Raw genomic sequence first — 55,639 nt, 5'->3', positions numbered from 1 at the left:
AACACCACGATCTTCACGGGCAGGTCGTAGGCGCGGACGGTGATCAGCTCGCCGAGCAGCATGGACAGCCCGCCGTCGCCGGCGAGGGCCACCACCTGCCGGTCCGGCTGGGCCATCGACGCCCCGATGGCGTGCGGCAGGGCGTTGGCCATCGAGCCGTGCAGGAACGAGCCGATGACGCGCCGTCGGCCGTTGGGCGTGAGGTAGCGCGCCGCCCAGACGTTGTTCATCCCCGTGTCGACGGTGAACACGGCGTCGTCCGCCGCCGTCTCGTCGAGCTGGACCGCAGCGTACTCCGGGTGGATCGGCGTGTGCTTCTCCACCTTGCGCGTGTAGGCGCCGACCACCTTGGTCATGTTCTCGGCGTGCTTGTCGACCATCCGGCGCAGGAACTTGCGGTTCGTCTTGCGCTGCACGAGCGGGTTGAGCAGACGCAGCGTCTCGCCCACGTCGCCGTGCACGGGCAGGTCGAGGCGGGTGCGCCGACCCAGGTGGGAGGCGTCGATGTCGATCTGCGCCGTCGGGACGTCGTCCGGCAGGAACGAGTCGTAGGGGAAGTCCGTGCCGATCAGCACCAGGAGGTCGGCCCCGTGGATCGCCTGGTGGCAGGAGCCGTAGCCGAGCAGGCCGGACATGCCGACGTCGTGGGGGTTGTCGTACTGGATGATCTCCTTGCCGCGCAGCGAGTGGCCCACGGGTGCGGCGACGAGGTCGGCGAGCTCGAGCACCTCGTCCCGCGCACCTCGGGCACCGGCTCCGACGAACAGGGTGACCTTCTGGGCGTCGTCGATCGCCCGCGCCAGCGCCGCCACGTCCGTGCCGTTGGGCACGACGCGCGCCGGGCAGGCGCCGGGGATGAGGATCGGCGCGTCGTCGTCGGCCACCTCCTCGTCCGCGACGTCGCCGGGCAGGGTGAGGACCGCGACGCCCGGCTCGGCGAGCGCGTGCTGGATCGCGGAGCGGGTGACGCGCGGCAGCTGCGCCGACGTCGAGATCATCTCCGAGAAGACGGAGGCCTCGGTGAAGAGGCGGTCGGGGTGCGTCTCCTGGAAGAACTGCGTCCCGACCTCGGAGCTCGGGATGTGCGAGGCGATGGCCAGGACGGGGAGCTTGGAGCGGTTCGCGTCGTACAGCCCGTTGATGAGGTGCAGGTTCCCCGGGCCGCACGACCCGGCGCACACGGCGAGCTTGCCGGTCACCTCGGCCTCGGCGGCGGCGGCGAAGGCTGCCGCCTCCTCGTGGCGCACGTGCACCCAGGAGATGCCTTCGGTGCGGCGCACGGCATCCACGATCGGGTTGAGCGAGTCCCCGACGATGCCGTAGATGCGTTCGACGCCCGCGGCGACGAGCTGGTCGACGAGGTGTTCGGCGACGGTGCGAGCCATGACGGTGACCTCCGGGGAGCGGGTGACGGCTTCCTGCGATGCTGCCCCAGCCGGGCCGTGCCCGCGCGGGGGAGCGCGGTGGCGTCGGTCACCGCTGCGGGGCGGCCGCCCCGAGCCTACGGTCGATGGATGGACGAGGCGATGCTCCACGAGCTCCTGGCGATCGACGACCGCCTCGCACGCGGTGCGGGCCCCGACTACGCGGAGGTGCTGCACGACGACGCTCTCGTCGTCGTGCCGGGTGCGGTCCTGGACAAGGCGGGCTGCGTCGCCGCGATGGACGCCTCGCCCGGCTGGGACGAGGCCGACCTGGACGACGCCCGGCTGGTGCGCGGCGGCGACACCGCGACGATCGTCTACCGGTTCACCGGGCGCCGCGGCGAGGACACCTACGTCGCGACCCTGGCCAGCACGTACGTGCGCGCCGACGGGTGGCGGCTGCTGCTGCACCAGCACACGCCGGACTGACCGGCCCGCGCGGGCCGGCACGTCAGCCGCGCCGTCAGCCGCGCAGCGCGTCCGGGATCGGCGTCTCGCCGCTGCGGAAGCGGACGAACGCGCCCACGGTCAACGGCTCGCGCAGCGTGTCGGCCGCCACCTGGGCGACGTCGGCGCGCGGGACGGCCGACTCCTCGCCGCGTTCGAGAGCCGTACCGTCGGCGACCCGCTCGATCCGGCCGGTGGCGGCGTCGTCGGTGAGGCTGCCCGGCCCGAGGATCGTCCAGTCCAGCGAGGTGCCCCGCAGGTGGTCGTCGGCGGCGAGCTTGGCGTCCGCGTAGGGGTAGAAGCTCGAGTCCTCGGGGATCCCGTGGTCGGGCACGGAGCCGATCCAGGACACCATGACGTACCGGCGGACCCCGGCGAGCGCCGCGGCGTCCATGGAGCGGATCGCGGCGTCCCGGTCGACGGCGTAGGTGCGGTCGGGATTGCCGCCGCCTGCCCCGGCGGACCAGACGACGGCGTCGGCACCGTCGAGCGCCGTCGCGATCTGGTCGGTGCTCGACGTCTCGACGTCGAGGAGCAGCGCCTCGGCGCCGAGGTCGGTCACGACGTCGAGCTGCTCGGGCTTGCGGACCACGCCGACGACGTCGTGCCCGCTCTTCGTGAGCAGCGGGAGCAGGTGTCGCGCGACCTTGCCGAGCGCACCGACGACCACGATCTTCATGACGACCTCCAAGGATCTTCGGGGGAGCTGGGGCGGATGCCTCCCACCGTGTCCTACGTCGGCGCCCGACGCCAGCGAGGAGGTCAGGACCGTTCGCGCCGGGCCTGGACCGCGCGGGCCTGCACCGCCCACGCGTCCGCCACGGGGCCGAGGTGGGCGAGCTTGTCGGGGTTCATCACGCCGCGGACGGTCTGGATGTGACCGTCGAGCACGTCGACCGCCAGGACGGCGAGAAGCTCGTGGTCCGTGGTGGAGATGACGATGCCCGGCTGGTGGTTGACCTCGTGCTGCTCGATCACGAGGTCGCCCGCCGACAGCAGGTCGGCGAAGGCCACGAACGCCCGGAGCACCTTCTCCCGGCCGGCGACCGGACGGGGGAACGCGGGGGCCTTGCCGCCGCCGTCGCCGGTCACCTGGACGTCGGCCGCCAACAGCTCGGTCAGGCCGTCCACGTCCCCCGCGCGGAAGGCCTCGACGAACCGGGCGGTGAGCTCCTCGCGCTCGCGCCGGTCGGCGTCGAACCGGGGCCGGCCCTCGGCCATGTGCCGGCGCGCCCGCACCGCGAGCTGCCGGCACGCCGACTCGGAGCGGTCGACGGCCTCGGCGATCTCGGCGAAGTCGAACGCGAAGACCTCCCGGAGCACGAAGACCGCCCGTTCGAGCGGGCTGAGCCGTTCGAGCAGGAGCAGCGCCGCCATGGACACCGAGTCGGCGAGCTCGGCGGAGCGCTCCGGGTCCTCGTACGGGTCGTCCAGCAGCGGCTCGGGGAACCAGGTGCCCGTGTACTCCTCGCGGCGCACCCGCGCCGAGCGGAGCACGTCGATCGAGATCCGGGTGACGACGGCGGACAGGAACGACTTGACCGACGTCGGCTCCGCCGTCGTGCCCTCGTAGCGCAACCAGGTCTCCTGGACGGCGTCCTCGGCCTCGGTCACGCTGCCCAGGATCCGGTAGGCGATCGCGAACAGCAGCGGCCGCAGCGCGGTGAACTCCTCGGTGCGGGACATCTTCTCAGCCTGCCACCGGCGCCTGGACGGGGCTCGGCGCACGGCCGGACCCGGGCCAGCGGATCGCTCCCGGCGCGCGGCGGGCGATGCCGATGGCCGCGACCACGCCGCGCACCTGGAACTTCTTCAGCGCGACGGCGGTGCGGCCGGTCAGCGCGCGGTCGCCCGCGACATCGTCACGGTCGGTGAGCTGCAGCACGGCGGCGTGGCTGCCGATGCTCACGCAGCGCCCCTGGAACCCGAGGTCCAGCGGCGCGGGGCCGCCGTCGGCGGTGCCGCGGGCCTCGGCGGAGAGCACGTCGGCGGCGTGCGCCCCCGAGGGGAACGCGAGCTGGCAGGACATGGAGTACCGCCCGCCGTGCGGAGCCACCGTGTGCCCGGCGTCGCCCACCGCCATGATCTGCGGGTGGGACACCGACTGCAGGGCGGCGTCGGTGCGGGCGGCGCCGTCCGGGTCGACGGCGAGCCCGGACTCGCGGGCGAGGGGCGGCGCGGCGAAGCCGCCGCACCAGACGGTCAGGTCGGACGGGACCTCGGCGCCGTCGTCCAGCAGGAGCAGGCCGGGCTCGACGGCCCGGACGCGGGCGCCCCCGACCGACTCGACGCCGAGGCCCTCCAGGCTGGTGCGCACGTGGGCGGCCGCCCGGGGGTTGAACCAGCCGCCGACCTCTCCGGAGGTGACGAGGCGGGTCTTGACGTCCGGCCGGGTCGCGGCCAGCTCGCCGACGGTCTCCAGGCCGGTGAACCCGCCGCCGACGACGGCGACGTCCGCCCCGGCGGGCAGGCTCGCGACGGCGTGCCGCAGCCGTTCGGCCGCCGCCAGGTCCGCGACGCCGTGCGTGTGCTCGCCGCCCGGGACGGGCACCGGCTCGGTGGTGCTGCCGGTGGCGAGGACGGCGCGGTCGAACAGCAGCTGTCGCACGCCGTCCGGCCCGTGGACGGTGGCCCGGCCGCCGTCCGGGTCGAGCGAGGTGACGTAGCCCTCGACGAACGTGACGTCCGGGCCGAGCATCCGGCGGATGCTCGGGGCGGGGACCTGCTGCCCGGCGGCCAGCTGGTGCAGGCGCAGGCGGTTGACGAACGTCGGCCGCGGGTTGACGACGGTGACGGCCACCCGGCCGCGGGAGTGTCCCGCGAGCCGGACCGCTGCCATGCCGCCGGCGAACCCGGCGCCGACGATCAGGACGTGGGTGGTGGGTGTGCTGTGTGTCGTGTGTGTGCTCATACCCACGGGACGAGCCAGCGCGCGCGGGTGTGACACGCACCCTCAGGTGGCGTCCTGGCCGGCCGCGCGGGCGGCGTCCGAGGGGCTGTCGCCCTCCAGGTAGCGGGCGCCCGGGCCGAGCGTCGCCGCACGGTCGCCGGGGTTCTGCAGCACGCAGCGCTCCAGGGAGAGGCAGCCGCAGCCGATGCACGAGTCGAGGTCGTCGCGCAGCCGCTCGATGGCGGCGATGCGGGCGTCCAGCAGGGGGCGCCACGAGCGGGAGAGCCGGGTCCAGTCGTCGGCGGTGGGCGTGCGCCCCTCGGGCAGCGTCGCGAGCGCGTCGCCGATCTCCTCGAGCGTGAGCCCGACCCGGGACGCGGTACGGATGAACGCCACCCGCCGCAGCGTGGTGCGTTCGTAGCGGCGCTGGTTGCCCGTGGTGCGCTCCGAGGAGATGAGCCCGAGCGTCTCGTAGTAGCGCAGGCCCGACGGCGCCACGCCGCTGCGGCGGGCGACCTCGCCGATGGTCAGGTATCGCTCGATCGCCACGGTCCTCCGGGGGGTCGGGTCTTGACCTCAAGCGAGGTTTAACTTACACGATCGGAGCATGACCGACATCGACACCGTCCCACCGTCCGTCGTGGAGCTCGTCGCCCGCATGACCGGTGACGAGAAGCACGACCCGAGCGTGAACTCCACCCTCGACGTCCTCTGGGTCCTGTACGACCAGGTGCTGCGGGTGTTTCCCGACGCACCCGACCATCCCGACCGTGACCGGTTCCTGCTCTCCAAGGGGCACGGTCCGGCCTCCACCTACGCCGTGCTCGCCGCCAAGGGGTTCTTCCCGGTCGGGTGGCTCGACGACGTCGCCTCCTGGCACTCGCGCCTCGGACATCACCCCGACCGGACGCTCGTGCCCGGCATCGAGATCGGCAGCGGGTCGCTCGGGCACGGCCTGCCGATCGCCGTCGGCATGGCGCTCGGGCTGCGGGACCGGTCGCGGGCACGCGTCGTCGTGCTCGTCGGCGACGCCGAGCTGGACGAGGGCAGCAACGCCGAGGCGATCGCCGTCGCGGGCCGGTTCGGCCTCGACAACCTCACCTGCGTCGTCGTCGACAACCACAGCGACAACCTCGGCTGGCCCGGCGGGATCGCCGCCCGCTTCGCGCTCGAAGGCTGGCAGGTGGCCGACGTCGCCGCGCACGACCACGCGGCGCTCGCGGGCGCGCTGCGGACCGTCGCACCGGACCGGCCTACCGCCGTGGTCGTGGACACCACGCTTCACGCCGGGGTGCGCGGCCAGGAGGTGGCGGCATGAGCGCGGCAGAGATGCGGACCCGGTTCTACGCCGAGCTCGACCCGGTGCTCGCCGCGAACCCGAACGCCGTCCTCGTGCTGGCCGTGATCGGGGCGGGCTACGTCAGCGAGACCATCGCGCGGCGGCCCGGCCAGGTGGTCGACGTCGGGATCCGTGAGCAGGCCATGATGGGTGTGGCGGGCGGGCTCGCGCTGACCGGGCGCCGGCCGATCGTCCACACGTTCGCACCGTTCCTCGTGGAGCGGGCGTACGAGCAGATCAAGCTGGACCTCGGCCACCAGGACGTCGGGGCGCTGCTGGTGAGCGCCGGCGCGTCGTACGACGTCAGCGCCGGCGGACGCACGCACCAGGCGCCAGGCGACGTCGCCCTGGTCTCCGCGCTGCCGGGGTGGACGGTGCACGTGCCCGGCCACGGCGACGAGGTCGCGGAGCTTCTGCGCCGCGAGGCCGCCGGTGCCGGCCGCGTGTACGTGCGGCTCTCGGGGCAGCACAACGCGCGGCCGCAGCCGGTCGACGGGCGCGTGCACCTGGTGCGGGACGTCTCGGGAGGCGTCGCGGGTGGCGCACCGCTGGTCCTCGCCGTCGGGCCGATGCTCGACGTCGTCCTCGAGGCGACGCGCGACCTGCCCGTGCGCGTGGCCCACACCAACACGCCCCACCCGCTGGACACCGACGGCCTGCGCGAGCTGACGGGGCCGACCCCGGCGCTGGCCGTCGTGGAGCCGTACCTGGCGGGAACCAGCGCGGCCGGGGTCGCGGCGGCGCTGGCCGACCGGCCTGCCCGGGTGCTGCACGTCGGCGTGCCTCGCGACGCCGAGCTGCGCCGCTACGGCACGCCGCGCGACCATGCCGCCGCGCACGGCCTCGACGCGGCGGGCGTGCGACGGCAGGTCGAGGGGCTCCTGGGCTGAGTGGCACCGTCCCGGTCACGGGCTGCCAGAATCAGCCGGATGACGAGCCTCGAGGTGTCCGCGGCCTATGCCGGGCGCGCGACGGAGTACATCGATCGCCTGGGATCCGTCGACGCGATGGCCGAGCCGGACCGGAGCCGCATCGCGCGCTGGGCCGGCGGCCTCACCGGGCCGGTCGTCGACGCCGGGTGCGGCCCGGGCCACTGGACCGACTTCCTGGCGCGGCACGGCTGTGACGCCGAGGGGGTCGACATCACCCGCCCGTTCCTGGAGCACGCGCGTTCCCGGTACCCCGCCCTCAGCTTCCGCGAGGCTCCGCTGGAGGCGCTCGGCGTCCCCGACGAAGGACTGGGCGGAGTGCTGGCCTGGTACTCGGTGATCCACACTCGCCCCGAGCGCCTGGACGCGGTCCTGCGCGAGCTCGCGCGTGCCCTCGAGCCCGACGGCAGCCTCCTGCAGGGGTTCTTCGCGGGGCCGCGGGTCGAATCCTTCGAGCACGCCGTGACGACCGCCTGGACCTGGCCCGTCGAGGAGATGGGGACGCGGCTCGAGAAGGCGGGGTTCGAGGTCGAGGAGGTCGAGCAGCGCACCGCCGACGGTCACCGCCCGCACGCGGCCGTCGTCGCGCGCCGGGTCTGAAGAGGTCGTGGCCTACTGGCGCAGCAGCATCCGGGCGTACTCGTCGAGGACGGTGAGTATCCCTGGGTGCTGCCAGACGCGGTTGCGGCGCAGGCCGGTGCGCTCGATCAGGACTCCGGCGTCGGCGAGCTGCGTCAAGGCATTGTGGGCGCTCTGGTTCCCCAGGGCCAGGTGCGTGGTGAGGAACCGTGCGTTGACCACCGGATGGGAGACGAGCTGAGGCAGCACCTTCCACGCCGCGGCTTGCGGGCGGAGTCCCTGGAGCCGCTCCCGGGACGACTCGACCTGCGCGGCGAGATCATCGACGAGCCGTGCCCCCGACGTCGCCGCGAACCGGGCTGCCTCGGCGAACCGCTCGACGATCGGTCGCGCGTCGCCGTCCCGGTAGGCCGTCAGAGCGTCGGAGTACCGGTCGGTCTGCGTCAGCAGCCCGGCGGACACGGGGGCGATCGTCTCTGCCATGACGCCCTTCGCTCGGAGGATCGAATGGACCATCGCGCGCCCGGTCCGCCCGTTGCCGTCGGTGAACGGGTGGATGGTCTCGAACTGGGCGTGGGCGACGGCGGCCTGGACAAGGACCGGCAGGTCCTCACGGGCGACGAAGCGCACGAGGTCCTCCATGGCTGGCGCGACGAGCGGAGCCTGCGGTGCGACGTGGGAGGCGCCGCGAGGGCTGAGTGCGCTCGTGCCGATCCACACCAGCTGTTCGCGCCATCGTCCGGCGTGGTCCTCCCAGCCTCGCTGGCCGGACAGCAACGCCTGGTGCATCGCGAGGATCGCGCTGGTGTCGAACCGCGCGGCGAGGTCGAGCGCGGTCTCCATCGCCCGCACGTTGGCCACGACCGTCCGGGCGTTCTCGGAGGACGACTGGTCGAGCTCGGCGAGAGCGAGCTGCCGGGCACCGACGGTGAGGTTCTCGATCTGGGACGACGAGGTCGACTCGGTGCGCAGCAGGATCGAGCTCATCGGACCGAGCGACGGGCTCGCCGCCCCGAGGCTCACAGCGGCGTACGTGTCGAACCGGCTGAGCGACGTTGCCGCTTCTTCAGCGTCCGCGGTCAGGTCCGCCGGGATCGACGGGACCCACGTGCTGATGGAGGGCGGGATCGACGACCGGTACGGCCCGGAGGCAGCGGCCATCGCCGACCGGCTCGCCATCCCGTGGGACTCGGCGACCCAGTAGTCGTCCGTGTAGGTCTGGGGTGGAACCTGGAGCACCTTCCCATCTTAATCCATGTTTGGTCGAAACCTGGATCAAGAAGGTGGTGCTGGTCCAAGTTCGGTGCGGATCGTGCGCAGCGCGGCGCGCAGCTCCGTGCCAGACGGTGGGGCGTAACCGAGGACGACGCCGTTCAGCTCCAGGCCGGACCCGGGCGCCGCGTAGTCCTGGAGGTCGGCGACCAGCACCCCCCGGTCCGCCAGGCGGGCGACCAGGTCCGCCGTCGGCGTGTCCTCGAGCTCGAGAACCGCGTGCAGGCCGCCGTCCAGCGCGCGGACCCGCACGCCGGGCACACCCTCGAACGTCTCGGCCACCATCCGGCGCTTGGTCCGGTAGTCGCGGCGGCAGCGGGCCACGTGACGGCGCAGCGCCCCGGTGGACATGAGGTGGGCCAGCGCGTGCTGGGTCACGCTCGCCACCGTGGCGCCCCGGCCCGAGCGTGCGGCGCGGATCCCCGCCCCGGCCGGGGCGCCGCCGTCGGGCACGGTGTTGCCCGCCGGGAGGACGAGGTAGCCGCAGCGCAGCCGGGGGTCGAGCACCTTGGAGAACGAGCCGACGTGCACGACCACGCCGGAACCGTCGAGCGCGGCGAGGGCCGGCAGCGGGGAGCCGCGGTGGCGGAACTCGGAGTCGTAGTCGTCCTCGAGGACCAGGACGTCCTCGGCGGCGGCCCACGCCAGCAGCTCGTGCCGCGCGGCCACCGGCATCGCCCCGCCCAGCGGGTACTGGTGGCTCGGCGTGACCAGCACGGCGTCGAGGCGCTCGCCGGCGTGGGCGGCGCGCAGGGCGTCGAGGTCGATGCCGGAGTCGGCGACCGGCACGGGCACGACGGCGCCTCCCGCCGAGGCGACGGCCCGGCGGCCCGCGCGGTAGCCGGGGTTCTCCACGGCGACCCGCGGTGCCGCCGTCCGGCGCGCCAGCGACTCGGTCACCAGCGAGATCGCCTCGGTCGTGCCGGCGGTCACGACGACGCGTCCGTCGTCCGGCGCGAACCCCCGGCTCAGCGCGAGATGGTTCGCGACCTGCGTCCGCAGCACGGGCTCACCGGCCGGGTCCGGGTACGCGGCGACCAGGGGCTGGGCGGCGGCCTGACGCCAGGCCGCGCGCCAGTCCCGTGCCGAGACCGCCGCGACGGCGGGGACGCCGGGCGTCAGGTCGACGAGGGCGGCGGGCGGCACGGTCCGGACGGTCGGGACGGGAGCGGTGGCCGCTCCCGGCCGCAGCCCTGCCGCGCCGGCGGGCGGCGCGGCGGTGGAGAGCGCGCCGAGGGTCGCCGCGACCCGTGGCACCGCGCCGTGCCGTAGCACCACGTACCCCTCGCCGTCGAGCTGTTCGTAGGCGGCGGTGACGGTGCCGCGGGCCAGGCCGAGCTCGCCGGCGAGCGCGCGGGTGGAGGGCAGCGGGTCGCCCTCGGTCAGCCGGCCGTCGTGGACCATGCCGCGGACCAGGTCGACGACGCGCGCCACCTTGGTGGGTTGCTGGTTGGCGTCCAAGTGGTCCATCCGTTCTGGCGGAGAGTGGACTACAGCGTAGTCCAGCGGGCTCCGTACCGTCGGCGACGTGAGCATCGAGACCGCACCCGGCTGCCCGAGCATGGCCGTGGGCCGCAAGCCCGACCGCCAGACCGACGACCCCGCCGTGCTCGACGGCATCCTCGCCGACGGGTTCCTCGCCCACGTCGCGATGCTCCGCGACGGGTACCCGGTCGTCCTGCCGTACCTGTACGGCGTCGGCGACCTGGGCGACGGGCTCGGTCGCAGGCTCCTGCTCCACGGCTCCACCGGGGCCGGGCTGTTCCTCGACGCCGGCCCCGACGGCGTGCCCGTCTCGGTGGGGATCTCCCACCTGGACGGGCTCGTCTACGCCCGGTCGCTGAACGACAGCTCGGCCAACTACCGGTCCGCGATGGTCGCCGGCCGCGCCACCGTGGTCCCGCGCGACCTGCGGGTCGAGGCGCTGTGGCAGATCGGCGACCACCTGATGCCCGGCCGCCGGGCCGAGGTGCGGGAGATGACGGCCAAGGAGGTCGCCGCCACGCAGGTGCTCCAGGTGCCGCTCGACCGCGTGAGCGTCAAGACCCGCACCGGCGGCGTGGGCGAGGACCCGGACGACGGCGAGGACCACGGCGTGTGGGCCGGCGTGCTGCCGTTGTCGGTGGCGGCGGGGGTCCCGGAACCCAGCCCGCTGTCCGCGGGAACGCCCGTGCCGCCGTCGGTCAGCGCGCTGGCGCCGCGGCTCTGACGATCTACGGGCCGAGCAGTGCCGCCGGGAGGAATGCCACGTGTTCCGGATTGGCTGTTCGCGCGAGCGGTGCGGACCGGCGAGGATGGGGCGGTGCGCACCATTCGACAGAGCCGAAAGCTCCGCGGCGTCCGCTACGACGTCCGTGGCCCCATCCTCACCGAGGCCCAGCGCCTCGAGGCCGAGGGCCACCGCATCCTCAAGCTGAACATCGGCAACACCGCCCCGTTCGGCTTCGAGGCACCCGAGGCGATCCTCGCCGACGTGGTCCACCACCTGCCCGAGGCCCAGGGGTACAGCGACTCGCGCGGCATCTACGAGGCCCGCACCGCCGTCGCGCAGTACTACCAGTCGCGCGGGCTGCGGGACACCATGGTCGAGGACGTCTTCATCGGCAACGGCGTCTCCGAGCTGATCTCGATGGTGCTGCAGGCGTTCGTCGACGACGGCAACGAGATCCTCGTGCCCGCCCCGGACTACCCGCTGTGGACGGGCGCCGTGACGCTCACCGGCGGCACGCCCGTGCACTACGCGTGCGACGAGGCGAACGGGTGGATGCCCGACCTGGCGGACCTCGAGTCGAAGATCACCGAGAACACGCACGCCCTGGTGATCATCAACCCGAACAACCCCACGGGCGCCGTGTACAGCCCGGAGATGGTCGCCGCGATGGTGGACATCGCGCGCCGCCACGACCTGGTCGTCCTGGCCGACGAGATCTACGAGAAGATCCTCTACGACGACGCCGTGCACCACCACGCCGCCACGGCCGCCGGGGACGACGTGCTCTGCCTGACGTTCAGCGGCCTGTCCAAGGCGTACCGCGTGTGCGGCTACCGGGCCGGCTGGGTGATGATCTCGGGGCCGAAGGAGACCGCCACCGAGTTCCTCGAGGGACTCACGCTGCTCGCCAACATGCGCATGTGCTCCAACGTCCCGGCGCAGCACGCGATCCAGACGGCGCTCGGGGGCTACCAGTCGATCGACGAGCTGATCGTGCCCGGCGGCAGGTTCTACGAGCAGACGATGCTCGCCGACCGGCTGCTGAACGAGATCCCCGGCGTGTCCTCCGTGCGACCCCGCGGCGCGCTCTACTGCTTCCCGCGGCTCGACCCGGAGGTCTACGCGATCGACGACGACCAGGACTTCGTCATCGACCTGCTGCGCGCCAAGAAGATCCTCGTCACGCACGGCACCGGGTTCAACTGGACGGCGCCCGACCACTTCCGGCTCGTCACGCTGCCCGACGTCGAGGTCCTCGAGGAGGCGATCGGCCGGATCGCGGAGTTTCTGGCCACGCGGCGGTGACGGCGCCGCCGCGCAGCTGAGCCGCCCGGCTCACACCAGATCGCGCGGGATGCGCCGCTCCCAGTTCTGGGAGTAGACGCGCGGGTCTCCCTGCTGCTCGTCCAGCTCGTACGCGTCGAGCTGGGCGTTGATCAGGTGGTCGACGGGGCGGGGATGCCGTGCTCACGCGCGAGGATCGGCGCCAGCAGCGAGCTGGGGAAGTCCCAGTGGCTCACGATGGCGTCGATCGAGCCGGGGAAGTCGGCCAGCTGGGCGCGCGCCTGGTCGAGCAGCGCGTCGAAGTCGTACCAGGTCTCCCGGACGAGCGTGTCGACGTCGAGCAGGGAGTGGAACGTGAAGTGCTCGGCGCCGCGCATGCTCTCGAGCTCTTCGCGCTGCAGGTCGGTCATCGCCAGCACGAACACGTTGCGGGTCTGCTCGCTGTTGTCTGTCATGGCCAATGACGCAACCACGGGCACCGTGAGCCCGCAACAACGGAATCCCGTTGCGCCTCGCCCGGACGGATGGCAGTGTCGTGGCCGTCCCCGCGGGCCGGCCGCACGTGACAGGGGACGGACGGAAGGAAGCACGGTGACGGACACGCACGGCGGTCCCACGACCTCGCGCTGACCCCTGCTCGCCCGCACCCGGACCGGTGCACCCTCCTGGCGGGTGGACGACGTCGGCGCACGCCGCAGCGTTCCCCGGAGGCTCCCGTGCCCCTCACCCCCGCCGTCGTCCTCAAGGACGTCACCTTCTCCTGGCCCGACGGGGCCACCCCGATCGCCGGGATCTCCGGCACCTTCCCCCGCGGCCGTACCGGTCTGGTCGGCCTCAACGGCACGGGCAAGTCGACCCTGCTGCGGCTGGTCGCCGGGCGGCTGAGGCCCACCTCGGGCTCCGTCACCGTCGCGGGCACCGCCGACCACCTGCCGCAGCGGATCACGCTGGATACCGGCGCGACCGTCGCCGACCTGCTCGGCGTGCGTGCTGTCGTCGACGCCGTGCGGGCCATCGCGGACGGTGACGTCCGCCCCGAGCTGTTCGACGTCGTCGGCCCGGACGGGTGGGACCTGGAGGAACGGGCGGTCGCCGCGCTCGCCGCGGCCGACGTGCTCCCCGGCAGCGCGACGAGGGCCGGCGTGCTCGACCGCCGTGTCGGCACCCTGTCCGGCGGCGAGGTGGTGCTCACCGCCGTGACCGGCATCCGGTTGCGCGCGGCCGACGTCGCGCTGCTGGACGAACCGACGAACAACCTCGACGGCTCGGCCCGCGAGCGCCTGCACGAGCTGGTCCGCACGTGGCGCGGCGCACTGGTCGTGGTGTCGCACGACCGCGAGCTGCTCGAGCTCGTGGACACGACGGCGGAGCTCCGCACGGGCGGCCTGACCACGTTCGGCGGCACGTACGCGCAGTACGAGGAGTGGCTGGCCGTGCAGCAGGAGGCCGCGCGCTCGGTGCTGCGCGACGCCGAGCAGACGCTGCGGCGCGAGAAGCGACAACGCATCGAGACCCAGGAGCGCATCGCCCACTCCGAGCGGCAGGGGCGCAAGGACGCCGCCGACCGCAGGTACGTCAAGGCGGTGATCAACGACCGCCGCAACGCCGCACAGAAGTCGCAGGGTGCCCGGCGGGGTGCCGCGGTGGAGGCGGAGTCGCGGGCACGCGACGCCGTGGCGGCCGCGGAGCGGGCAGTGCGCGACGACGACCGCATCGCCGTCGACCTGCCCGACCCGGACGTTCCGGCCGGCCGGCGCCTCGCCGTCCTGCGCGGGTCCGACGGCCGCGAGACCGTGCTCGCGGGGCCCGAGCGGGTCGCGCTGACCGGCCCCAACGGCGTCGGCAAGACGACGCTGCTCGAACAGCTCGTCGGCGCGAGCTCCCGGGGCTGGGCCGGGGCCAGGCCCGACGGCGCCTCGCGGGCGACGGCGCGGCGGCTCACCGAGCGCGTGGGATACCTGCCTCAGCGGCTGGACGGGCTCGACGACGCCGCCACGGTGCTGGACGAGGTCCGGCGCCGCGCGCCGCACGTCGTGCCGGGGGAGCTGCGCAACCGCCTGGCGCGGTTCCTGGTCCGCGGCGACCAGGTCGACCGGCCGGTGCGCACCCTCTCGGGCGGCGAACGGTTCCGGGTGGCGCTCGCGAGCCTGCTGCTGGCCGACCCGCCGGCCCAGCTCCTCGTGCTGGACGAACCGACGAACAACCTCGACCTGGCCAGCACCGACCAGCTCGTCCAGGCGCTGGCGTCCTATCGCGGCGGGCTGCTGGTGGTGAGCCACGACCGGGCGTTCCTGGAGCGGGTCGGGCTGACGGCGGAGCTGGCGATGAGGGCGGACGGGACGCTGGCGGCGGCGTGACCCCGCTGCCGCGGTCATCCCGGTGGGCAATGCCTGAGAACGACGGCGATCCACGGTTTACGAAAACTACGAATACGCGTACGCTTCTTCCGTAACGAAGCGACGAGGGTGGTGTGCACGACGATGGCCGCTGCGGAACTGATGGAACGGACCTATCTGCCGAGCGAGGCAGAGGGACTGGCCGAGGTGCACAACTTTCTCGAGGCGCACGAGCGCGCTCGGGGCACAGCAGTGGCCCCACGTTGCCTCTTGGTGGGAGAGGCGGAGGGTGATCAGGTCGAGCTCCCTGCCTCGATGTACCCGATCCTTCTGCAGGTTGTCGAAGCCATGCGCGCCGGGCGTGCGGTCACCGTGGCGCCGCATTCGACAACGCTCACGACGCAGCAGGCGGCCGATCTTCTCGGGGTGTCCCGGCCCACGGTCGTGCGCCTCATCGACACCGGCCAGCTGGCGGCGGAGCGGCCAGGCACGCGTCGGAAGGTCCTGCTCAGCGATGTGCTGGACTACCGCGAAAGTCGACGCCAGAGTCAGTACGACATGCTTGCGGCAACCGCGGTCGACATCGACGACGAGGGCGACGCAGCGGAGGTTGCGGCCCAGCTTCGAGCGGTGCGGAAGGCCGTGGCCGCGCGGCGTCGTCGTTGACCAACGGCCGCCACCTGCAAGAATCGCCGGCGTGTTCGCCGTCGTGCTCGATACCTGCGTGCTGTGGCCCAGCCTGCAGCGGGACTTTCTGCTGAGCCTGGCCATCGAGGGGCTGTACCGGCCTCTGTGGTCGTCGGCGATCCTTGCCGAGCTGGAGGAACACGAGGCGCGGAAGCTCGTTGCGCGCGGAGACCTCGAGCCCAGCGCGGCGGCCGCGTCTGCTGCGGCCCTGATATCGGCGATGCGCGGAGCGTTCGACGACGCCTGCGTCGAGGGTTGGGAGCCACTCGACGGGACATTCGGCCTCCCCGACCTTGACGACGAGCATGTGGTGGCCGCCGCTGTTGTCGGCGGGGCCGGCGCGATCGTGACTGCGAACTTCAGGGACTTCCCTCCGAATCAGGTGCCCTCCAATATCCAGGTGAAGACCTCGGCGGAGTTCGCGATGGAAGCAGTCGAGCTCGCCCCCGAGCTCGCCCTCCAGGCTCTTCGGCAGATGGCTGGCCGGTATCGCAAGCCACGTCGCAGCGTCGACGACCTGCTCGAGCTGCTCGCAGCCCGCTACGGCATGGATGCGGTGGTGGACCTCGTCCGCGACGCAGATCTCACCCGGTAGCGCTCCGGGGAGCACCACAGCAGGTTCGACCGATGTCGGCCACTCCCCGACCGTGTTGGAGGAAACCTCCAAAGGCCGGCGGTGAGCGTTGGCTGCCGCACCGGGAGCCAGGACGGGGTGCTGACAACCTACGCTTGCGTAGGCTACGACGGCGTAGGTTCGGCACCTGCTCGAGACACGGGCACCGGACCTGGACGCGGCGCAGCCGCCCGGCAGGGAAGGAGACCGTGTGAACCCCGACGCCCCCCAGAGCGCGGCAGCCGTGGAGGACCTCGTGCAGCTCGTCGCCCCGGACGGCAGCCGCACCGACGGCCCGCGGGCCGCGGCCTACCGCGACCGCGTGGCCCACCTCGGCACCGACGAGCTGCGCGCGATGTACCGCGACATGGTGCTGACCCGACGGTTCGACGACGAGTCGACGGCGCTGCAGCGGCAGGGCGAGCTCGGCCTGTACCCGCAGGGGCGCGGCCAGGAGGCCGCCCAGGTCGGTTCGGCGTACGCGTTGCGCCCGCAGGACTTCGTGTTCCCCTCCTATCGCGAGCACGGCGTGATGCAGGTCCGCGGCGTCGACGCGGTGGACCGCCTGCGCATCTACCGCGGCACGGAGCACGGCGGCTGGGACCCGGCCGACCACAACGTGCAGCTCAACACCCTCGTCCTCGGCTCGCAGACCCTGCACGCCACCGGGTACGCCCTCGGCGTCCAGCGCGACGGGCTGGTCGGCACCGGGGACCCGCAGCGGGACACCGCCGTCGTGACGTACTTCGGCGACGGCGCCTCGAGCCAGGGCGACGTCAACGAGGCGCTCGTCTTCGCCGCCGTGAACAACGCACCCGTGGTGTTCTTCTGCCAGAACAACCAGTGGGCGATCTCGGAGCCGACGTCGCGGCAGACGCGCTGGCCCCTGTACCGGCGCGGTGAGGGGTTCGGCATCCCGGGCGTGCGCGTGGACGGCAACGACGTCCTGGCGTCCTACGCGGTGATGACCGAGGCCCTGGAGCGTGCCTACGCCGGCGACGGCCCCACCTTCGTGGAGGCCTACACCTACCGGATGGGCGCGCACACGACGTCGGACGACCCCACCCGCTACCGCGAGCTCGCCGAGGAGGAGGAGTGGGCGCTGCGCGACCCGATCGACCGGCTCGCCGCCCTGCTGCACGCCGAGGGCCGCTGGGACGACGTGTGGGCGGCTGACGTGGAGGCGCAGGCCGACGCGATGGCCGAGCGCCTGCGGGCCGAGGTCCGGGCGATCGAGGACCCGTCCCCGGCGTCGATGTTCGACCACGTGTACGCGGCCGGGCACGCGCAGGTCACCGTGGAGCGCGACTGGTTCGAACGCTACGAGTCCGAGACGGCAGGCACCACGACGGAGGCGGCCCGATGAGCGAGAACCTCACCTTCGCGAAGGCGCTGAACGAGGGCCTGCGCTCCAGCCTCGAGGCGGACGACAAGGTGCTGATCATGGGGGAGGACGTCGGCCGGCTCGGCGGGGTCTTCCGCATCACCGACGGTCTGCAGAAGGACTTCGGCGAGCACCGGGTCGTGGACACGCCGCTGGCCGAGTCCGGGATCGTCGGCACCGCGATCGGTCTCGCGATGCGCGGCTACCGGCCGGTCTGCGAGATCCAGTTCGACGGCTTCGTCTTCCCCGCCTTCGACCAGATCACCACCCAGCTCGCCAAGATGCGCTACCGCTCCGCCGGGCGCCTCGAGGTCCCCGTGGTCATCCGCATCCCGTACGGCGGCGGGATCGGCGCCGTCGAGCACCACTCGGAGTCGCCGGAGGCGCTGTTCGCGCACACTCCCGGGCTGCGCGTCGTCTCGCCGGCCACGCCGCAGGACGCGTACGACATGATCCGCTCGTCGATCACCTCGCCCGATCCCGTGATCTTCCTCGAGCCCAAGGGCCGGTACTGGTCCAAGGGCGCGGTGGACCTCGGCAGCCCCGTCGCGACGTCCGGGGCCGACGGCGGCACGGCGGACCCGCTCGGCCAGGCCCGGATCGCTCGGGCCGGCACGGACGTGACGCTGGTCGCGTACGGGCCGACCGTCGCCACCGCGCTGGCCGCCGCCGACGCGCTGGCCGCCGAGGGCACCAGCGCGGAGGTCGTCGACCTGCGGTCGCTGTCCCCGATGGACGTGCCCGCCGTGGTGGACTCGGTCCGCCGGACCGGGCGCTGCGTCGTCGTGCACGAGGCCCCGACGTTCTTCGGTGCCGGTGCCGAGCTCGCCGCCCGCGTCACCGAGGAGTGCTTCTACTCCCTCGAGGCGCCCGTGCTGCGGGTCGGCGGGTTCCACACGCCGTACCCCGTGGCGAAGATCGAGCACGACTACCTGCCGAGCACCGACCGCGTCCTCGACGCCGTCGACCGCGCCCTGGCCCACTGACCGGCCTGCGAACGAGGAGACCGATGAGCACCCAGCGCTTCCCCCTCCCGGACGTCGGTGAGGGACTGACCGAGGCGGAGATCGTCGAGTGGAAGGTCGCCGTCGGCGACACCGTCGCGGTCAACGACGTCATCGTCGAGATCGAGACCGCCAAGTCCCTGGTTGAGCTGCCGTCGCCGTTCGCGGGGACGGTCGTGGCCCTGCTCGCCGAGGAGGGGACCACGGTCGACGTCGGCACCGCGATCATCGAGGTCGGGTCGGCGGACGCCTCCGCGCCCGATCCGGCACCCGGCGCGCCCGCCGACGAGGCCGCCTCCGGCAGCTCGACGAACGGTGCGGGCTCCGGGTCCGTGCTGGTGGGCTACGGCACCGGCGACGCCGCCGCCGGGTCGCGCCGGCGACGACGCCGCACCGAGGCCCCGGAGGGACCGGCCCCCACCACGCCTCCCGTCCCCGCACCCGCACCTGCCGCGGCACCTGCACCCGCACCGGCGAAGTCACCGGGTATCGCCAAGCCGATGATGAGCGTGCCCGCTGCCGCCGACACGGCCGGTGCCGCGCCGTCGGGCACGACGCCGGCCGGCCGGATCCGCGTGCTCGCCAAGCCGCCCGTGCGCAAGCTCGCCAAGGAGCTGGGCGTCGACCTCGCGTCGGTGCAGCCCACCGGACCCGGGGGCATCGTGACCCGCGAGGACGTGGTGGCCCGGGCCGAGGCCGCCGAGCCGAAGACCCTCGCGACCTACCCCGACGACGACCAGCCGTGGCTCGCCTCCGGGTCGGTGACGAACGACGGCCGTGAGACCCGCGTCCCGGTCAAGTCCGTGCGCAAGCGCACCGCTGAGGCCATGGTGACCAGCGCGTTCACCGCCCCGCACGTCACCGTGTTCCGGACGGTCGACGTCACCCGGACGATGAAGCTCGTCGAGAAGCTCAAGGCCGACCGGGACTTCGCCGACGTGCGGGTCACCCCGCTGCTGATCGCCGCCAAGGCAGCGCTGCTCGCTATCAAGCGCCACCCGGAGATCAACGCGAGCTGGGACGACGAGGCCCGCGAGATCGTCTACAAGCACTACGTGAACCTGGGGATCGCCGCGGCGACCCCGCGCGGCCTCGTGGTGCCCAACGTCAAGGACGCGCACCGGCACGAGCTGCTCCCGCTGGCCCGTGCGCTCGGTGAACTGACGGCCACCGCCCGCGCGGGGCGGACCAGCCCGGCCGACATGTCCGGCGGCACCTTCACGATCACGAACGTGGGCGTGTTCGGCATCGACACCGGCACGCCGATCCTCAACCCGGGCGAGGCCGCGATCCTCGCGTTCGGTGCCATCCGGCAGCAGCCGTGGGTGCACAAGGGCAAGATCAAGCCGCGCTGGGTCACGCAGCTCGCGCTGAGCTTCGACCACCGCCTGGTCGACGGCGAGCTCGGGTCGCGCTTCCTGTCCGACGTCGCGCGCGTGCTGGAGGACCCGGCGCACGGGCTCGTCTGGGGCTGATCCCGGGTCGGAGTCAGGGGCCGAGCGCGCCGATCGGGATCACCTGGACCCCGTCGTCGCGCCGGTACCCGTAGCCGGTCGCGGTGATCACTCCGAGGACGGCCGGTTCTCCGGAGCGTGTGGTGTCGATCCTCTCGACGAACCGGAGGAGAGAACTGGCGGCCTCATCGACGCGGGATGCGCCCAGCTTGACCTCGAACGCTCCCCAGGTGCCGTCGGCGAGCTCGACGATCGCGTCCGCCTCGACCCCCTTGGCATCGCGGAAGTGGAGGACGTGCCCGCCCAAGGGTTGGGAGTAGACACGCAGGTCTCTCGCGACGAGCGACTCGAAGAGGAACCCGGTCCACCGCAGGTCGCGCCAGAGTCTCTCGGGACCGGTGTGCAGGGCTGCCGTCGCCAACGAGGGGTCGACGAAGTGTCGCTTCGGTGAGGTGCGCCGGGGGATGCGTGACCGTAGGTGCGGTCCCCATGCCGGGGCGTTCTCCACGATCTGGAGCTGTTCGAGCACGCCGACGATCTGCGCCGTCGTCGTGCGGTAGACGCCGTCGTCGGGTCCTACGGTGTCTGCTGCGATCTTCGTCATCGGTGCCTCCGTGGCGACGTTGCGGGCGAGCGCCGCCACGACGCGGCGCACCATGGAGGGATCGCGGCGTACACCGCCGACCTCGGAGACGTCGACCTCGGTGATCAGGCTCAGATAGTTCTCCGACTCCCGAGCAGCGACGTCGACGGGCAGGTCCTGCCGATCGGGCCAGCCCCCGACGACGATCCTTTCCAGCACGTCGTCGACGGTCAGGCTGGTGGCGGCACTCGGGCTCGCCCCGTGGAAGAGGTCACGGAGAGAGATCTCTCCGGTGGAGTGACCGGACTCGAAGAGGCTCATCGGACGCATACGGACCCGGGCGAACCTGCCCGCACCTGAGTGACGACGGACGTCGTCGGACGGGGTGGCCGAGCCCGTGAGGATGAACTGGCCTCGAGCGGGCGAGCGGTCGTCGACGGCTCGGCGTACGTGATCCCAGATCTCGGGCACGAGCTGCCACTCGTCGATCAGGACGGGCGAGTCGCCGCCGAGGACGGCTTCCGGGGCCAGCGACGCTGCCTCCCGCGCGGCGCGGTCCGTGTCGAGGCGGACGGTCGTCGCTGCCACCTGGAGCGCTGTCGCGGTCTTCCCGCAGGCCTTGGCTCCCTCGATCAACGTGGCGCCGGAGGTCCGCAGCGCGAGCTCCAGCTCGGAGTCGACGATGCGCCGGGAGTACTCCATCACCCCTCCTCGGACGGTCCGATCGACAGCTTGCACCATTTTCTCTAGACAGATCGTACCCGCACAGGTCAACAGATTGCACTACTGTCGACCGACAGGTTGTTCTGCTGCGGTGGAACGCTGATGGTCGGACCGCTCGGCGCCCGGTCCGTGCACGTTTTTGTCCGCTCGCCCCCCGTCGCTCACTCCGGCTGCCAGCATCTGGTGCAGGACGCCGTCGACCGACGGCGCGGCGACCCTCCCGTTCGCGTGGTGGGGCGACTACTGGACCGCGCGGGACACTGAGGCCGCCGGTGAGGCACCAGCCGAACGTCACGGTTCGGACCGCTTTGACGCGTCAAAGCGGTCCAGACCATGACACTCGGCAGAGTCGGGGGAGCGTCACAGCTGACGGGTCCGGGAGCACCAGCGGGCCCCTCTAGTCTGGACGGGTGACCTCGACAGCTCCTGCGGGCCCGCTCTCGCACGACACGGCCCCCGCGCCCGCCCGGCCCTGGTGGATCATCGCCGCCGGGCCGGGCGCCGTCGTCGCCGCGATCGTCGCGCTGCTCCTCGCGGGCGCCTGGTCCGGCGCCTTCGAGGCGCTGGGGACGTTCTCCGACCCCGGGGCGGTCGCCCGCTGGGGGTCGCCGCTCGCCACCGTGCTGGCGGAGCTCGGCGTGGCGGTGACGCTCGGCAGCCTGTTCGCCGCGGTGTGCCTGGTGCGGCCCGGACGGGGCCAGGCACGCCTGCTCGACGTCGCGGGATGGGCCGCCGCCGTCTGGGCGATCGCCGCGGTGGTCGAGCTCGTCCTGCAGTACTCGGTGGTCTCGGCGCAGTCCCCGACGGCGGACAACTTCGGCGCAGGCCTGTCGCAGTTCGTCACCGACGTCGAGCTCGGTCAGATCTCCGTCGCCATCATCGCGATCGCGGCTCTGACCTCGGGCGTCGCGCTCGCGGTACGCGGACCGGTGGGCGCGCTGTGGACGGCGCTGCTGCCGGTCGCGGCGCTGACCCTGCAGTCCACCACCGGTCACGCCGCCGGGGCCGCCGACCACTTCCTGGCGATCGGCGCGATGTGGCTGCACCTCATGGGTGCCGCGCTGTGGGTCGGCGGGCTCGCGGCGATGGCCGTGCTCGTCGTCGGCCGGTTCGACGACGTCACCACCGCCGCCGTGGCGCGGTACTCGCCCGTCGCGGCCTGGTGCCTCGTCGCGGTCGGGGTCTCCGGCGTCGCGAACGCCTGGATCCGCATGGAGAGCCTCGACGACCTCACGACGGGCTACGGCGTCCTGCTGGTCGTGAAGATCCTGCTGACCGCGGCCCTCGGCGTCCTCGGCCTGATGCACCGCACCTGGGTGATCGGCCGGCTGGAGCGCGCAGCGTCCCCGGCACGCCGGCTGTTCTGGCAGCTCCTCGCCGTCGAGCTGCTCGTCATCGGTGCGGTGTCCGGGGTGGCGGTGGCGCTCGGCTCCACCGCACCGCCGGTGCCGGACGACGTCCCCGCGGACGCCTCGCCCGCCTACCAGCTCACCGGCTACCCCCTGCCACCGGAGCCGACGGCGGCGCGCTGGCTCACCGAGTGGGCCGCGGAGCCGGTCCTGGCCTTCGCGTGCCTGGCCGGGATCGTCGTCTACGTGCGCTGGGCGCTGCGGCTGCGACGTCGCGGGGACCGCTGGCCCGTGGGACGGACGCTGACGTGGTGCGCGGGGATGCTCCTGATGCTCTGGACCACCAACGGTGCACCGACCGTCTACGGACACGTGATCTTCAGCGGTCACATGATCCAGCACATGACCCTGGCGATGCTGGTGCCGCTGCTGCTCGTGCTCGCCGCCCCCGTCACGCTGCTGCTGCGCGCGGTGCCCGCCCGCAAGGACGGCTCGCGCGGCTCGCGGGAGTGGGTGCTCGCACTGGTCCACTCCCGGGTGGGCGAGCTTCTCGCGCGGCCGGTGGTGGCCGCCGTGCTCTTCTCGGGCGGCATGATCGCGTTCTACTTCACCCCGCTGTTCGAGTTCGCGCTGACGAACCACCTGGGGCACCTGTGGATGGTCGTGCACTTCACGCTCGTGGGATACCTGTTCGCGAACGCGCTCGTCGGCATCGACCCTGGCCCGCAGCGGCCCGGCTACCCGATGCGGCTCGTCCTGCTCTTCGCCACGATGGTGTTCCACGCGTTCTTCGGCGTGGTGCTCACCACCGGCACGTCGCTGCTCGTCGCCGACTGGTACGGCAACATGGGTCGCGACTGGGGCCTGAGCGCCATCGAGGACCAGCAGCGTGGCGGCGGCATCGCCTGGGGGATCGGCGAGCTGCCCACCCTCGCGCTGGCGATCATCGTCGCCGTGCAGTGGACCCGCTCGGACGAGCGGGAGGCCCGGCGTCGCGACCGGCAGGCCGAGCGCGACGGCGACGCGGAGCTCACCGCCTACAACGACATGCTGGCTCGGATGGCCGACCGCGACGAGACCGCCGGCCGCTGACCGCGCGTCCAGGCCACGCCTTCGGCGTTCAGACCAGCGCGTCGAGGACGCGCGGAGCCAGGCCGAGCGCCGTCGTCGTCGCCAGGCCGTCCGCGACCGTCACCGTGCGGACCCCGGGCATGGGCTCCGTCAGCACGAACGGGTCGTGCGCCCCGCGTCCCGGGACGCGCACGACCTCCGTCACCGACCAGCGGCTGCGGACGGACGGTCGGCCGGTGCCCAGCAGAGCCGCCGTCTCGCGCAGCAGCAGCTCGTCGACGTCCTCGGAGCGGCCGGTCGCGTCGGCGGGTGCCCGACCGTCGCCGACGACGACGGAGCCGTCGTGCTGCGCCGTCAGCGTCAGGTGGATCTCGGCCGCCAGGAGGTCGGGGTGCCGGGTGCGCAGTCGCTCGCGCACCTCGCCGAGGGCGCGGCTGTGCAGGTACGCGCTGTCCCGCAGGAGGGTGCTGGCACCGACCAGCACGGGACCGGTGGCGAGCCGGTCGGCCGGAGGGCCGCCGTCGGGCAGCGGGGGCGCGATCCGCAGCATCTGGCGGCGCACGGGGAGCAGCGCGTCCCCGACGTCGCCGAAGAGCTGGCCCACGTCGTGGCCCACGGCGACCACGACGCGCTTGGCGACGACCTCCCCGCGCGAGGTCCGCACGAGCGTGCAACCGCTGCCGGCGTCGAAGGTCTGGGCGGCGGTGGACCAGGCGACGTGCGCCTGGGGACGCCCGCCGAGCCAGTCCGCGACGATGCCGAGCGCCGCTGCGGGCTCGACCCGCAGGTCGAGGGGCAGGAACGCCCCTCCGGCGGAGTCCGCGACAGGTGTGCGGTCCGCGACCTCGCGGGCGGTCAGGAGCGTGGCGTCCCCGGCACGGGCGGCGACGAGGTCGTCGAGGACGGCGAGCTCGTCGGCGTGGCGGGCGACGACGACGGCGCCGCTCTCCCGGACGCCGAAGCCCGCCTCCCGGCCGAGCTTGAGCCAGCGTTCCCGGGAGGCGAGGGCGCAGGCGAGCGCGGTGGAGTCCTGCGTCGTGATCGCGACGTGTCCACCGCGCCGGGCGGTGCTGCCGACGGGGCGCCGGGCGGCGTCGACGACGAGCACCGACAGCCCACGCGCCTGCGCCTCGACGGCGTGCGCGAGCCCGACCGCGCCCGCTCCGACGACCGCGAGGTCGACCTTGGCGGGGAGCGGGGGCAGGGCGCTGTCGTGGTCCACGTCCAGAATCTGCCTGAGCACGTGGCCGGCGTTCAAGGCGGGGGTGGCCTGTGGACAAGGTGTTCGGCCAGTGTTCACCTGGGGTTCCTCCCGGCGTTCCCGCAGGGCTGCGACGCCCTCGCGCGGAGATATCCGTGGGGCGGGCGCGGGTGGTTGTGGTAGACCCGTCTGCGTGACCCAGGACACTCCGGCGGAGACCCCGCAGACCTCGTTCCACGACCTCGACGCGTACCTGGCCCTCGGCCGGGTCAGCGGGCTGGTGCTCAGCGCCGACGGCACCCGGCTCGTCACGTCGGTGCAGAGCCTCGACCGGCAGCGCACGGGCTACGTCTCGGCGCTCTGGGAGGTCGACCCGGGGGGTGACCGCCCGGCACGGCGCCTCACCCGCAGTGCGAAGGGCGAGTCCTCCGCGGCGTTCACGGCCGCCGGCGACCTGCTGTTCACCTCGGCCCGTCCGGACCCGGAGGGCAAGCCCGACGACGACGTACCCGCAGCGCTGTGGAGCCTGCCCGCCGGGGGTGGCGAGGCACGCGTGGTGGCGACCGCTCCGGGCGGGGTCGGCGGCATCTGCACGGCGCGGGACGCCGACGTCGTGTCGGTGACGGCGCCCGTGCTGCCCTCGGCGGCGGACCTCACCGAGGACGACACGCTGCGCAAGGCCCGCAAGGAGCTGAAGGTGGACGCCGTCTGGCACACGGGCTACCCGGTGCGGCACTGGGACCACGACCTGGGCCCGGACGCGGACCGGCGGTTCGCGCTGTCCCTCGGCGGGCTCGTCGAGGGCGAGCGTGCGGAGCTCCGTCAGCTCACCGGGGCGGGCCGTCAGCTCGATGAGGCGGAGGCCGCCCTGTCGCCGGACGGCGGGACGCTGGTGACGGTCTGGACGGTGGCCGACCCGGGCACGGCCCGGCGCGAGACCCTGGTCGCGATCGACACGGTGACGGGGGAGCGGCGCACGCTGGTGGACGACCCCGACGCTGAGGTGGTCTCGCCCGTCGTCTCGCCGGACGGCCGCTGGGTCGCCTACGAGACGACGACCCTCACCTCGCCGACGGAGCCGCCGGTGACGCGTACGGGCCTGGTGGCGCTGGACGGGAGCGGCGAGCCGGAGATCCTGGCCGACGACTGGGACCGCTGGCCCAGCTCGCTGACGTGGCTGCCCGACGCGTCGGGTCTGCTGGTCACGGCCGACGAGGACGGCCGCAGTCCGGTCTTCCTGCTCACGTTCGACGGCGCCCCGGGCGAGGGCCCGGTGAGCGTCGAGCGGGTCACGGCGGACGCCGCGACGTTCACCGACGTCCAGGTGTCTCCGGACGGGTCGGCGTTCTACGCGCTGCGCACGTCCTACGCGGCGCCGTCGGAGCCCGTCAGGGTCGGCCTGGCGGAGTTCGTCGCGTCCGGCGGGCCGGGGGAGCGGGAGCCGGTCACCGCCGTCGCGCTCCCGTCGCCGGTGCCCGCGCCGGAGCTGCCGGGCCGCCTCACCGAGGTGGAGACGACGGCGGCCGACGGCGCGCGCGTGCGGGCCTGGTTGGCGCTCCCGGCCGGGGCGTCGGCGTCGGACCCGGCGCCGCTGCTGCTGTGGATCCACGGCGGGCCGCTCGGCTCGTGGAACGCGTGGTCGTGGCGCTGGAACCCGTGGATCATGGTGGCGCGGGGCTACGCGGTGCTGCTGCCGGACCCGGCGCTGTCCACCGGGTACGGGCAGGAGTTCGTGCAGCGCGGGTGGGGTGCGTGGGGCGGTAAGCCCTACACGGACCTGCTGGCGATCACCGACGCAGCGGAGACGCTCGACGAGATCGACGGGTCGCGCACGGCCGCGATGGGCGGCTCGTTCGGTGGCTACATGGCCAACTGGGTGGCGGGGCACACGGACCGGTTCCGCGCGATCGTCACGCACGCCTCGCTGTGGGCGCTCGACCAGTTCGGGCCGACGACGGACCACGCGTACTACTGGGCGCGCGAGATGACTCCCGAGATGGCCGAGGCGCACAGCCCGCACCGCTACGTCGGCGACATCCGGACGCCGATGCTCGTGATCCACGGCGACAAGGACTACCGGGTACCGATCGGCGAGGGGCTGCGGTTGTGGCGCGAGCTGTTGACGCACTCCGGGCTGCCGGCGGCGGACGACGGGTCGACGGTGCACCGGTTCCTGTACTTCCCGCAGGAGAACCACTGGGTGCTCTCGCCACAGCACGCGAAGGTCTGGTACTCGGGCGTGCTGGCCTTCCTGGCCGAGCACGTGCTCGAGGTGCCCGAGGGGGAGGGCGACCGGGTCCTGCCGACGACGCTCGGCTGACGCCCCACCACTGGGCGGTCGCTCATCTGGGCGAGCAGCAGCGCTCATCTGTTACGTTGGTTCTTCCTGGACCCGACGGAGCAAGGACGCGCCATGACCGCACTCACCGACGAGACCCTGGGCACCCTGCACGGCACCGGGGGAGGCCCCGGCGACCTGGAGGTGCCGGGCTACGACCGTTCCGCGCTGCGCGCGGGGATCGTCCATCTCGGCGTCGGAGGGTTCCACCGGGCGCACCAGGCGATGTACCTCGACCGGCTGATGTCCCAGGGCAAGGCGCTCGACTGGGCGATCTGCGGCGTCGGGGTGCTGCCGCACGACGCCCGGATGCGCGACGCCCTCGTCTCCCAGGACGGCCTCTACACCCTGGTGCTCAAGCACCCGGACGGCACCCTGGAAGGCCGCGTGATCGGCTCCGTCGTGGACTTCCTGCTCGCCCCGGACGACCCGGAGGCGGTCATCGAGAAGATGGCCTCGCCCCAGATCCGCATCGTCTCCCTCACGGTCACCGAGGGCGGCTACAACGTGCACCCGGTCACCGGGGAGTTCGACGAGTCCGACCCGGCCGTCCAGGCGGACCTCGCACCGGGCGCCGTGCCCGCCACCTCGTTCGGCCTCGTGACCGAGGCGCTGCGGCGTCGCCGGGACCGCGGCATCACGCCCTTCACGGTGATGAGCTGCGACAACATCCAGGGCAACGGCGAGGTCGCGCACCGCATGTTCGGTGCGTTCGCGCGGCTCAAGGACCCCGAGCTCGGTGCGTGGATCGAGGAGCACGTGCCGTTCCCGAACTCGATGGTCGACCGGATCACGCCCGTCACCACGGACGAGGACCGCGCGATGGTGGCCGAACGGTTCGGGGTCGACGACGCGTGGCCCGTCGTCGCCGAGCCCTTCACCCAGTGGGTGCTCGAGGACCGCTTCGTCGACGGCCGCCCGCCGCTGGAAGACGTCGGCGTGCAAGTGGTCGACGACGTCGAGCCCTACGAGCTCATGAAGCTGCGGCTGCTCAACGCGAGCCACCAGGCGCTGTGCTACCTCGGCTACCTGACCGGTTACCGGTACGCCCACGAGGTCTGCGCCGACCAGACGTTCGTGCGGTTCCTGCTCGACTACATGGAGCGTGAGGCGACGCCGACGCTGCAGCCGGTCCCCGGCATCGACCTCGACGACTACCGCCGCACCCTCATCGAGCGGTTCGCCAACCCCGCCGTGCGGGACACCCTCGCCCGGCTGTGCGCCGAGTCGTCCGACCGCATCCCCAAGTGGCTGCTGCCCGTGGTGCGGGAGAACCTGGCCGCCGACGGCGAGATCCACCGGGCGGCCGCCGTCGTCGCCGCGTGGGCCCGCTACGACGAGGGCGTCGACGAGCAGGGCGAGCCGATCGAGATCGTGGACCGCCTGGCCGACCGCCTCCGGGCCGCAGCGGCGCGGCAGGCCGACGACCCGCTCGCGTTCCTGCGCGACCGCGAGCTGTTCGGCGACCTGGTCGACTCCCCACGGTTCACCGAGGCGTACCTCGTGGCGCTGCGGTCGCTGCACCGGGACGGCGCCCGGGCGACGGTGGAGGCGCTGGCGGGCTGACGGCGGCACCTTATGATTGCTGCAGCGACCGTTAGGTGCGATAGTGGTGCTCACAGCAGACATTGGAGCACCCATGGCGACTCGACCTCTCTCCCTGCGCGTCCGCCGGTCCGCGGCGCAGCTCGGCGAGCACGTGGTCACGTGGCGCAAGCTCCAAGGGTTGACGGCGGAGCAGCTCGCGGAGCGTGCCGGGATCAACCGGGGCACGCTTCGTCGGCTCGAGCACGGCGACCCGGCCGTGGGAAGCGGCGTCCTCCTGTCCGTCCTTCGTGCGCTGGGCCAGCTCGATCGCGTCGTCGAGGCGCTCGACCCCTACGAGACGGACCTGGGGCGGGCCCGGGCTGACGAGTCCCTGCCGCAGCGGGTGCGTCGATGAGCCGTGCCGGAGTCGTCCAGATCGACGTCCACGTGCAGCTGTCCGGCGACACTGTTCGCGCCGGCACCGCCTACATCTCGGAGAGGCGTGGCACCACGTCCACGTCGTTCGTCTACGACCCCGCGTTCCTCGGGCGGCGCGACGCGTTCAGCATCAGCCCTGACCTGCCGGTGACCGTCTCGCGCCACCAGGTCGCCGGACTGCCGGGCGCCTTGGCCGACACCGCGCCGGACCGGTGGGGTCGCAACCTGATCGACAAACGGGTTCGGTACCGGGCGCGAGACGACCACGCGCCGGCGACGGTCCGTGAGGTCGACTACCTGCTCGGTGTCGCCGACCTGACCCGGCAGGGCGCGCTGCGGTACACGGCCGCCGACGACGCCGTCTTCCTCGCACCCGACCCGAACGTCCCGCGGCTCATCGAGCTGCCGAGACTGTTGCGTGCAGCAGAGCGCGTGGCCAGCGACAGCGACGACCTTGCCGAGGTCAAGCTCCTCCTCGACGCAGGGACCGGCTCCCTCGGTGGGGCGCGGCCCAAGGCGTCCGTCCGCGACGGGCATCAGCTGCAGATCGCGAAGTTCCCGCACCCGGGTGACCGGTGGGACGTCATGGCCTGGGAGATGAGCATGCTCGACCTCGCCGAGCAGGCCGGCATCCGTGTACCGGGACGTCGCCTCCTCACGGTCGACGGCCGGTCGGTCCTGGTCCTGGACCGGTTCGACCGGGACGAGCAGGGACGGCGACGTGCGTACGCAAGCGCGATGTCCTTGGTCGGTGGCGTCGACGGCGCGTCGTTCGACTACCTGGAGGTTGCCGAGTCGCTCGCGACCCACGGGAGCGAGGTCGCGGTCGACCTGCGCGAGCTCTGGTTGCGCGCCCTGTTCTTCGCGGTCGTCAACAACACCGACGATCACCTGCGGAACCACGGCTTCCTCCACGCGCGTGGAGGATGGCGGCTGGCTCCGGCCTTCGACGTCAATCCCGACCCGTACGACCGAGCGCCGGCAACCTCAATCGGCTTCGTGAGTGCCGATCGGGCGAGCCGCTTCGACGCATTGATCGAGGTAGCGCCCGAGTTCGGGGTGTCGGCCACGGATGCCGGCGACACGATGGCGGCTGTGGCCTCCGTCGTCGAGCGGTGGCGCGACACGGCGGCGCGGAACGGGCTCGGGGAGCGCGAGCAGCGACGGTTCCGGGACGTCTTCGAGACCGGTGCTCGGCTCGCCCGCGAGGCGAGCGCGTCGGCCCGGCGCGCCTGAGCGCTGCGACCGCTCAGGCGGGCGGGGACGCGAGGAGGTGCTCGAGCTCGACCGCGGCGGCGTCGTCCATGACGAGCACGGTGGCGATGCCGCCCAGGACGGCGCCCCGCAGCCCGGCGGCGGCCTCCGCGCCGTAGCCGATCGCCACCACCTCAGGGGTGCGCACGAGCTGGTCGAGGGTGACGCCGACGACCCGGGCGTCGAGCGGCGTGACCACCGCACGCCCCCGGGCGTCGAAGAGCCGGCCGGAGCACTCGCCGACGGCGCCGGCCTCGGTGGCGGCGCGCCGCTCGGCGTCGGTGACCTGGGGGTAGACGGTGGAGCCGGTGGCGTTCCAGCTGCCGATCGACACCACGGCGAGGTCGAGCACGTCGGCCCGGTCTAGCGCGGCGGCGATCTCCGGCTGCTGGCGCATGCCGCGTGCCGTCGCGGGGTCGCCGACGAGCAGGGGTGACCACACGGGCCAGGTGCGTACGCCCTCCATGCTGGTGAAGCGCTGGATGAGCTCGAGCGAGTTGCCGCTGCCGTGCACGGGCAGGGCGCCGACGAGCTGGACGACCTCGCAGGGCGGCAGGGTACCCAGGGTGCGGACCGCCGCCTCGATGGTGCGCGACCACGAGACGCCGACGGTCGTCCCCGCGCGGACCCGGGCGGCCATGACGCGCGCGAGCTCGCGGGCGAGGACCTCGCGCGTCGTGTCCCGGTCGCTGGTTCCGGGGACGAGCACGACCTCCTGGGCGCCGAGCCGCTCCGCGAGGTGCCGGGCACGGCCCGTGTCGAGGTGGGCCGGTGCCGCGATCTCGATGCGCACCACGCCGGCGTCGCGGGCCTCGGTGAGCAGTCGGGCCACCTGGAACCGCGAGATCCCGCGGTGCTTGGCGATCTCGACCTTCGACTGTCCGTCGAGGTAGTAGTCCGTGCTCACCTCCACGAGGAGGCGGGTGTGCTCGGGATCGGTCACGGGTCCTCGTCTCTCCGGCAGCGCCGCTCCTCGGCGACGCTGCGCGAAAGTTTGAGCGGATGGTCTTGCTCACGTGAGCATATCGAACTATGGTCGCTTCAGATGAGCACCACTGCTGCTCTCATCTGAGCGGATCGACTCGACGTGAGGACAACGATGTTCCAACCACCCGGCGCTCGGCGCCGACCCGATCGACGCAGGGCTTCACGGCTCGCCGCCGGGGCCACGGCCCTCACCATCGGCCTCGCCGGGTGCGCCGGTGCCGGTGCGGTCGGAGGCGACGGGGAGCAGATCGTCGTCGCCATCGTCTCTAACCCGCAGATGCAGGACGCGATCTCCCTGCAGGACCACTTCCGGGCCGAGCACCCGGGAGTCGACGTCCGGTTCGTCAGCCTCCCCGAGAACGAGGCCCGCGCGAAGATCACCGCGTCCGTCGCGACCGGCGGCGGCGAGTTCGACGTCGTCATGATCTCCAACTACGAGACGCCCATGTGGGCCGAGAACGGGTGGATCGAGAACCTCCAGCCGTACGCCGACGCCACCGAGGGGTACGAGCCGGACGACTTCATCCCGAGCGTCCGCGAGGCGCTCTCGGTCGACGGCGACCTCTACTCCGTGCCGTTCTACGGCGAGTCGTCGTTCCTCGCCTACCGGCAGGACCTCTTCGCCGAGCGTGGCCTGGAGATGCCGGACCGGCCCACCTGGGAGGACGTCCGCGAGCTGGCCGCCGAGCTCCACGACCCGGCCGAGGACTTCGCCGGCGTGTGCCTGCGCGGCCTGGCCGGCTGGGGTGAGGTCATGGCCCCGATGGGCACCGTTATCAACACGTTCGGCGGGCGCTGGTTCGACGAGGGCTGGAACGCGCAGCTCGACAGCCCGGAGGTCCGGGCCGCCGTCGAGACGTACGTCGACACCGTCCAGCAGTACGGCCAGCCCGGTGCGGCGACGTCCGGGTTCGGCGACTGCCTCACCCGGTTCTCCCAGGGCAACGCCGCCATGTGGTACGACGCGACCTCGATGGTCTCCAGCGTCGAGGACCCGGCGTCGTCCAACGTCGCCGGCGACGTCGGCTACGTCCCCGCGCCCGTCAGCGAGACCGACGCCGCCGGATGGCTCTACTCCTGGTCGCTCGCCATCCCCTCGACGAGCGAGCACAAGGACACCGCCTGGGACTTCGTGTCCTGGATGACCGACCAGGACTACATCGAGCTGGTCGGCGAGGAGCTGTCCTGGGAGCGGGTGCCGCCCGGCAGCCGGCTCTCCACCTACGAGATCCCCGAGTACGCCGAGGTCTCCGAGGCGTACGCCGAGGCCACGCTGACCGCGATGGGCGAGGCGACGCAGCAGAACACGATGACCGAGCCGGTGCCGTACCCGGGCATCCAGTTCGTCGGCATCCCCGAGTTCCAGGACCTCGGCACCCGCGTGGGTCAGCAGATGTCGGCGGCGATCGCCGGGCAGCAGACGGTCGACGAGGCGCTCGACCAGGCCCAGTCCTTCGCCGAGACCGTCGCCGAGACGTACCAGGCCGGGTCCGACGCCGCGTCCACCACTGCCGGAGGCTCCTGATGACCACGCTCACCACCCAGGCCGCCAGCGCCCGTCGCGCACAGGAGCTGCGGGCCGCGCGCGACGGGCGCACCCTGAGCCGTGCCGAGCGCTGGCGACGCCGGGGCCCGCTGCTGCCCGCCCTGCTCTTCACGATCGTCGTCACGCAGATCCCGTTCCTCGTGACGATCTGGTACTCGCTGCACTCGCGCAACCTGCTGCGCCCCGACTCCGACCTGTTCGTCGGCTTCGCCAACTACGGCGACATCGTCAGCGACTCGACCTTCCGCGGGGCGGCGGTGAACTCGGTCGTCATCACGCTCGGGTGCGTGCTGGTCGCGATGGTCCTGGGCATCGTGCTGGCGCTGCTCCTCGACCGGCCGTTCCGGGGGCGCGGCGTGGCCCGGACGCTGCTCATCACACCGTTTCTCATCATGCCTGTCGCCAGCTCGGTGCTCTGGTCGATGGCGATGCTCAACCCGACGTACGGCCTGTTCAACTGGACGTTGGGCCTGGTGGGGATCGACCCGGTCGACTGGACGTCGACCTACCCGATCGTCGCGATCCTCATGGCGCTCGTGTGGCAGTGGACGCCGTTCATGATGCTGCTGGTCCTCGCCGGCCTCCAGGCGCAGCCGAAGGACGTCCTCGAGGCGGCGTCGGTCGACGGCGCCGGTCCGTGGCGCACGTTCACCTGGATCACCATGCCGCACCTGCGCCGCTACGTGGAGCTGGGCGTGCTGCTCGGGATCATCTACGTGGTCAACACGTTCGACCAGATCTACCTCATGACGGCGGGCGGGCCCGGCACGGCGAGCGCGAACCTGCCCTTCTACATCTACCAGCGCGCGTTCCTCGGCTTCGACGTCGGGCAGGCCGCCGCGATGGGTGTGGTCGTCGTGATCGCCACGATCTTCGTCGCGATGGCCGCGCTGCGCCTCATCTTCCGCAGCTTTGACGTCAAGGAGCGCTCATGACCACCACCGCACCGGCCACGACCGCCCCGAGGGCCGCCGCTCCCGGCGGTGTGCGGCGACCTCGCCGCCGGACCGCAGGCACGCTCCTGACGGCGCTCACCTGGATCCTGGCCATCGGGTTCTTCTTCCCCGTGGCCTGGATGGCGATGACGGCCTTCAAGCAGGAGAGCCAGGCGTCGTCGAACCCGCCCACGTTCTTCTTCGAGCCCACGCTCGACCAGTTCCGTGCCGTGGTCGGCGAGTCGGGCACCTACGTGGCCAACTCGCTCATCGCGACCGGGGTCTCGACGCTGCTCGTGCTGCTCCTCGGCATCCCGGCGGCCTACGCCCTGTCGATCCGGCCGGTGGAGAAGGTCGGTGACGTGCTGTTCTTCTTCATCTCGACGAAGATGCTGCCCGTCGTGGCCGTCATCGTCCCGATCTACGTCATCGCGGGGCAGCTGAAGGTCCTCGACAACATCTGGACGCTCGTGGTGCTCTACACGGCGATGAACCTGCCGATCGCGGTGTGGATGATGCGCTCGTTCCTCCAGGAGGTACCCGCCGAGGTCCTCGAGGCGGCGTCGGTGGACGGCGCCAGCCTGCTGCGGACGATGCGGTCCGTCCTGCTGCCGATGGTCGCGCCGGGCATCGCGGCGACCGCTCTCATCTGCGTGATCTTCGCGTGGAACGAGTTCTTCTTCGCGCTCAACCTCACGGCGTCGCAGGCGGCGACCGTGCCGATCTTCATCGTCTCGACGATGACGAGCGAGGGCCTGTTCCTGGCCCGGCTGTGCGCCGCGGCGCTGCTGGCGTCGCTGCCGGTCATCATCGCCGGGTGGATCGCGCAGAAGCAGCTCGTGCGCGGCCTGTCGATGGGCGCCATAATGTCGCGGGGGGGTCCTCCGGCGGGGGGTGGGGGTGGGCGGCGCGGGCTTCGGGGGGGGGGGGGGGGGGGGGGGGCCCCCCCGCGCCGCGGGCCGGCCGCTCGAGCAGGTCCGTCCGCCCTGCGGCGTCCTCGGCGGAGATCAGCAGGTCGACGGCGGTGGGCATGTCGACGACGAACCGCAGCCCGAGGCTGTCGAGGATCCGGCCGAGCACGGCGCCGACCTCCGACCTGATGCGCCGGTGCTCGGTGAGGTACAGCTCGGCGACGACGGCGTCGCGCAGGGCGAGGAGCTCGAACTCTGCCGCCACGAGGCACCACTGCCGGCGCGCGCCGCCGTCGGGCCGCACGGCAGCCATCACCGTGCCGAGGGCGGCGCGGAAACCCTCCGGGGTGCCGATGCTGTCCGCGTCGAGGGTCTCGACGGCCTGCTCGAGCGCGCGGAGCTGACGTCTCGCGTCGCGCTGCATGAGCGCGACGAACAGCTCTTCCTTGGACGCGAAGTTGGAGTAGAAGGCGCCCCGCGTGAACCCGGCCGCCTCGCAGACGGCCTCGATGGACGTCGCCTGCATCCCGACCTCGGCGAACACGTCGAGCGCCGCGTCGAGCAGACGCTCCCGGGTGCGCTCGCGGCGCGGGGAACGCACGCTGGTGGCGTGCTCGGCGGTGGTCACGGCGAGGCCTCCTCGGTCTGGCGGTAGGTCCACTCTAGCCAATGCAGCCGTGTATCGGATACATTCCTGTATCGGATACAGTGCCGTATCGAACCGCCGTCTCGATCGCCCTGTCGTATGCCCCGGGAGCCCTCTGTGTCCTCCGTCCTGTACTCGCTCGGCCACTGGACCGTGGGCGCACGCCGCCTCGTCGTGATGGCCTGGCTCGGCATCCTCGTCGTCACCGGAGCAGCCGGCGCCTTCGTGTTCCAGGGGTTCGACAACTCCATCACCATCCCCGGCACCGAGTCGCAGCAGGCGCTCGACCAGCTCTCCGCGACCTTCCCCGAGGTGAGCGGGTCCTCGGCGCAGGTCGTGGTGGTCGCACCTGACGGGCAGGCCGTCTCCGACGACGCCGTCCGTGCCCCCGTGGAGCGCGCGGCGGACGAGATCGCCGAGCTGGACGAGGTCGCCGCCGTCGCGACGCCGTACGACGAGCAGGCGGCCTCGCCCGTCAGCGACGACGAGACCGCCACGATCCTCACGGTCCAGCTCGACGGCGACGCGATGTCCGTCAGCGACGCGACCAAGGACGACCTGACCGAGATCACCGACGAGCTCGCGAGCGCGCTGCCCGCCGACTCCCGCGCCGAGCTCGGCGGCGAGTTGTTCGCCACCGAGCTGCCGCACCTGAGCATCGTCGAGGCCGTCGGCGTCGTCGTCGCCCTCGTCGTGCTGCTGTTCACCCTGGGCTCGTTCGTCGCCGCCGGACTGCCGCTGGTCAACGCGCTGCTCGGCGTCGGCGTGTCGATGCTGCTGCTCCTGGCGGCCACCGTGTTCGGCCCGATCAACTCCACGACGCCGATGCTCGGGCTGATGCTCGGCCTCGCCGTCGGCATCGACTACGCGCTGTTCATCGTCTCGCGGCACCAGGAACAGCTCCAGGACGGCGTCGAGCTGCGCGAGTCCATCGCCCGTGCGACCGCCACCGCCGGGTCGGCCGTGATCTTCGCGGGGCTCACGGTCATGATCGCGCTGGTCGGCCTGGGCGTCGCGGGCATCCCGTTCCTCACCGTGATGGGCGTGGCGGCGGCCGCCGCCGTCGGCATCGCCGTCCTGGTCTCCCTCACGCTGCTGCCCGCCCTGCTCGCCATGGCGGGGGACCGGCTGCGCCCGCGTGCGAGGAAGCGTCGCGGCAAGCGCTCCGGCACCCAGCAGAACCGGTTCTTCGCCGGCTGGGTCCGGGGCGTCACCCGCGCACCGATCGTGACGATCGTCATCGTCGTCGTCGCCCTCGGCGCGCTCACGCTGCCCGCGGCGAACCTGCGCCTCGCGCTGCCCGACGCCGGGTACCTCCCCGAGGACACGTCGGCCCGCCAGACGTACGACCTGGTCAGCGAGCACTTCGGCGACGGCTTCAACGGGCCGCTCATCGTGACGGGCTCGATCATCACCAGCACCGACCCGGTCGGGCTGATGGACGACCTCGCCGCCGAGATCGAGGACCTGCCCGGCGTCGCGGACGTCCCCTTGGCGACGCCGAACCAGTCGGCGGACACCGGCATCATCCAGGTCGTGCCCGAGGGCGCGCCGGACTCGGAGGAGACGAAGGCACTGGTCGCGGAGATCCGCGGCCTGCACGACCACTTCCTCGACGAGTACGGCGTCGACCTCGCCGTCACCGGCTTCACCGCCGTGGGCATCGACGTCTCCGACAAGCTGGGGGACGCGCTGGTGCCGTTCGGGCTCGTGGTGGTAGGGCTCTCGCTGCTGCTGCTGACGATGGTGTTCCGGTCGGTCTGGGTGCCGGTCAAGGCCACCCTCGGCTATCTGCTGAGCGTGGGCGCGGCGTTCGGCGCGGTGGCCCTCGTCTTCGAGAACGGCGTCTTCGCCGAGGCCCTGAACGTCACCAAGCTCGGCCCGGTGATCAGCTTCATGCCGATCATCCTCATGGGAGTGCTGTTCGGGCTGGCGATGGACTACGAGGTGTTCCTGGTCTCGCGCATCCGTGAGGACTTCGTCCACAACGGCGGCCGGGCGCGCCAGGCGATCCTGACCGGGTTCCAGGGGTCGGCCAAGGTCGTCACCGCCGCGGCGATCATCATGTTCAGCGTGTTCGTGGCGTTCGTGCCCGAGGGCGACATGACGCTCAAGGCGATCGCGCTCGGGCTGGCGGTCGGGGTCGCCGTCGACGCGTTCGTGGTGCGCATGGTCCTCGTGCCGGCGGTGCTGGCGCTGCTCGGGGACAAGGCGTGGTGGATGCCGCGCTGGCTCGACCGAGCCCTGCCGACCTTCGACGTCGAGGGCGAGGGCCTCGCCAAGGAGCTGCGGCTGGCCCCGTGGCCCGGCGCGCACCCCGACGGCCGGGAGAGCGCGGTCGCCGTGCGCGACCTCGAGGTGAGCGGCCCCCGTGGACCAGGCCTGGGTGACCCGCCGCTCGTCGGCCCGGTCAGCGTCCGGGTGCCCGACGGCGGCGCGCTCGCCGTGCACGGTGACGCTGCGGCACCGGTCAACGCGTTCCTCCTGGCCGTCGCCGGGCGGATCCACCCGGATGCGGGCGCGGCCAAGGTCGCCGGGCTGGTGCTGCCCGAGCGGGCGCCGGCGGTGCGCTCCCGGGTCGCCGTCGTCGACGCCGTGACGGAGCACGGCCGGCCGGCCGACGCCGTGGGGACCGCCGTGCGCGAGGGCGCCGGGATCGTGGTGGTCGACCGCACGGACGTGGTCGCGGACCGCCCGGCGCGGGCCGCCCTGGCCGCGGCGCTCACGGCGGCGCACGGCTCCGGTGTGACGCTCCTGGTGGGCGCGACCGGCGTCGCCGCGACCGACCTGCTGCCGGCGGGCACCCCGGTGCTCGACGTGGGCGCCGGCTGGGGTGCGGCGGCGACGCTGCACGGCGGTGAGGTGCCACCACCGGTGCCCCGGCAGGATCCCGCCGGCACCGACACCGACACGACCGACGCCACCACCGAGGAGGTGCGGGCATGAACCGCGTCAAGCAGAACCCCTGGGCGATCGTGCTGGTCGCGCTCCTGCCCGTGCTGGTGCTCGGCATCCTGCTGGCCGCCCTGTGGAACCCGATGGACCGGCTCGACACGGTGCCGGCGGCGATCGTCAACAACGACGAGCCCGTCGAGGTGGACGGCCAGACCGCTCCCCTGGGGCGGCAGCTCGCGGCCGGTCTGGTCGACGGTGGTGCCGGGGACGCGGAAGGCTCCGACGTCAACTACGACTGGACCGTCACCGACGCCGAGCACGCCACCGAGGGCCTCGCCGACGGCACGTACGCCGCGGTGGTGACGATCCCGGAGGAGTTCTCCGCGGCGGCGACGTCGTTCGGCGGGGACGACGCCGCGGACGCCCGCCAGGCGACGATCGGCATCACGACGCCGCCGGGCGGCCGGGTCGTCGACGACGCGCTGGCACGGGTGGTGGCGACGGCCGCGACGTCGGTGATGGGATCGACGCTCACCGAGACGTACCTGGACAACGTGCTCGTCGGGTTCAACGAGCTCTCCGACGGCATCGGCGAGGCCGCGGACGGTGCGGGCGAGCTCGCCTCGGGCGCGGACGATGCGGCGTCCGGCGCGGACGACCTGTCCGACGGCGCCGGCCAGCTCGCCGACGGGGCCGACCAGCTCGCCGGCGGAGCCCGCGAGGCGGCAGGCGGCGCGAGCGAGCTCGCCGGTGGTGCGGACCAGGTGGCCGACGGCGCGAGCGGGCTCTCCCGGGGTGCCTCGCAGCTCGCCGACGGGGCCGGGCAGGTCGCGGACGGCGTCGACGGCATCACCGGCGGGATCGTCGAGAGCGCGCGGGGCGCCGACGACCTGGCCGCCGGGGGCTACCAGCTGGCGGACGGTGCGGACGAGCTCGCTGCGCGTACGGAGGAGCTGGCCGAGCAGGTCGGCGGGATCGAGAGCAGCGTGCCCGGCTCTGGCGAGATCCAGGCGGGCCTCGACCAGATCGAGCAGAGGCTCGGGGGCAGCAGCGCCGTCGTCGGGGGGGTCCTTGAGGACGCCTCGGCCGCGCTCGGATGCGGCACCGACGAGGTGCTCGACCCGGACGCCTGCGCACAGATCTCCACAGCGCAGTCCACGCTCGCCGGCGCGTCCAAGGACTTCACCGACGAGTTCACCTCGGTGTCGAAGGAGATCATGAAGGCCCGCGGTCAGCTCACCGAGCTGGCTCAAGGAACTCAGGACCTCGCCGACGGTGCCGGCGATCTCGCCACCGGCACGCGAGGGATCGCCGACGGCACGGCCGAGCTCGGCGACGGGCTCCACCAGCTCGCCGACGGCAACCGGAAGGTGGCATCGGGCGCGTCAGGCGTCGCGACCGGCACGGACGAGCTCGCGACGGGCGCCGCGCAACTCACGTCCGGCGCCTCGGGGATCTCTGCCGGCGCGTCCGGCCTGGCCGACGGCGTCGGTCAGCTCGGGACGGGCGTCGACGAGCTCGCCACGGGCACCGACGGGATCGCCGACGGAGTGTCCGGCCTGGCCGACGGCGTCGACCAGCTCGCCGGGGGCGCGGACGACCTGGCCGGTGGTCTCGACGAGGCCGCCGACGGCATCCCGACCTACTCGGACGGGGATCGGGAGAACCTCGCGTCGGTCGTGGCGGACCCGGTCGCTGCACCGGGGGTGGACGACCTGTCGACCGGTGCGACCGGGCCGCTGTTCGCCGTCGTCGCCCTGTGGCTCGGTGCTCTCGGGCTGCTGACGATCCTGCCGCCCGTCGCGGGGCGCGCGCTCGGCTCGACGCGGTCCGCGCTGCGCCTCACGCTGGGGGTCCTCGCCGCACCCGTGGCGGTCGGCGCCGGGACGGGTGCCGCCGTCGGCGCCGTCCTCGCCGGGGTGGAGGGACTCTCGCCGGCCGGGTGGGTCGGCACGATCCTGCTCGGGGCGCTGGTGTCGATCGCCTTCGTGGCGGTGCACCTGGGCTTCCTCGCGTGGCTGGGGAACCTCGGCCGGGGGATCAGCCTGCTGATCGCCGTGCTCATGATCGGCACGGGGGTGGTGGCGACCGTGCCGGACGTGCTGGTCTCCGTGGCGGACGCGCTGCCGACCGGGGCGGCTCGCGACGCGCTCGCGGCCGCCGTCGTGCCCGAGGTCGGTGGGCTCGGCGGGGCGCTGACGTGGGTGGTGCTGTGGGGCCTGGTGGGCCTCGGTCTCGGCGTCGGGGCTGCGGCTCGGGCGCGGCGCACGCGCGTCGCGGCCCTGCTGCGGGCCTGACTCAGCAGTGCACCCGCGGGAGCTCGTGCACGAGCTCCCGCGGGGCGATGCCGCCGGCCTGCGTGACCTGCTGCCAGCGCGCGACGAGGGCCGCGTCGGCCTGCCAGCGCGCCGATCGGTCGAGGTGGCCCACCTGGCGGTAGGCGAGCAGCGTGGGCAGGTCGTGACTCAGTGCCCAGTGGACCGCTGCGTGCACGTCGTCGGGCGTCGGATGTCTCATCACCGTCTTGGGAGTGCCGACGACCGGATTCATGACGTGGGTTTGGTCACATTTCTTCGAAGCGCTTCGCCGAGGTGCCTCCGGCGCGCCGGGCGCGCGCCTCGCGGCAGGTTCCGCCACACTCCCACCATGGACCTGAAGCGCGCCCGCGAGACGAAGGAACAGCTCACCGCCTACGCCCGTGACCTGGCCGAGCGCTACGGGGTGGTCGCCAGCACGCAGGCCGCCGACTGCACACCGGCGGACGCGGTCCGCGCCCCCACCCTCGCGATCGGCATCGCGCCGTCGACGGAGCCGGGCGGCTACGAGATCGCGGTGCGCTACCGCCTGGGTGTGCCTGCGGCGCGCGCCGTCGTTCGCCGGGTGGCGGCGGAGGCCGGCCCCGCACCGGACGTGCGCCGCACCGGGCGCATCCGGCGCCTCGGCCCGGGCCGGCGGGGCAGCGTGCGGGCCGACGTGCTCGAGCCGCAGCCGCCGGTCGTCACAGCCCTCGCCGAGGGGGAGACGGGCCGCGTCCGCCCCCTGCGCCCCGGGGTGTCGCTCGCGCACGTCGACGTCACGGCGGGCACGCTGGGCGGGTTCGTCGTCGCGGACCCCGACCGGTCCGGCGACGACGCCCCGCAGCTGCCCGGCGGTGCCGACGCGCTGTACGCACTGTCCAACCGGCACGTGCTCGACGGCGTCCCGGGCGACGGCGTGCTGCAGCCCGGCCCCGCGGACGGCGGCACGGACCCCGCCGACCGGGTCGGCACGGTCGCGGCCGTCGTGCCGCTCGCCCGCGGTGAGCGGGCCTCGGTCGACGCGGCCGTCGCGCTGCTCGACGACCCGCAGGTGGACCTCGACTACCCCGTGGGCCGGGTCACGACGACGGCGGAGGCGGTGCCGGGCGACGAGGTCGCCAAGATCGGTCGCACCACGGGGCACACCCACGGGCGGGTCTCCGCGATCGAGATGGACGACGTGCTGGTCGGCTACGGCCCGGAGCTGGGCGTGCTCGCGTTCGACGGCCAGATCGAGGTCGAGTCCACCGGCCCGGGGCCGTTCTCGCGCGGTGGCGACTCCGGCTCGCTCGTGTACCGGGCCGACGGCGTCGCGCTCGGGCTGCTCTTCGCGGGTTCCGAGACCGGTGGCCCGGACGGGACCGGGCTGACGTACGTCAACCCGGTCGACGCGGTGCTGGACGCCCTGGGCGTGCGGTTGCGCTGAACCGGGTCAGGCCCACCGGGGGACGGGCGAGCGGGCCTCGCCCAGCGGGACGAACACGCTGTACCGGTCGCCCCGGTAGGAGAAGCGGGAGTGGACCAGCGGGACGTCCGCGGTGTACGTCCGCCGTTCGATGCGCATGACGGCGTGGGTGGTGGTCATGGCGAGCAGCCGCCGCTCGGAGTCGGTCGCGTCCGCCGCGCTGATGGTCTCCTCGCCGCCGGTCGGCACGTGGCCCTGGTCGCGCAACGCCTGGTCCAGGGACTCGGGCACGCCGTCGTCCAGGAGGTCGGGTGCGAGCCACGCCGGGATCCAGGCGTCCTCGACGGCCCACGGCTCGGCGTCCGCCGTCCGGACCCGCAGCACCCGGTGGGCGGGCTCGCCGACGGCGAGGGCGAGGAGCTCTGCGACGGCGGCGGGGCACGGCGTCGTGCGGGCCTGCAGCACCTGGGACGCGGGGGTCATGCCGCGGCGACGCACCTCCTCGCCGAACGTGGTCAGCCGCATCTCGAGGTCGGCCCGCGGGGCCGCGACGAAGGTGCCGCGGCCCTGGGCGCGCTCGAGGACGCCCTCGACGACGAGGGCGTCGATCGCCTGGCGCACGGTGCTGCGCGAGACGCCGAGCTGCCGGGTCAGCTCCCGTTCCGAGGGGACGGCATCGCCCACCGTGAGCTCGCGGGCGACGAGGTCCGCCAGGTAGGAGCGCACCGCGACGTACTTCTGGCTCACCGGTCGCCGAGCTCGAGGAGAAGGTCGCCGGCGGACACCTCGGTGCCGGGCAGCGCGCTGAGCCGGACGTCCTCGACGGTGGCCTCGAGCAGCACGACGGGGCACACGGCGGACAGTCCGCGCTCCCGGACGGCGGCCGGGTCCCACTCCAGGAGCAGGTCGCCGGCGCGGACCGTGTCGCCCTCGGCGACGTGCACGGTGAACCCCTCGCCGGCGAGCCGGACGGTGTCGATGCCGAGGTGGACCAGGACCGCCTGGCCGCCGGGGGACTGCACCACGCAGGCGTGCGGGTGCAGCTTCACGAGGCGGCCGTCCAGCGGCGCGACGACGCGGCCGTCGGAGCCTTCACCGGGCTCGACGGCAGTGCCGGGGCCGACCATCCCCTCGGCGAACACGGGGTCGGGCACGTCGGCCACGGGCACGACGGTCCCGCTGACGGGGGAGCGGACGAGCAGGGGCATGGTTCTCCTGGCGTGTGGTCCAGCGGCGTGCCGGATATTGACACAGGGTGCCGCATCGACCACTGTGCGAGCCAACGGTCCTGCTTGCGCGTCGGACGACGCCACCCGGGGCGTACGGAGGTCAATGTCGATGAGCACGACTCTCACCGGTGCACCGGTCAGCCCCGGCCGCGCCGCAGGCCCTGCCGTCACCATGCCCGACCCGGTGCCCGAGCCCCGGACGACCCGCCTGGCGAGCGACGACGTCGAGGCCGCCGTCGAGCACCTCACCGCGGCCGCGGCCGCCGTGCGCGACGACCTCACCGACCGCGCGGGCCAGGTCACCGGGACGGCCGCCGACCTGCTCTCCGTCACGGCGGCGATCGCGGCGGACCCGACGCTGGCCGCCGACGCCGAACGACTCGTCCGGGCCGACCACCTCACCCCGGAGCGCGCGGTCTGGGACGCCGCCCGAGCGCTGGTCAAGCAGCTCGAGAAGCTCGGTCCGCCGCTGTCCGAGCGCGCCCGCGACGTGCGCGACGTCCGCGACCGGATCGTGGCGGAGCTCATCGGGGTGCGGCCGCCCGGCGTCCCGCGGCCCGGCCACCCGTTCGTCCTGGTGGCCGACGACCTCGCACCCGCGGACACCGCGACGCTCGACCCCGCCGTCGTCCTCGGTGTGGTCACGAGCGGCGGCGGACCGACGTCGCACACCGCGATCCTCGCCCGCGCGCTCGGCATCCCGGCCGTGGTGGCGGTCCGTGGCGCGGAGAAGATCAGCGACGGCGAGACGGTGCTGCTGGACGGGGGAGCCGGCGTCGTCGTCCTCGACCCTGCGCCGGAGACGGTGGCCGCCGCGCAGCAGCGCGAGGCCACCCGGCGGGCCTTCGACGGCCGCGGGCGTACCGCCGACGGAACCCGCGTGGAGCTGATGGCGAACGTGGCCGACCCGGCCGGGGCACAGGCGGCCATCGAGGCCGCGGCCGAGGGCGTGGGCCTGTTCCGCACCGAGTTCTGCTTCCTGGGGCGCAGCTCGGAGCCGTCCGTCGAGGAGCAGGTCGCCGCCTACCGACGCGTCCTCTCGGCGTTCCCGCACCGCAAGGTCGTGGTGCGCACGCTCGACGCGGGCGCGGACAAGCCGCTGCCGTTCGTCACGTCCGACGGCGAGCCCAACCCCGCGCTCGGCGTGCGAGGATTGCGGACCGCGGCGTCCCGTCCCGGCGTGCTGGACCGCCAGCTCCAGGCCATCGCCGAGGCCGCCGAGGCTGAGAACGCCGAGGTGTGGGTGATGGCGCCCATGGTCGCCACGGCCACCGAGACGTCCGAGTTCGTGGCGGCCTGCGCACGGCACGGCCTGGACACCGCAGGCGTGATGATCGAGGTGCCGGCCGCGGCGCTGCGCTCGGCCGACATCTTCGCCCGGGCGGCCTTCGGGAGCCTGGGGACCAACGACCTCATCCAGTACACGCTGGCCGCCGACCGCATGCTGGGCGAGCTCGCGGCGCTCTCGACGCCGTGGCAGCCCGCCGTGCTGGAGCTGGTCCGGCTCTCGTGCGAGGGGGCCGCCGCCCACGGCCGGCCCGTGGGGGTGTGCGGGGAGGCCGCTGCGGACGCCACGCTGGCCCCGGTGCTCGTCGGCCTGGGCGTGCGGTCGCTGTCCATGACCCCGCGGGCGCTCGCGGACGTCGCCGCGGTGCTCGCCGAGGTGACGCTCGACGAGTGCCGTGAGCTGGCCCGGGTGGCCCTGGCGGAGCAGGACCCGGTCGCGGCCCGCAACGCCGTGCGCGACGCGATCCGCCCGGTGCTCACCGACCTGGGTCTGTGAGGAACTTCTCGAGGGCGTCGAGCGCGGTGCGCGCGACCTCCACGTCCGCCTGAGCGGCGCCGTCGGGCACATCGACACGCAGCGTGACGTCGGTGCCGGCGTCGGCCCCGAGCGTCATGATCGCGAGGATGCTCGCTGCGTCGACGGGTGCGCCGTCGGCGCGGGCGATGCGCACGGGCACGGGCTGGGCGGCGGCGAGCCGGGCGAACTGCGCGGCGGGGCGGGCGTGCAGTCCCTCGGGGATCGCGACCACGGCGTGGCGTTCCATCCGCCCATCCTGCCCGAACCGGCGGCTCGGCGTGGCACGGGGCTGCCGCGCAGCCCTCCTACGGAGTGGGCGCGCCGAACCACCTCGCCAGCGCCCCGGCGAGGTCGTGCTGGTCGGACCCGGCCCAGGCGATGTGCCCGTCCGGGCGGAGAAGGACGGCGGGCTCGTCGAGCTCGTCGCTGGTGCCGACGACGAGCTCGACCCGGTCCGACCAGCCGTCGGCGGTCAGCACGCCCGTCTGGTCGAGCAGCAGCCCGCGTCCGTCGTGCATGTGCTCGTAGAGACGCCCGCCCTCGAGGCGGACGTCGCGTTGGCGGGTGCCGAGGCGGGCGGGCCCGTCGCCGAGGTCGTAGCGGACTCCGAGGGCAGTGATCTTCTCGATCAGGTGCCGGCTCACCTCCTCGAAGTCCATCAGCTCGGTGAGCAGGCGACGGACGGCCTGGGGCCCTGCTTCGGTGGAGAGCAGGGTGGACTGTGCCCGGGTGTTGGTGAGCACGTCGGCCGCGACCGGGTGTCTCTCGGCGTGATAGCTGTCCAGCAGGCCGTCGGGAGCCCAGCCGTCGAGGGTGGCGGCGAGCTTCCAGCCGAGGTTGAACGCGTCCTGGATGCCGAGGTTGAGGCCCTGCCCGCCCAAGGGCGGATGTACGTGCGCCGCGTCGCCGGCGAGAAGCACGCGTCCGCTGCGGTAGCGCTCGGCCAGTCGCGTGGCGTCGCCGAACCGGGAGAGCCAGCGCGGGCTGTGCACGCCGAAGTCGGTGCCGGCGACGGCCCGCAGCTGCCGGCGGACCTCGTCGAGCGTCGGGGGAGCGGTACGGTCCTCGGCGACGTCGGCGGCGGGCACGACGACGCGGTGCAGCGCGTCGCCGGACGGCCCGACGCCGAACCCGCGCTGGGTCTCGCGGACCTCGGCGACGACCGCGGCCACCTCCTCCGCCGGCGCGGTCACCTCCATCTCGCCCGTCAGCCACTCGGTGGTGGGCGGCTCTCCCGGGAAGGCGACGCCGAGGAGCCGGCGCACCGTGCTCCGTCCTCCGTCGCAACCGACCAGGTAGCGGGCTCGCACCTGGTTCCCGTCGGCCAGGTCCACCGTGACGCCGTCGTCGTCCTGCGCCAGGCCGACCACCTCGCAGCCGCGGCGGATCTCGGCGCCGAGCTCGATGGCCCGTTCGGTCAGGAGCCGGTCGGTGAGCGGCTGGGGGATGCCGAGGACGTAGCCGTGCGCCGTGTCGAGGGAAGTGGGCCACGGTTTGTCGGTCCCGGCGAAGTGCCCGGCGCCGGGGAACTGTCGCCCGTGGGCCAGGAATCGGTCGAGCAGCCCGCGCTGGTCGAGGATCTCGATGCTCCGCGCGTGCAGCCCGAGCGCTCGCACCTGCGGGGTGGGCTCCGTGTTCTTCTCGAGGACGGTCACCCGGGCCTCGTGCAGGCGTAGCTCGCTCGCCAGCATCATGCCGGTCGGTCCGCCGCCGACGACGATGACGTCGATCATGTGGTCCCCCTGTTCGTCGAGGCGACCATCGTCAGACCTCAGGGGGGCCTTGCGGCAAGACCGGGGGTGGGCCATATCCTGAAGATGGCAGGAACGCGTCAGGCCGCCGCGCGGTCGACCGCGAGCTCGATGCCGTCGAGCAGGCGGTCGAGCGTCGCGTCGAACGACGCGTGGCCCGCGTCGAAGCCGCCGGCCTCCCAGATGCGCGTCATGGTCGGGTAGCGCTCGGGGTCGAACCAGGTGGTCCAGAAGCCGGACATCGTGTCGAAGTAGTCGTCGTTGCTCAGGCCGGAGCTGCTGCCCTCGGCGCGTTCGGCGACGGTGGCCCGCGCGATCCCGCGCACGTAGGTGTCGACGAGGCCGATGAGCTCGACCACCCGTGCGGGCCCCAGGCCGGCACCGGCGAGGACGCGCAGCCCGGCCTCCTCGGCGTCGAGGACGTGCGGCGCCAGGGGCAGCCGCCACATGTTGGTCTGCAGGATCCACGGGCGGCGCAGGTAGAGGTCACGGTGCTCGCGCGCGTACCGGGTCAGGGCGGTGCGCCACGGCAGGTCGGCGCCGGGCAGGTCGAGCTCGGCGAAGGCGCGGTCGACCATGAGGTCGATGAGCTCGGTGCGGCCCGGCACGTAGGTGTAGAGCGTCATGGCGCCGACGCCGAGGTGCGCGGCCACCTTGCGCATGGAGAGTCCGTCGAGCCCGGCGTCCTGGACGACGACGGTCCCGGCCTCGACGACGTCGTCGAGCGTGAGGCGGGCCTTGCGCCCCCGGGTCGACGGCTGAGGAGGGTCCCACAGCAGCGCGAGCCGACGCGCGGCGTCAGTGGTGTCGGGGGTCGGCGTGCTGCTCGTCATGGGTCCTCTCCGGGGGTTCCGCGTCATTCTCGTACAGCGTATGCTCAATCCGCTCCATCATTTCGGTACAACGTACGAGAGGCGGGTCGCGATGATCCGAGCGAGAGGTCTCACGAAGACCTTCACGCGAGGCAAGGGCACGGTCGAGGCAGTCAAGGGAGTCGACATCGACGTCGCGGAGGGCGAGCTCGTCGCCTTCCTCGGGCCCAACGGGGCCGGCAAGTCCACGACGCTGCGCATGCTCACGTCGTTGCTGGAACCCACCGCGGGCACCGCGTCGGTGGCCGGGTACGACGTCGGCACCCACCCCGCGCAGGTGCGAGCCCGCCTGGGCTTCATCGGCCAGGGCAACGGCGGCGGCTTCAGCTACCAGGTGCGCGACGAGCTGCACAACCAGGGGCGCTTCTACGGCCTGGCTCCGGCCGAGTACAAGCGCCGGGCCGGCGAGCTCGTCGAGGCGCTCGAGCTGGGCGGGCTCGAGAAACGCACCGTCCAGTCGCTCTCCGGCGGCCAGCGGCGACGCCTCGACGTGGCGCTCGGCCTGATGAACCACCCGCCGCTGCTGTTCCTCGACGAGCCGAGCACCGGGCTCGACCCGCACGCGCGCGCCAACCTGTGGGAGCACATCGTCGCCATGCGCGAGCGGTACGGCATGACCGTCGTGCTGACCACCCACTACCTCGACGAGGCGGACGACATGGCCGAGCGCGTCGTCGTCATCGACCACGGCGAGATCATCGCCGACGCCCCGCCCGAGGCGCTCAAGCGCGAGCACGCCGACGACCTCCTCACCCTCACCGTGCGCGGCGGCTCGGCCGAGGCCGTCCGCTCCGCGCTCGCCCCCGCCGTCGGGCCGGACGCCGTCCACCCCGGCACGCTCACGGTGGCCGACGGCGGCACCCCGGCCGGGGACGACGGCCTGCGCGTCCAGGTGGCCACCTCGCACGGGGCCGACCGCCTGCCCGAGGCGATCGAGGCGCTACGGGTCGCGGGCCTGACCACGACGTCGGCGACCGCGCGGCAGGCGAGCCTCGACGACGTCTTCCTCAACCTGACCGGCCGGAGCCTACGAGAGGAGGCGGCAGCATGAGCGCGAGGAGCCCCCGCGCAGGAGCGCCGAGGAACGAGGTGCCTCCGGAGCGAGGCACCGCAGCGGTCATGCAGGAAGGTGTGAGCGCACAGACCGGGACGACCGGCGCCGTCGCGCACGAGGAACCGCGCATCGTGGTGCGCACCGGACCGGGCAAGTTCGTGGCGGACACCCGCGCGGTGTTCGTCCGCGAGATCCTGCTGATGCTGCGCGACCCGTTCACGCTCATCTTCTCCCTGCTGCAGCCGCTGGTGTTCCTCGGGCTGTTCGCCCCGCTGCTGACCGGGACGTTCGGCGGCACGGGGATGTCCACGGCGGACACCCTGCAGTGGTTCGTCCCCGGCGTGATCGTCATGATCTCGCTGTTCGGGACGTCGATGACCGGGTCCAACCTGCTGTACGAGCTGATGACCGGGTCCTACGAGCGGGTGCTGGCCACGCCGCTCGACCGCTCCGCCATCCTGGTGGGGCGCGCGCTCAAGGAGTTCGCCCCGCTGGTGGTCCAGGGGCTCCTGATCGCGGTGCTGTGCCTGCCGTTCGGCTTCCGGTTCAACCCGCTGCACGCCGTGGCCGCGCTGGTGCTGCTGGGGATCTTCGGCGTCGGCGTCGGGGCGCTGTCCTACGCGCTGGGGCTGGCCGCCAAGAACCGCGAGTGGCTGTTCTGGGGCGTGCAGCAGGCGCTGATCTTCCCGCTGCTCATCCTGTCGGGCATGATGCTGCCGCTCGAGGCGGGCCCGGGGTGGATGCAGGTCGCGGCCCGCTTCAACCCGCTGACCTACATCGTCGACGCGGAGCGCGCACTGTTCGCCGGGGAGCTCGGCGACGCCGTGGTGCTGTGGGGTCTGGTCGCCGCCGTGGTCACGTGCGCGGGCGGCCTGCTCGTCGGCATCCGCACCACCCGCCACGCCACCTGACCGACCCCTCCCCGAGCTGTGTTGTGGGCGCGAAATCTGGCCCGAAATGGGCCATATGCCCCGGTCTCGCTCCCAGATTTCGCGCCCACAACGCTCAGCGGCCGGTGTTGTTCATCTCGTCCGGGTGCGAGCCGACGCGCTCGCCCCGGTCGAGGGCGGTGATGTCCGCCATGTCGGCCTGGGACAGCTCGAAGTCGAACAGCCGGAAGTTCTCCTCGACCCGCGCCGGCGTCACCGACTTGGGGAAGACGACGTCGCCCCGCTCGACGTGCCAGCGCAGCACCACCTGGGCCGGCGTCCGGCCCAGGTTCTCCGCGATACGCGCGATCGTCGGGTCCTCCAGCACCCGCCCCCGCCCCAGCGGCGACCAGGCCTCCGTCACGATGCCGTGCTCGGAGTCCACCGCGCGGACGTCCTCGTTGCCCAGCCATGGGTGCACCTCGACCTGGTTGACGGCCGGTACCACGGTGGTCTCGTCCAGCAGCCGGCGCAGGTGGTGGGGCTCGAAGTTGGACACCCCGATCGCGCGGGCCCGGCCGGAGCGGTAGATCTCCTCCAGCGCCCCCCACGCCTCCACGTACCTGTCGACCGCCGGCAGCGGCCAGTGGATCAGGAACAGGTCGACGTGCTCAAGCTGCAGCTCCGCGAGCGTCCGGTCGAAGGCCGCCAGGGCGTCGTCGTGCGCGTGGAACGCGTTGTTGAGCTTGCTGGTGACGAAGTAGTCCGCGCGGTCCAGGCCGGAGGCTGCCAGCGCCTCGCCGACGCCGCGCTCGTTGCGGTACATCTGCGCCGTGTCGATGTGCCGGTAGCCGATCTCCAGGGCGGTGGAGACCGCGTCGCGGGTCTGCTCCGGCGGCACCTTGAACACCCCGAAACCGAGCTGCGGGATCTGCACGCCGTTGTTGAGGGGGAGGGACGGGACCGGCTCGTTGCTCATCCGCCCATCCTGCCCACACCCCGGACCGGATGCGACCCGCCGAACTGGTGCACAATGGAGGTGCACCAGGAGGTGTCCGATGGTCACGAGGGACGAGGCGCGGACGGCCAAGAGCGCACTGCGCGAGAAGCTCGGTCAGGTCGACGGCGTGTGCGGGGTCGGCCTCGCGCAGCGCGGCGACGACCATGACTGGGTGCTGCAGGTCAACGTGCGGAGCCTCAGCGCCCGCAAGGACGTGCCGCCCGACGTCGACGGCGTGCCGGTGCGCGTCCGCGTGGTCGGTGCCGTCGAGGCGCTCTGACCGCTCCGACCGGTGGGCGGCACCAGTCAGGCCCGGGCGGGTCGAAAATCTCCTCGCCCACGCTCGCCCTCCGGGTGCACAGTGGACGCATGACCACGGCAGCGACGCCCGCCTCGACAGCCTCTTGGCGCGTCCTCGACGCGCCTCTCGCCACCTCGCTCGACGCCCCGGAGGCGTGGGCCTACCGCGGCATCGCGGAGGTCGAGCGCCGGTGGGCGCTGGACGAGTTCGGGCACGACGACCTGGCGCCCCGGCCCGTCGACGTCCTCGTGGGCATGCAGGACCAGCGGTACGTCCGCCGTCGGCGGCTGGTCGCCGTCGAGGACCGGCCTGACGGGGAGCGGCGCGTCGTCGCGCACGCGGTGCTGTTCCTGCCGCAGACGTCGAACGAGCATCTCGCCGAGGGTCGGGTGGTCGTGCTGCCGTCGCACCGCCGGCGCGGCCTGGGCACCGAGCTGGCCGAGCGCCTGCGTCAGATCGCTGTGGCGGAGGGCCGCAGGACGGCGCTCGCCGAGGTGGACTTCGCCCACGAGCCCGAGCCCGCCGAGGGCGAGGCGGACGGCAGAGACCTGGTACCGCCCACCGGCAGCGGCACCGTCGCCGCCGACCACCCCGGCATGGTCCTCGCCCGACGGCTCGGCCTGGGGCTCGAGCTCGTGTCACGGCGCTCGGTGCTCGAGCTGCCGATGCCCGACGGCGTGGTCGAACGCTTCGCCGCCGAGGCACGAGCGGCCGCCGGCCCCGACTACCGGGTCCACACGTGGCAGGACCGCACCCCCGAGGAGTGGATCGACCAGTACGCCGACCTCGAGACCCGGTTGACCATCGACGAGCCCAACGCCGACCTGGAGCTGCTGCCGGACCCCTGGGACGCCGACCGCGTCCGCTTCCAGGACGCCCAGCACGCCGCGGCCGGACGGGGCTACGTCGTCACGGCCGCCGAGCACGTGCCGAGCGGGCGGCTCGTCGCGGTCACGATGCTGCTGTTCGCCCAGGACCGGCCCGAGCTCAGCGAGCAGGAGGTCACCGTCGTCCTGCCGGAGCATCGCGGGCACCGACTCGGCATGCTGGTCAAGGCCGTCAACCTGCAGGCCCATACCCGGGTGCGGCCGGCGACCCGGCGCATCTCCACGTGGAACAACGAGAACAACCCGCACATGCTGGCGATCAACGTGGCGCTGGGTTTCCGGCCCGCCGGCGGGTGCGCCGCCCTGCAGGCGAAGGTGGCGGACCTCGTGCCGCGCGACGCCTGAGCCCGGCCGCTGGGATTCTTGGCGACCATCGACCCGGTCTGCGCCGTTGCTCAGGATCAGCTCATCGAGGGGTCGTGGTCGTCAGCGCGCGTCGAGTGATGTCCGCGCAGAACTCCGGGTCGATCGGGGAGCCTTCGTAGGTGGCGCGCACAAGGACCGCGCCGACGAGCATCGCCAGCACGGAGCCGACCTCTGCGGCGTCGAGGTGCTGCGACAGGATGTCGCGGATCCCGCTCGTCGCTGTTCGGTAGAGGCGTGTGCGGAGCTCTCGCGCTTCTGCGTCGTCCCCCGCGCGCTCGATCACGCCGGCCATCAACCGGTCGTAGTCGTGCTGCGTCACCGCCTGCGCGAACAGGCCAAGCGCCGCCTGGAGATCTTCGCGGAGAACGCCTGACCGAGGCGGGGGCGGCGTGTCGCGGCAGATGTGATCGATCGCGTCGCGCACCAGGTCCACGGGAGTGGGCCAGTGCGAGTAGATCGTCGCCTTGGAGTACCCGGAACGGCGAGCGACCTCGGCGTGGGTCATCGCCGTCCACCCCTCCTCGAGGAGCGCTGTCGACAGGTGATCGCTGTCGACCATCGGAGCACCCCTAGGAGCGGGCGCACGGCCGGCAGCGGGGCGTCGGCGCGATGACGGCGAACCGTCCTGTCGGCGGGACGAGATGCTCATCGCCGACGCTTGACACCCCGCTGGAGCTGCGCAGCGGCGTCGTCCTGGCCAACCGCATCGCCAAGGCCGCGATGGAGGAACAGCTCGCGACCCCCAGTGGTCATCCTGATGAACGCTTGGCCAGGCTGTACCGCACCTGGGACGGCAGCGGGGCAGGACTGTTGCTCACGGGGCACGTGATGATCGATCGCACGGCGGTCGCCGAGCCTGCTGACGTCATCCTCGACTCTCGCAGCGACCTCGAGCCGTTCACCGCGTGGTCGCGAGCAGCGACGAACGCTTCCCTGTGGATGCAGATCAATCACCCCGGTCGTGTCGTCCAGCGTGACACCGGCTCCCGTGCGCTCGCTCCGTCCGCGGTACCCGTGGAGCTGGGCGGCCTTTCGAGACTGTTCCCGACACCGATCCCGATGGACGCGGACGACATCCACGAGGTCATCGAGCGCTTCGCCATCACCGCGCAGCTGGCCGAGCGCGCGGGATTCGCCGGGGTAGAGATCCATGCGGCGCACGGGTATCTGCTCGCCCAGTTCCTCTCCCCACGGGTCAACAAGCGCTCCGACCAGTGGGGAGGAAGTCTGAAGAACCGTGCACGGCTGCTTCTGGAGGTCATCGGCGCTGTCCGGGCGCGGGTGTCGCCACGGTTCGGCGTGGCCGTCAAGCTCAACTCCGCCGACTTCCAACGTGGCGGGTTCGACGTCGACGACGCGCATCGCGTCATCGAGTGGGTGAGCGACCTCGTCGACTTCGTCGAGATCTCCGGCGGCAGCGTCGAGTCTCTCGCCACCGCGGGCCACCCGGCCGATGAACGAACCCTCGAACGCGAGGCGTACTTCCTCAACCTCAGTGCAGAACTGGCCGAGGCGGCCACCGTTCCTCTGATGCTCACCGGCGGCATTCGTCGGGGCTCCGTCGCGCAGAGCGTCCTCGACCGCGGCTTCTCGCTCGCGGGAGCCGCCACTGCGCTGGCCTGGCACCCCCGTGCTCCTCGGGCCTGGGTGGTCGGCGACGACACGCCAGTTGCACCCGTGCGGACCATCGCACGCGGCAAGGCCCTCCGCGCGACGGCCATCCAGGCCAGCACCGCTGGCCGCATACGTCACCTCGGCAAGCCCGGGCTGCTGCCGACGCCGTCGCCGCTGGCCGCTGTCGCGATCGACCAGTACCTCAGGCGTCGCGCCATCCGCGCACGGAACTCCTCGCGATCGCCTTCTCCGTGACGGTGCGCGGCCTCGACCCGACGAGCTCCCGGTTCTCGGTCGTGCGGACCTGGCGTCGCCGTGCGCCTGGGGGCCGCGTGCTCGCGACTAACCGGCCTCCCGCGCCCGGCGGCTCTCGCGGTCGTTCGCCTTCTCGATCGCCTCGACGAGCTCGTCCTTGTCCATCGTCGAGCGTCCCGGGACGTCGAGCTCCTGGGCGATCTCGTAGAGGTGCTCCTTGGAGGCGTTCGCGTCGACGCCACCGGCCGTGGGACGGGAGGTCTCCACGCCGCCCTCGGCCTGCGGGTCGGAGGGGCTCGCCTCCTCCATGTGCGTCGGTCACGTCCACGTGATGCCGCAGAATGTTCTGGTGACTTCCTCGCCCCGCCTGCCCCGCGTCCGCGCGTCCGAGCTCGTCGGGCGCGGCTGGCTCAACACGGGCGGCCGCACGATCTCGCTGGCTGACCTGCGCGGCAAGGTCGTGGTGATCGACTTCTGGACCTTCTGCTGCCTCAACTGCCTGCACGTCCTGGACGAGCTGCGCGAGCTCGAGGAGTCCCGCCGCGAGGAGCTCGTCATCGTGGGCGTGCACTCCCCGAAGTTCGCGCACGAGGCCGACCCGGACGCCCTGGCCGCCGCCGTCGAGCGTTACGACGTGCGCCACCCCGTCCTCGACGACCCGGAGCTGACTACCTGGGACGCCTACGCGGCGCGCGCCTGGCCCACGCTGGTGGTCGTCGACCCCGAGGGCTACGTGGTGGCCCAGATGGCGGGGGAGGGGCACGCCTCGGCCGTCGCGGCCATCGTGGACGAGCTGGTCGCGGAGCACGAGGCCAAGGGCACGCTCCACCGCGGCGACGGCCCGTACGTCCCGCCGACGCCGGAGCCCAGCACGCTGCGCTTCCCGGCCAAGGCGGTGGAGCTGCCGGGCGGCAACCTGCTCGTGGCCGACGCGGGCCACCACTCCCTCGCGGAGCTGGCGCCCGACGGCGAGACGCTGGTCCGGCGCATCGGCTCCGGCGAGCGCGGGTGCACCGACGGCGGCCCCGGCCCGGACGGCACCCACACCGCCCGGTTCAGCGAGCCGAACGGCCTGTGCCTGGTGCCGACCGGTCTGCGCGAGCGGCTCGGCTACGACGTGCTGGTCGCGGACACCGTGAACCACGCCCTGCGTGGTGTACATCTCGCCACCGGCCAGGTGTACACGGTCGCCGGGACCGGTCGGCAGTACATGATCGGCGGGCAGGAGAACGTCGCGCCGCCCGGCGGTCAGCGACGCCCGCACCACCCCGACGACCGGCTCCCGGCCACCCAGGTCAACCTCTCCTCACCCTGGGACGTCGCCTGGTCCGAGCCGCTGGCCGCGTTCGTGGTCGCGATGGCGGGAAACCACACCCTCTGGGCGCTCGACCCGGAGGACTCCTCCCTCCGGCTGCTCGCCGGCACCATGAACGAGGGCCTCGAGGACGGTCCCGGTGCCGACGCCTGGTTCGCCCAGCCGTCGGGCCTCGCGCCGTCACTCGACGCCGACGGCGCGCCCGACGGCGGGTTCTGGCTCGCCGACGCCGAGACCTCCGCCCTGCGCCACGTCGCGCCGACCGGTGCGGACGGAGTCGAGGTGCGGACCGCGGTCGGGCAGGGGCTCTTCGACTTCGGCCACCGCGACGGACCGGCCGCCGAGGCGCTGCTGCAGCACCC

At 73.1% G+C, this 55,639-nt stretch carries 50 protein-coding genes and 1 pseudogene (2 of these 51 running past the window's edge); 30 read left to right on the top strand and 21 right to left on the bottom strand.

What is annotated here, in order from left to right:
* A protein-coding gene (locus ACH5HR_RS05955) for a pyruvate dehydrogenase (RefSeq protein WP_402373274.1) crosses the window boundary here: on the bottom strand, positions 1–1,385 show its 5' portion. Its footprint begins 355 nt before the window's first position; 1,385 of the gene's 1,740 nt are visible here — the first part of the coding sequence; it begins with the start codon at positions 1,383–1,385; its stop codon lies beyond the left edge, outside the window.
* Positions 1,386–1,514: 129 nt separating this feature from the next.
* Between ACH5HR_RS05955 and ACH5HR_RS05950 the strand changes: the two genes are divergently transcribed.
* Entirely contained in the window at positions 1,515–1,853 is a 339-nt protein-coding gene (locus ACH5HR_RS05950) for a nuclear transport factor 2 family protein (RefSeq protein ID WP_416476754.1), read from the top strand.
* A gap of 34 nt (positions 1,854–1,887) precedes the next feature.
* On the opposite strand, the gene ACH5HR_RS05945 is transcribed toward ACH5HR_RS05950, so the two are convergent.
* The 4 genes from ACH5HR_RS05945 to soxR form a co-directional block, all read right to left on the bottom strand.
* Positions 1,888–2,550: an SDR family oxidoreductase gene (locus tag ACH5HR_RS05945; protein ID WP_416476752.1), complete on the bottom strand. Its 663-nt coding sequence runs from the start codon at positions 2,548–2,550 to the stop codon at positions 1,888–1,890.
* A gap of 83 nt (positions 2,551–2,633) precedes the next feature.
* Positions 2,634–3,557 carry an RNA polymerase sigma-70 factor gene (locus ACH5HR_RS05940; protein ID WP_416476750.1) on the bottom strand — a complete coding sequence of 308 codons (924 nt, stop codon included), beginning with the start codon at positions 3,555–3,557 and terminating at the stop codon, positions 2,634–2,636.
* Positions 3,558–3,561: 4 nt separating this feature from the next.
* The gene (locus ACH5HR_RS05935; RefSeq protein WP_416476749.1) at positions 3,562–4,782 is read right to left on the bottom strand and encodes an NAD(P)/FAD-dependent oxidoreductase; all 1,221 of its coding nucleotides are present in this window, start codon (positions 4,780–4,782) and stop codon (positions 3,562–3,564) included.
* Between the two features lie 42 nt (positions 4,783–4,824).
* The gene (soxR, locus tag ACH5HR_RS05930) at positions 4,825–5,310 is read right to left on the bottom strand and encodes a redox-sensitive transcriptional activator SoxR (RefSeq protein WP_416476747.1); all 486 of its coding nucleotides are present in this window, start codon (positions 5,308–5,310) and stop codon (positions 4,825–4,827) included.
* A gap of 58 nt (positions 5,311–5,368) precedes the next feature.
* On the opposite strand from soxR, the gene ACH5HR_RS05925 reads away from it, so the two are divergent.
* The 3 genes from ACH5HR_RS05925 to ACH5HR_RS05915 are packed head-to-tail and all read left to right on the top strand — an operon-like array spanning position 5,369 to position 7,629.
* The gene (locus ACH5HR_RS05925) at positions 5,369–6,079 is read left to right on the top strand and encodes a thiamine pyrophosphate-binding protein (protein ID WP_402373288.1); all 711 of its coding nucleotides are present in this window, start codon (positions 5,369–5,371) and stop codon (positions 6,077–6,079) included.
* A complete protein-coding gene (locus ACH5HR_RS05920; RefSeq protein ID WP_416476746.1) occupies positions 6,076–6,990 on the top strand; it encodes a transketolase family protein in 915 nt (304 codons plus the stop codon). Before ACH5HR_RS05925 ends, ACH5HR_RS05920 begins: the two co-directional genes overlap by 4 nt.
* A 39-nt stretch (positions 6,991–7,029) precedes the next feature.
* Positions 7,030–7,629 (top strand): class I SAM-dependent methyltransferase, encoded by a 600-nt coding sequence (locus tag ACH5HR_RS05915; protein ID WP_402373294.1) that lies wholly within the window; start codon positions 7,030–7,032, stop codon positions 7,627–7,629.
* A 12-nt stretch (positions 7,630–7,641) separates the two neighbouring features.
* Here ACH5HR_RS05915 and ACH5HR_RS05910 read toward each other — a convergent pair whose 3' ends face one another.
* Both ACH5HR_RS05910 and pdxR read right to left on the bottom strand, forming a co-directional pair.
* The gene (locus ACH5HR_RS05910) at positions 7,642–8,847 is read right to left on the bottom strand and encodes a Fic family protein (protein ID WP_416476744.1); all 1,206 of its coding nucleotides are present in this window, start codon (positions 8,845–8,847) and stop codon (positions 7,642–7,644) included.
* 36 nt (positions 8,848–8,883) lie between these two features.
* Positions 8,884–10,350 (bottom strand): MocR-like pyridoxine biosynthesis transcription factor PdxR, encoded by a 1,467-nt coding sequence (pdxR, locus tag ACH5HR_RS05905; protein ID WP_416476743.1) that lies wholly within the window; start codon positions 10,348–10,350, stop codon positions 8,884–8,886.
* A gap of 58 nt (positions 10,351–10,408) precedes the next feature.
* Between pdxR and ACH5HR_RS05900 the strand changes: the two genes are divergently transcribed.
* Positions 10,409–11,089, top strand: coding sequence for a pyridoxamine 5'-phosphate oxidase family protein (locus ACH5HR_RS05900; RefSeq protein ID WP_416476742.1), 681 nt, complete (start codon positions 10,409–10,411; stop codon positions 11,087–11,089).
* A 93-nt stretch (positions 11,090–11,182) separates the two neighbouring features.
* Positions 11,183–12,397: a pyridoxal phosphate-dependent aminotransferase gene (locus ACH5HR_RS05895; protein WP_416476741.1), complete on the top strand. Its 1,215-nt coding sequence runs from the start codon at positions 11,183–11,185 to the stop codon at positions 12,395–12,397.
* A gap of 131 nt (positions 12,398–12,528) precedes the next feature.
* Here ACH5HR_RS05895 and ACH5HR_RS05890 read toward each other — a convergent pair whose 3' ends face one another.
* On the bottom strand, positions 12,529–12,831 hold the full coding sequence (locus ACH5HR_RS05890) for a hypothetical protein (RefSeq protein ID WP_416476740.1): 303 nt from the start codon (positions 12,829–12,831) through the stop codon (positions 12,529–12,531).
* Between the two features lie 261 nt (positions 12,832–13,092).
* Between ACH5HR_RS05890 and ACH5HR_RS05885 the strand changes: the two genes are divergently transcribed.
* From ACH5HR_RS05885 to ACH5HR_RS05860, 6 genes are all read left to right on the top strand, one after another.
* A complete protein-coding gene (locus tag ACH5HR_RS05885) occupies positions 13,093–14,733 on the top strand; it encodes an ABC-F family ATP-binding cassette domain-containing protein (protein WP_416476739.1) in 1,641 nt (546 codons plus the stop codon).
* 123 nt (positions 14,734–14,856) lie between these two features.
* Positions 14,857–15,378 carry a helix-turn-helix domain-containing protein gene (locus ACH5HR_RS05880; RefSeq protein ID WP_402373311.1) on the top strand — a complete coding sequence of 174 codons (522 nt, stop codon included), beginning with the start codon at positions 14,857–14,859 and terminating at the stop codon, positions 15,376–15,378.
* Positions 15,379–15,409: 31 nt separating this feature from the next.
* Positions 15,410–15,994, top strand: coding sequence for a PIN domain-containing protein (locus ACH5HR_RS05875; protein ID WP_402373313.1), 585 nt, complete (start codon positions 15,410–15,412; stop codon positions 15,992–15,994).
* A 229-nt stretch (positions 15,995–16,223) separates the two neighbouring features.
* Positions 16,224–17,378 carry a pyruvate dehydrogenase (acetyl-transferring) E1 component subunit alpha gene (gene pdhA / locus ACH5HR_RS05870; RefSeq protein WP_402373316.1) on the top strand — a complete coding sequence of 385 codons (1,155 nt, stop codon included), beginning with the start codon at positions 16,224–16,226 and terminating at the stop codon, positions 17,376–17,378.
* Positions 17,375–18,382, top strand: coding sequence for an alpha-ketoacid dehydrogenase subunit beta (locus ACH5HR_RS05865; protein ID WP_416476738.1), 1,008 nt, complete (start codon positions 17,375–17,377; stop codon positions 18,380–18,382). Before pdhA ends, ACH5HR_RS05865 begins: the two co-directional genes overlap by 4 nt.
* A gap of 23 nt (positions 18,383–18,405) precedes the next feature.
* Positions 18,406–19,875: a dihydrolipoamide acetyltransferase family protein gene (locus tag ACH5HR_RS05860; RefSeq protein WP_416476736.1), complete on the top strand. Its 1,470-nt coding sequence runs from the start codon at positions 18,406–18,408 to the stop codon at positions 19,873–19,875.
* A gap of 13 nt (positions 19,876–19,888) precedes the next feature.
* Here the strand turns inward: ACH5HR_RS05860 and ACH5HR_RS05855 are convergent, their stop codons facing one another.
* Positions 19,889–21,139, bottom strand: a complete 1,251-nt coding sequence (locus ACH5HR_RS05855) for an ATP-binding protein (RefSeq protein WP_402373324.1) — start codon at positions 21,137–21,139, stop codon at positions 19,889–19,891.
* A 431-nt stretch (positions 21,140–21,570) separates the two neighbouring features.
* Here ACH5HR_RS05855 and ACH5HR_RS05850 point away from each other — a divergent pair, with 431 nt between their 5' ends.
* Positions 21,571–23,601, top strand: coding sequence for a bifunctional copper resistance protein CopD/cytochrome c oxidase assembly protein (locus tag ACH5HR_RS05850; protein WP_416476734.1), 2,031 nt, complete (start codon positions 21,571–21,573; stop codon positions 23,599–23,601).
* 28 nt (positions 23,602–23,629) lie between these two features.
* On the opposite strand, the gene ACH5HR_RS05845 is transcribed toward ACH5HR_RS05850, so the two are convergent.
* Complete coding sequence (locus tag ACH5HR_RS05845; protein ID WP_416476732.1) at positions 23,630–24,802, bottom strand: FAD-dependent oxidoreductase; 1,173 nt, start codon at positions 24,800–24,802, stop codon at positions 23,630–23,632.
* A 172-nt stretch (positions 24,803–24,974) separates the two neighbouring features.
* Here ACH5HR_RS05845 and ACH5HR_RS05840 point away from each other — a divergent pair, with 172 nt between their 5' ends.
* The 4 genes from ACH5HR_RS05840 to ACH5HR_RS05825 all read left to right on the top strand — a co-directional run bounded on the left by ACH5HR_RS05840 (position 24,975) and on the right by ACH5HR_RS05825 (position 30,320).
* Positions 24,975–27,101 carry a S9 family peptidase gene (locus ACH5HR_RS05840; RefSeq protein WP_416476731.1) on the top strand — a complete coding sequence of 709 codons (2,127 nt, stop codon included), beginning with the start codon at positions 24,975–24,977 and terminating at the stop codon, positions 27,099–27,101.
* A gap of 93 nt (positions 27,102–27,194) precedes the next feature.
* A complete protein-coding gene (locus tag ACH5HR_RS05835; protein WP_416476730.1) occupies positions 27,195–28,685 on the top strand; it encodes a mannitol dehydrogenase family protein in 1,491 nt (496 codons plus the stop codon).
* Positions 28,686–28,758: 73 nt separating this feature from the next.
* Entirely contained in the window at positions 28,759–29,061 is a 303-nt protein-coding gene (locus ACH5HR_RS05830; RefSeq protein ID WP_402373335.1) for a helix-turn-helix domain-containing protein, read from the top strand.
* Positions 29,058–30,320 (top strand): type II toxin-antitoxin system HipA family toxin, encoded by a 1,263-nt coding sequence (locus ACH5HR_RS05825; protein ID WP_416476728.1) that lies wholly within the window; start codon positions 29,058–29,060, stop codon positions 30,318–30,320. The genes ACH5HR_RS05830 and ACH5HR_RS05825 overlap by 4 nt, the downstream gene beginning before the upstream one ends.
* A gap of 13 nt (positions 30,321–30,333) precedes the next feature.
* On the opposite strand, the gene ACH5HR_RS05820 is transcribed toward ACH5HR_RS05825, so the two are convergent.
* Entirely contained in the window at positions 30,334–31,281 is a 948-nt protein-coding gene (locus ACH5HR_RS05820; RefSeq protein ID WP_416476726.1) for a sugar-binding transcriptional regulator, read from the bottom strand.
* Positions 31,282–31,437: 156 nt separating this feature from the next.
* Here ACH5HR_RS05820 and ACH5HR_RS05815 point away from each other — a divergent pair, with 156 nt between their 5' ends.
* The 3 genes and pseudogenes from ACH5HR_RS05815 to ACH5HR_RS05805 all read left to right on the top strand — a co-directional run.
* Positions 31,438–32,850, top strand: a complete 1,413-nt coding sequence (locus ACH5HR_RS05815; RefSeq protein ID WP_416476724.1) for an ABC transporter substrate-binding protein — start codon at positions 31,438–31,440, stop codon at positions 32,848–32,850.
* Complete coding sequence (locus ACH5HR_RS05810; RefSeq protein ID WP_402373348.1) at positions 32,850–33,806, top strand: carbohydrate ABC transporter permease; 957 nt, start codon at positions 32,850–32,852, stop codon at positions 33,804–33,806. The genes ACH5HR_RS05815 and ACH5HR_RS05810 overlap by 1 nt, the downstream gene beginning before the upstream one ends.
* Positions 33,803–34,672: pseudogene (locus ACH5HR_RS05805) on the top strand (carbohydrate ABC transporter permease); the annotation flags it as partial. The gene ACH5HR_RS05810 and the pseudogene ACH5HR_RS05805, both read left to right, overlap by 4 nt.
* Here ACH5HR_RS05805 and ACH5HR_RS05800 read toward each other — a convergent pair.
* On the bottom strand, positions 34,614–35,243 hold the full coding sequence (locus tag ACH5HR_RS05800) for a TetR/AcrR family transcriptional regulator (protein ID WP_416476909.1): 630 nt from the start codon (positions 35,241–35,243) through the stop codon (positions 34,614–34,616). The pseudogene ACH5HR_RS05805 and the gene ACH5HR_RS05800 overlap by 59 nt on opposite strands.
* Before the next feature lie 237 nt (positions 35,244–35,480).
* Here ACH5HR_RS05800 and ACH5HR_RS05795 point away from each other — a divergent pair, with 237 nt between their 5' ends.
* Together ACH5HR_RS05795 and ACH5HR_RS05790 are read left to right on the top strand one after the other, a co-directional pair.
* Complete coding sequence (locus ACH5HR_RS05795; protein ID WP_416476723.1) at positions 35,481–38,309, top strand: MMPL family transporter; 2,829 nt, start codon at positions 35,481–35,483, stop codon at positions 38,307–38,309.
* Positions 38,306–40,555 (top strand): YhgE/Pip family protein, encoded by a 2,250-nt coding sequence (locus tag ACH5HR_RS05790; RefSeq protein WP_416476721.1) that lies wholly within the window; start codon positions 38,306–38,308, stop codon positions 40,553–40,555. Before ACH5HR_RS05795 ends, ACH5HR_RS05790 begins: the two co-directional genes overlap by 4 nt.
* Before the next feature lies 1 nt (position 40,556).
* On the opposite strand, the gene ACH5HR_RS05785 is transcribed toward ACH5HR_RS05790, so the two are convergent.
* Entirely contained in the window at positions 40,557–40,775 is a 219-nt protein-coding gene (locus tag ACH5HR_RS05785) for a hypothetical protein (RefSeq protein ID WP_416476720.1), read from the bottom strand.
* Between the two features lie 129 nt (positions 40,776–40,904).
* Here ACH5HR_RS05785 and ACH5HR_RS05780 point away from each other — a divergent pair, with 129 nt between their 5' ends.
* A complete protein-coding gene (locus tag ACH5HR_RS05780) occupies positions 40,905–41,981 on the top strand; it encodes a chymotrypsin family serine protease (RefSeq protein WP_416476718.1) in 1,077 nt (358 codons plus the stop codon).
* A gap of 6 nt (positions 41,982–41,987) precedes the next feature.
* Here ACH5HR_RS05780 and ACH5HR_RS05775 read toward each other — a convergent pair whose 3' ends face one another.
* Positions 41,988–42,707: a GntR family transcriptional regulator gene (locus tag ACH5HR_RS05775; protein WP_416476716.1), complete on the bottom strand. Its 720-nt coding sequence runs from the start codon at positions 42,705–42,707 to the stop codon at positions 41,988–41,990.
* Positions 42,704–43,168, bottom strand: coding sequence for a PTS sugar transporter subunit IIA (locus ACH5HR_RS05770; RefSeq protein WP_416476715.1), 465 nt, complete (start codon positions 43,166–43,168; stop codon positions 42,704–42,706). The genes ACH5HR_RS05775 and ACH5HR_RS05770 overlap by 4 nt, the downstream gene beginning before the upstream one ends.
* Before the next feature lie 130 nt (positions 43,169–43,298).
* Between ACH5HR_RS05770 and ptsP the strand changes: the two genes are divergently transcribed.
* On the top strand, positions 43,299–44,972 hold the full coding sequence (gene ptsP / locus ACH5HR_RS05765; protein ID WP_416476713.1) for a phosphoenolpyruvate--protein phosphotransferase: 1,674 nt from the start codon (positions 43,299–43,301) through the stop codon (positions 44,970–44,972).
* On the opposite strand, the gene ACH5HR_RS05760 is transcribed toward ptsP, so the two are convergent.
* From ACH5HR_RS05760 to ACH5HR_RS05750, 3 genes are all read right to left on the bottom strand, one after another.
* Positions 44,953–45,240 carry an HPr family phosphocarrier protein gene (locus ACH5HR_RS05760; protein ID WP_402373375.1) on the bottom strand — a complete coding sequence of 96 codons (288 nt, stop codon included), beginning with the start codon at positions 45,238–45,240 and terminating at the stop codon, positions 44,953–44,955. The two genes, ptsP and ACH5HR_RS05760, sit on opposite strands and share 20 nt — an antisense overlap.
* Before the next feature lie 58 nt (positions 45,241–45,298).
* Positions 45,299–46,726 (bottom strand): rifampin monooxygenase, encoded by a 1,428-nt coding sequence (gene rox, locus ACH5HR_RS05755; RefSeq protein WP_416476711.1) that lies wholly within the window; start codon positions 46,724–46,726, stop codon positions 45,299–45,301.
* A gap of 98 nt (positions 46,727–46,824) precedes the next feature.
* Complete coding sequence (locus tag ACH5HR_RS05750; RefSeq protein WP_416476709.1) at positions 46,825–47,577, bottom strand: TetR/AcrR family transcriptional regulator; 753 nt, start codon at positions 47,575–47,577, stop codon at positions 46,825–46,827.
* A gap of 91 nt (positions 47,578–47,668) precedes the next feature.
* On the opposite strand from ACH5HR_RS05750, the gene ACH5HR_RS05745 reads away from it, so the two are divergent.
* Together ACH5HR_RS05745 and ACH5HR_RS05740 are read left to right on the top strand one after the other, a co-directional pair.
* On the top strand, positions 47,669–48,667 hold the full coding sequence (locus ACH5HR_RS05745; RefSeq protein WP_402373382.1) for an ABC transporter ATP-binding protein: 999 nt from the start codon (positions 47,669–47,671) through the stop codon (positions 48,665–48,667).
* Positions 48,668–48,798: 131 nt separating this feature from the next.
* On the top strand, positions 48,799–49,581 hold the full coding sequence (locus ACH5HR_RS05740) for an ABC transporter permease (RefSeq protein ID WP_416476907.1): 783 nt from the start codon (positions 48,799–48,801) through the stop codon (positions 49,579–49,581).
* 94 nt (positions 49,582–49,675) lie between these two features.
* Here ACH5HR_RS05740 and ACH5HR_RS05735 read toward each other — a convergent pair whose 3' ends face one another.
* Positions 49,676–50,518, bottom strand: a complete 843-nt coding sequence (locus tag ACH5HR_RS05735; RefSeq protein WP_416476707.1) for an aldo/keto reductase — start codon at positions 50,516–50,518, stop codon at positions 49,676–49,678.
* 79 nt (positions 50,519–50,597) lie between these two features.
* Between ACH5HR_RS05735 and ACH5HR_RS05730 the strand changes: the two genes are divergently transcribed.
* Together ACH5HR_RS05730 and ACH5HR_RS05725 are read left to right on the top strand one after the other, a co-directional pair.
* Entirely contained in the window at positions 50,598–50,819 is a 222-nt protein-coding gene (locus ACH5HR_RS05730) for a hypothetical protein (protein WP_402373389.1), read from the top strand.
* A gap of 89 nt (positions 50,820–50,908) precedes the next feature.
* Positions 50,909–52,072 carry a GNAT family N-acetyltransferase gene (locus tag ACH5HR_RS05725; protein ID WP_416476705.1) on the top strand — a complete coding sequence of 388 codons (1,164 nt, stop codon included), beginning with the start codon at positions 50,909–50,911 and terminating at the stop codon, positions 52,070–52,072.
* 61 nt (positions 52,073–52,133) lie between these two features.
* Here the strand turns inward: ACH5HR_RS05725 and ACH5HR_RS05720 are convergent, their stop codons facing one another.
* Positions 52,134–52,652, bottom strand: coding sequence for a TetR/AcrR family transcriptional regulator (locus tag ACH5HR_RS05720; RefSeq protein WP_416476703.1), 519 nt, complete (start codon positions 52,650–52,652; stop codon positions 52,134–52,136).
* Positions 52,653–52,702: 50 nt separating this feature from the next.
* Here ACH5HR_RS05720 and ACH5HR_RS05715 point away from each other — a divergent pair, with 50 nt between their 5' ends.
* Positions 52,703–53,962 (top strand): oxidoreductase, encoded by a 1,260-nt coding sequence (locus tag ACH5HR_RS05715; protein ID WP_416476701.1) that lies wholly within the window; start codon positions 52,703–52,705, stop codon positions 53,960–53,962.
* Positions 53,963–54,049: 87 nt separating this feature from the next.
* On the opposite strand, the gene ACH5HR_RS05710 is transcribed toward ACH5HR_RS05715, so the two are convergent.
* Positions 54,050–54,271 (bottom strand): Rho termination factor N-terminal domain-containing protein, encoded by a 222-nt coding sequence (locus ACH5HR_RS05710; RefSeq protein WP_416476699.1) that lies wholly within the window; start codon positions 54,269–54,271, stop codon positions 54,050–54,052.
* Positions 54,272–54,293: 22 nt separating this feature from the next.
* On the opposite strand from ACH5HR_RS05710, the gene ACH5HR_RS05705 reads away from it, so the two are divergent.
* On the top strand, positions 54,294–55,639 hold the 5' portion of the coding sequence (locus tag ACH5HR_RS05705) for an NHL domain-containing thioredoxin family protein (RefSeq protein ID WP_416476697.1). It continues 649 nt past the right edge of the window; 1,346 of the gene's 1,995 nt are visible here — the first part of the coding sequence; it begins with the start codon at positions 54,294–54,296; its stop codon lies beyond the right edge, outside the window.

Origin of the sequence: Isoptericola maris (assembly GCF_048065335.1) — a bacterium.
Taxonomy (GTDB): Bacteria; Actinomycetota; Actinomycetes; order Actinomycetales; family Cellulomonadaceae; genus Isoptericola; species Isoptericola rhizosphaerae.
Note: the sequence above shows the minus strand (reverse complement) of the source record. Positions and strands in the feature narration are given on the sequence as shown.

Bases quoted from the DNA above. Each gene is read 5' to 3' on its own strand.
- ACH5HR_RS05950 (WP_416476754.1), top strand. From the start codon at position 1,515: ATGGACGAGGCGATGCTCCACGAGCTCCTGGCGATCGACGACCGCCTC.
- ACH5HR_RS05945 (WP_416476752.1), bottom strand. From the start codon at position 2,550: ATGAAGATCGTGGTCGTCGGTGCGCTCGGCAAGGTCGCGCGACACCTG.
- ACH5HR_RS05940 (WP_416476750.1), bottom strand. From the start codon at position 3,557: ATGTCCCGCACCGAGGAGTTCACCGCGCTGCGGCCGCTGCTGTTCGCG.
- ACH5HR_RS05935 (WP_416476749.1), bottom strand. From the start codon at position 4,782: ATGAGCACACACACGACACACAGCACACCCACCACCCACGTCCTGATC.
- ACH5HR_RS05925 (WP_402373288.1), top strand. From the start codon at position 5,369: ATGACCGACATCGACACCGTCCCACCGTCCGTCGTGGAGCTCGTCGCC.
- ACH5HR_RS05920 (WP_416476746.1), top strand. From the start codon at position 6,076: ATGAGCGCGGCAGAGATGCGGACCCGGTTCTACGCCGAGCTCGACCCG.
- ACH5HR_RS05915 (WP_402373294.1), top strand. From the start codon at position 7,030: ATGACGAGCCTCGAGGTGTCCGCGGCCTATGCCGGGCGCGCGACGGAG.
- pdxR (WP_416476743.1), bottom strand. From the start codon at position 10,350: ATGGACCACTTGGACGCCAACCAGCAACCCACCAAGGTGGCGCGCGTC.
- ACH5HR_RS05890 (WP_416476740.1), bottom strand. From the start codon at position 12,831: ATGACAGACAACAGCGAGCAGACCCGCAACGTGTTCGTGCTGGCGATG.
- ACH5HR_RS05880 (WP_402373311.1), top strand. From the start codon at position 14,857: ATGGCCGCTGCGGAACTGATGGAACGGACCTATCTGCCGAGCGAGGCA.
- ACH5HR_RS05865 (WP_416476738.1), top strand. From the start codon at position 17,375: ATGAGCGAGAACCTCACCTTCGCGAAGGCGCTGAACGAGGGCCTGCGC.
- ACH5HR_RS05860 (WP_416476736.1), top strand. From the start codon at position 18,406: ATGAGCACCCAGCGCTTCCCCCTCCCGGACGTCGGTGAGGGACTGACC.
- ACH5HR_RS05855 (WP_402373324.1), bottom strand. From the start codon at position 21,139: ATGGAGTACTCCCGGCGCATCGTCGACTCCGAGCTGGAGCTCGCGCTG.
- ACH5HR_RS05835 (WP_416476730.1), top strand. From the start codon at position 27,195: ATGACCGCACTCACCGACGAGACCCTGGGCACCCTGCACGGCACCGGG.
- ACH5HR_RS05830 (WP_402373335.1), top strand. From the start codon at position 28,759: ATGGCGACTCGACCTCTCTCCCTGCGCGTCCGCCGGTCCGCGGCGCAG.
- ACH5HR_RS05825 (WP_416476728.1), top strand. From the start codon at position 29,058: ATGAGCCGTGCCGGAGTCGTCCAGATCGACGTCCACGTGCAGCTGTCC.
- ACH5HR_RS05815 (WP_416476724.1), top strand. From the start codon at position 31,438: ATGTTCCAACCACCCGGCGCTCGGCGCCGACCCGATCGACGCAGGGCT.
- ACH5HR_RS05810 (WP_402373348.1), top strand. From the start codon at position 32,850: ATGACCACGCTCACCACCCAGGCCGCCAGCGCCCGTCGCGCACAGGAG.
- ACH5HR_RS05800 (WP_416476909.1), bottom strand. From the start codon at position 35,243: ATGCAGGCGACGTCCATCGAGGCCGTCTGCGAGGCGGCCGGGTTCACG.
- ACH5HR_RS05790 (WP_416476721.1), top strand. From the start codon at position 38,306: ATGAACCGCGTCAAGCAGAACCCCTGGGCGATCGTGCTGGTCGCGCTC.
- ACH5HR_RS05785 (WP_416476720.1), bottom strand. From the start codon at position 40,775: ATGAGACATCCGACGCCCGACGACGTGCACGCAGCGGTCCACTGGGCA.
- ACH5HR_RS05780 (WP_416476718.1), top strand. From the start codon at position 40,905: ATGGACCTGAAGCGCGCCCGCGAGACGAAGGAACAGCTCACCGCCTAC.
- ACH5HR_RS05770 (WP_416476715.1), bottom strand. From the start codon at position 43,168: ATGCCCCTGCTCGTCCGCTCCCCCGTCAGCGGGACCGTCGTGCCCGTG.
- ptsP (WP_416476713.1), top strand. From the start codon at position 43,299: ATGAGCACGACTCTCACCGGTGCACCGGTCAGCCCCGGCCGCGCCGCA.
- ACH5HR_RS05760 (WP_402373375.1), bottom strand. From the start codon at position 45,240: ATGGAACGCCACGCCGTGGTCGCGATCCCCGAGGGACTGCACGCCCGC.
- rox (WP_416476711.1), bottom strand. From the start codon at position 46,726: ATGATCGACGTCATCGTCGTCGGCGGCGGACCGACCGGCATGATGCTG.
- ACH5HR_RS05750 (WP_416476709.1), bottom strand. From the start codon at position 47,577: ATGACGAGCAGCACGCCGACCCCCGACACCACTGACGCCGCGCGTCGG.
- ACH5HR_RS05745 (WP_402373382.1), top strand. From the start codon at position 47,669: ATGATCCGAGCGAGAGGTCTCACGAAGACCTTCACGCGAGGCAAGGGC.
- ACH5HR_RS05735 (WP_416476707.1), bottom strand. From the start codon at position 50,518: ATGAGCAACGAGCCGGTCCCGTCCCTCCCCCTCAACAACGGCGTGCAG.
- ACH5HR_RS05730 (WP_402373389.1), top strand. From the start codon at position 50,598: ATGGTCACGAGGGACGAGGCGCGGACGGCCAAGAGCGCACTGCGCGAG.
- ACH5HR_RS05725 (WP_416476705.1), top strand. From the start codon at position 50,909: ATGACCACGGCAGCGACGCCCGCCTCGACAGCCTCTTGGCGCGTCCTC.
- ACH5HR_RS05720 (WP_416476703.1), bottom strand. From the start codon at position 52,652: ATGGTCGACAGCGATCACCTGTCGACAGCGCTCCTCGAGGAGGGGTGG.
- ACH5HR_RS05715 (WP_416476701.1), top strand. From the start codon at position 52,703: ATGACGGCGAACCGTCCTGTCGGCGGGACGAGATGCTCATCGCCGACG.
- ACH5HR_RS05710 (WP_416476699.1), bottom strand. From the start codon at position 54,271: ATGGAGGAGGCGAGCCCCTCCGACCCGCAGGCCGAGGGCGGCGTGGAG.